A 57,671-nucleotide genomic window follows, 5' to 3' on the forward strand; every position below is an offset into this window, starting at 1 on the left:
TTGCAACTCAACTGTATGTTGACAGATGCACATTGTCCCCTATAATGTTGTCTATGCAACAGCCCCGTCTATTCACCAAGAAGGAAGGCAAGAAGTGCACCAGAACCCTACTGTAGTCTGGACTTTTTGCTAACCCGAGCGATCCACAGGAAAAGCAAATAACCCCTCACCAGATTACCGGTGAGGGGATTTTTTATCGGTCGAGGTTTTATCCATGCAATCTTTCAAAGGCCACCCACAAATTGCGATCCACTCACTCCGGCGCGCCGCTTGCGAAGCGGAACGTCCGGCGTTGGCCGAATGGAATAAGCAGGGAAAGGAGAAGAAGCCGGCAGCCGTCGGGTAAGTCCTCTTTTCCCAGGATCGATACGATCCAGGAACGGGCTTACCGCAGCAAACGGCAGGCCCGTTTTTTTATCCACCGCACCCGCCGCCGGCTTTCAGGCCGGCCGGCGGGGCCAATTTAGAGGAGCAGGTTGATGAGTCTGGAACAGTTCAATATCATCGAATCGACATTAAGGGAAGGCGAGCAGTTCGTCAACGCCTTCTTCACCCTCGATCAGAAAATCGAGATCGCGCGTCTGCTGGATGCCTTCGGCGTGGAATACCTCGAACTGACCACGCCCTGCGCCTCGCCGCAGAGCGAGATCGACTGCCGCGCGATTGCGTCCCTGGGCCTGCGCGCCAGGACGCTGACGCACACGCGCTGCGCCATGGAAGACGTGCGCCGCGCGGTGGGCACAGGCGTGAGCGGCGTCGACGTGGTGATCGGCACTTCCTCTTACCTGCGCGAGTTCAGCCACGGCAAGAGCATCGCGGAAATCATCGGGATGGCGCAGGAGGTGGTCGGCTGGCTGAAGACGCAGAGCGTGGAGGTGCGCTTCAGCACCGAAGACAGCCTGCGCAGCGAGCCGGAGGATCTCTACCGCGTCTACGCGGCCGTGGACCAGATGGGCGTCGACCGGGTGGGGATCGCCGACACGGTCGGCATCGGCAACCCGCGCCAGATCTACGAACTGGTCAGCGGCCTGCACCGGCGGGTGCGCGCCGGCATCGAGTTTCATGGGCACAACGACACGGGCTGCGCCATCGCCAACGCCTTTGCCGCGCTGGAAGCCGGCGCCAGCTACATCGACACCAGTGTGCTGGGCATCGGCGAGCGCAACGGGATCACGGCGCTGGGTGGGTTGATCGCCCGGCTGTACGCCGTCAGCCCGGCGCTGGTCGGCAAATATAACCTGCCGCTGCTGCTGGAGCTGGACCGCCTGGTGGCCGGACTGGTGCGGGTGGATATTCCCTTCAACAACTACGTGACCGGTTTTTCGGCCTTTACCCACAAGGCCGGCATCCACGCCAAGGCCGTGCTCAACAACCCGTCGACCTACGAGGTGCTGCGGCCGGAGGATTTTGGGCTGACCCGTTACATTCACATCGCTCACCGGCTGACCGGTTGGAACGCGGTTCGCTACCGCGCCGGGCAGTTGGGCCTGGAACTGAGCGACGCGCAGGTGCGCGCCGTCACCGATCAGATCAAACGGCTTTCGGACGAGCGCGAACTGGCCCTGGATGAGGTGGACGGCCTGTTGATGGCGGCCATTCAATCCGTTCAATCCCGGGAGGAGATTTCAGCATGAACCAGACCTTATCCGAACAAATCCTTTCCCACGCCGCCGGGCGGGAGGTGCGCGCCGGCGAACTGGTCGTGGTGCGGCCGGACGTGGTGATGAGCCATGACTCGCTTTCGCCCAGCATCATCCAGATCCTGCGCGAAGAGATGGGCATCCATAACGTCAAAGACCCCGGCCAACTGGTCATCGTCTTCGACCACGTGGCGCCGGCTTCCACGGTGGGCACGGCCAACGCGCAGAACCGGGTGCGCGCCTTTGCCCGTGAACAGGGCATCCGCCTGTTCGATGTGGGGCGCGGAATCTGCCACCAGGTGCTGGTCGAGGAAGGCATCGCCGCGCCGGGCAAAATCGTGTTGGGCTCCGATTCGCACTCCACCAGCTACGGTTCGGTGGGCGCGTTTGGCGCCGGCATGGGCTCGACCGACATCGCCCTCACCTGGGGCACCGGACGCAACTGGCTGCGCGTGCCCGAAACCGTGCGCGTGCAGGTGCGCGGGCGATTCGGCGCCTTCATCGACGCCAAGGACCTGGCGCTCAAGGTCTGCCGCGAGCTGCGCATCTCCGGCGCCAACTACATGGCCGTCGAATATCACGGGCTGGACTGGCTGGCGCTGCCCGGCCGGCAGACGCTGGCCAGCATGGCGGTGGAAGTGGGCGCCAAAGTGGGCATCCTGCCGCCCTTTGGCGAGGCCATGAAGCATTACGAGGTGCCGGATTGGCTGTCCGTGGACCCTGGCGCGAGCTACACCCGTAGTCTGGAAATCGACCTGGACGAACTCGAACCGCAGGTCGCCATCCCGCACGCGGTCGACAACGTTGCCGATCTCGCGCAGGTGGCCGGGACGCCGGTGAGCGTGGTCTTCCTGGGCACCTGCACCAACGGCCGCTACACCGACCTGCGCCAGACGGCGGACCTGCTGCGCGGGCGGCGCGTCGACCCGCGCGTGCGTTTCGTGGTCACCCCAGCTTCGAGCGTCGAGATGAGCCGCGCGGCCGCCGACGGCACGCTTGAGACGCTGCTGGCCGCCGGCGCGATCCTTTCGACCCCCGGCTGCGGCCCGTGCATGGGCCGTCACATGGGCACGCTGGGCGACGAGGACGTGTGCCTCTCGACCGCCAACCGCAATTTCAAAGGTCGCATGGGCGCGCCGACCTCGCAGATCTATCTGGCCTCGCCCGCCGTCGCCGCCGCAACCGCCCTGACCGGCGTGATTACCGATCCAAGGAGTTTATAGAGATGGCACGGATATGGAAATTCGGCTCGGACGTGGATACCGATCAGATCGTCCCCGGGCGCTACGCACCCTATATGCGCCCGGACGCGGACGTCGGCGAGGCGGCCTTCATCGAGGCGCGTCCTGAATTCGCCCGGAATTTTCAACCGGGCGATCTGATCGTCGCGCTGGATAACTTCGGCTGCGGATCGTCGCGCGAGTATGCCGTGGAAGCGCTGGTGCGGCGCAAGGTGGGAGCCATCGTGGCACTGTCGTTTGCGCGCATCTTCTACCGCAACGCGCTCAACCTGGGGCTGCGCCTGTACGTCGCGCCCGAGATCGTGCAGGCCGTGCAGGACGGTAACGAGGTGAGCTTCGAGCTGGCGTCCGAGGAGATCGTTCACGCTGGGCGGTCTTATGCGCTGCCGCGCCTGCCGGCTTTCTCGCAGGAGATCCTCGAAGCGGGCGGCATCGTGGCGTACGTCAAACAGCACGGCCACTTTCCGGGCGAAGCGGACCGTTAGGGAAGGGGGAAGAATGCCGAGAGTATGCGTCATTCCGGGGGATGGGATCGGGCAGGAAGTCATCCCGGCCGCCGTGCGGGTGCTGCAGGCCGCGGTGCCCGGGTTGGAGACGATCCAGGCGGAAGCCGGCTGGGGATGCTTTTTGGAACGGGGAACTGCGGTGCCGCCGGAAACGCTGGCTGCCATCCGTGAATGCGGCGCAGCCCTGTTCGGCGCGGTTTCCTCGCCGGCCAAAAAAGTCGCGGGCTACCGCAGCGCCATCCTGACGCTGCGCCAGGAGCTGGACCTGTACGCCAACCTGCGCCCGGTGCGCAGCCTGCCGCGCGTGTCGCCGCGTGGCGGAATCGATTTGCTGGTGGTGCGCGAGAACACCGAGGGGCTGTACGTCGGGCGCGAGCGCCTGGAGGACGGCGGCGAGACGGCCATCGCCGAGCGGGTCATCACCCGACGGGCCTCGCGGCGCCTGGCCGAACGGGCGCTGGCGCTGATGCACGGCGCGGGGCGGCGCCGGCTGACCATCGTCCACAAGGCCAACGTGCTGCCGCTCACCGACGGTCTCTTTCGCGACACGGTGCGCGAGGCGGTCGTGCGCGCCACGCGGGCCGGGCAGGCCGTGGAGGTGGAGGAACTGCTGGTGGACGTGGCCGCGCTCAAGCTGGCGAGCGAGCCCGAACGCTTCGACGTGATCATCACCACCAACCTGTTCGGCGATATCCTCTCCGACGAGGCGTCGAGTTGGTGCGGCGGACTGGGCCTGGCGCCGTCGATCAATCTGGGCGAAGGCGTTGCCCTGGCCGAGCCGGTGCACGGATCGGCGCCGGATATCGCCGGGCAGGGCATCGCCAACCCCATCGCCGCCATCCTGAGCGCGGCGCTGCTGGCACGCCACGCCTGGAGCATGGAGGACAGCGCGCGGCGCATCGAGCAGGCCGTCGAGCGGGCGCTCGAGGATGGTTTGCCGCACGGCACTGAGGCGATTACCCGTTCGGTGACCGGGAATTTATGCGTAGGAGAGAATTAGCGGGTAATGATTGGGCTTACCGGTATTTCCCCATCACCGCGGGGTGCGCGCAGGGCAATTGCGGAAAATGGATCGCCCCGCAATTGCCCTGATGTTTGCTGCCGGTTTGGGGACGGCCGCGCGCTCGAATGAATGTACAATCATAACCAGCGAAGGGGAACGAACGATGCTGAAAAAATACGTCCTGCCAGCCATGAGAACGATCCTGATCGGTGCGGCCGCGCTTGGGCTGGCGCTTTTTCTGCCGGCAAGGACTTTCGATTATTGGCAAGCCTGGGTTTTTATGGCCGTCTTTCTGGCAGCGGTCAACGCGATTGGGCTGTACCTTTCGGTGAAGGACCCGGCGCTGCTGGAACGGCGCAAGCAGGTGGGGCCGGCGGCCGAGCAGAGCATCACCCAAAAGATCATCATGAGCTTTGCCCTGATCGGGAACCTGGGATTGTTGGTCTTCTGCGCGCTCGATCACCGCTTGGGCTGGTCACCGGCGCCGGCACCGGTTTCGATCGCCGGGGATGGGCTGGTCGCGCTGGGCCTGCTGATCGATTTTTACACATTCAGGGAAAACAGTTTCGGCGCTTCCAACATCCGAACCGAAGCGGATCAAAATGTCATCTCCAGCGGCCCCTATGCGATCGTCCGGCACCCCATGTACATGGGTGTGCTGGTGATGATGATCGGCGTTCCCCTGGCGCTGGGTTCATTCTGGGGGCTCGCCTTCCTTGCGCTCATCCTGCCCATGTTGGTGTGGAGAATCCTGGATGAGGAGAAGCTGTTGATGCGGGATCTGCCCGGGTATATCGAATACGCACAAAAGGTTCGTTACCGTCTTGCGCCGTTTGTGTGGTGATTTCTTTGCTCTTTAAAGACCTGCACCGCAGAACTTTTTGAAAACGTAGTGCCTTCAACTAACTCTAATGGCTAGAACCATTCCTTTCGTAATGCATTTGAGTTGTTGATAAAATACTCCCTTGAAAATAATCTTGTTTTTCTATTTAGTAGATCAATAATTTTTTTATCAGGTAATTGAATATAACTACCATGGACAGCAATCATTTTAGAAAATAATACCATCATCCTTGGTGATATTGGTAATGTGATTTCAATCGTAGGCGAAACCAAACCTCCAGCAAAACGTGGCCTGGGGATGCTATAAATTTCTGGATCAAAAAAAACACAAGGTGTATCAGATGTAAGAAAAGTAAGGTCGACTGATTCTGGAATCTCGATGAAAACAAAAGGTATATGAAATAATATAGGTGATATTTTTGTTACAAACGATGATAGTAAAGATTGAAGTGGTTGATTGACTATTTCTTCCATTTCCTCCATGGTCAAATAATCCTGATCTTCTGATGAGATTATTGGTATTACAGCAGACTGTTGTTCATTAGGTGGATTCTCTTTTGCCCATTCTATCATTTTCTTCCCCAAACAAAGTGCTTGATTGAACACAGAACTTAGCTCAGACGCATACGAAGGAGTACGTCCATGCATTGCTGCGACAAACATACATAGATACAAGTGCTCCTCGAACGAAAGCATTAAATGTTTGGATATCTTTTCTTTTCGAAGTGTGAAAAACTTATTCTCAATTCTTGAAAGGTTATATTCCAAGGTCAAATCTCTATTATTGTCTTGAGCACGAATAGTATAAAGATCTTTTTCATAGAAGATTTTCTTTGGAGATTTGCGTTTACCAATAGAACCGTCTTTCGAAAACATCCACACATAAGGCTTTTGATTTCTTGGATGCGTTGGATCACACCATGATTTTAAATACGAAGTTGGAATGTAATGTTGTCTTTTATTATTCATGATCTGGAATATTTAACAAAATATGTATTCAAGATTTGTAATGTAATTAATTATAACGACTTTTAAAAAGGTTACTAGAAGGAAGAAATTCCTATTTTTGCGCATTGGTTCAATATTGCACTGGTCTGTGGCCGAGTATTATTTTCGCCTACAGACTTCCGGCGGGGGTAAGTTTTTTTGACCAGAATCCATAACAAGAAAATACCAATTATGCAAATCTAAGAATTCATTTAGTAAACGATCCAACTAGATCATACCTTGATCCACTCTCCCGGCGCCTGGAACCCTTCATTTTCCCGATAGAATTTTCGACAGGCAGCCACATCCCCGGCGGCTGAGATGCGGGCGGCCTCGTCGACCAGCGCCTGCTGTTCGGGCGTGCACTCGGCGAAGGGCGTTTGCAGCAGCCCCCAACTGTCCCAGGGCAGCACTTCGATCTTGTTCAGTGCCAGCAGATCCCGGAAGACGTCCCCGCGGATGAAGTCCCAGCCGTGCCATTCGAAGATGCCGAAGTGGTCTGGATCCGCCTGGCCGGCGCGGCACATCCGCCAGGCGTCGCCGGCCAGCACGAATTTCCCCTCCGGCATGTCCAGCGGATCGAAATCGATCCTGAGCGCCTCGCGCTGCAGCTCGTCCAATTGCGAATCCACCCGCAGCCAGCGCTGCCCGGCCGCGTCCCACACCTCGACCATCCAGTGATCTTCGTAATGGTCGGGCATGAAGTAGGTGCCGAAACCACACCGCGCGCGGGCCGGGATGCCCTGCGCGCGCAGGATGGCAGCCATGAGTATGGAGTAATCGCGGCAGTTGCTCACCAGGCGCAGCTCCAATGGGCGGGGTTCGTTCAACGGGCGCGCATCCAGCTCCAGCAGCCGCTTCAGCTTGGGGGCGGCCGGGCGAATCTCCACCTCGGAACGGCGGGTTTCGTCCAGTATCAGTCCATAACGCTCCGTCCAGAAGATGTGGACCGTCAGGTTCTGAAGCGCAGCGACCAGCGCAGGCAGTTCGGCGGGCAGGGTCCGCAGATGTTTTTGGTATTCGCCCAGGCCAGTCAAGGGACCGGGTCGAGAAAAGAAGTCCAGCATTTCCTGACTCTCTGGCATGTCGGGTCTCCTGAATTGGAAAGATCGTTCCGTTATAAACCCTCCGGTTGGGGGAGAGTCAAGGGGAAGATCAGAAGAAGGGCCACACAAGAATCTGGAAGAGAATCAGTTTCAGGCCCGGCGAATCGATCGATGGACCTGGACTATCGGGTAAAGCGATTTTTCCAGGGCACAGCGCAAATCGCGGGAGGATGGCCTTCTTCTCTTCCCCGATCATTATACAAAATGGCCGCCGGAGAATCGCTGCCGGTTTGTAGACCAGGATAAATTGTGTCACCGTAAGGGAAAGTAAGGATTCTCGTAGGGAGTGAGATTCGAAAGTGTGAGTGAATCAAAAAAGCGAATAGCTAAAGGCTAATCGCTTCTTTTCGTGGCGGGGAGGGTGGGATTCGAATGCAATACCTCGATGGTACGCAGGGATGAAAAAGACTCGCACGGTGCGAGTCTCTGAGTACGTGGCGGGGAGGGTGGGATTCGAATGCAATAGCTCGATGGTACGCAGGGATGAAAAAGACTCGCACGGTGCGAGTCTCTGAGTACGTGGCGGGGAGGGTGGGCATGGCACAAAACGTTACAACTGCGAAAGAATCGTAGTGCCCGTCTCAATTTCTGAAATTCTACTCCAGCTTGAGCATAAGTTTTCAAACGCGTTCGTTGAACCGGCCTCGGAAGCCTAAATTTCCTTAGGCTAATTATTACTTGTCCTCTGTAATTTATCACAGGGGACATTTTCGTTAAATTGCCTCGGTCATTTCGAACTCAAGCTGAAATGATAGGAGGCTATTTGTGTTTTGATATCAGATTTTTAGATGAGCTATTCCCACCTGAGTTTGCAGGTTACACAGCACCAAAAGGCTACCTGTGGAAGGTTATCTATGACCCAACACGCAATGAGGAAGATCCCGGCCTTTTCTACGGCAGCCTGTTTCGTCTCTTAGATATCCTGCCGACGAAGGATGAGGTGTCACCCTGGCCGGAACGGATTATTTTCGAACATATCCAAACCGGCCAGCGATTGAGCTTTATCGAGGGACAGCCGGTGTATCTGAACTTACCTGAAGAAATCGTCAAACGGAGACTTAGAAATCAGAAAAACAAGAGCATTCATAACATCCAAACCTCAAAAGTCTATATGCATTCTGCTATTGGTATCAGGTGTGAGTAATGCGTGACTTCATTCTGATCCGTAAAAAGGATATCACAGGCCGGTCAGGAACCGGAGTTGTAGCAGAAGGCACGATTTTTCAAGATGGACAGGTTGTGTTGAAGTGGCTGGGAGAACCTTATGCCCTTGGTATCTTCACCTCAATTGAGGAGTTGCTTTCTGTTCACGGTCACGAGGGAAATACATACGTTCAGTTCATGGACAAACAACTGGCAATAGAAACAGAACATTGATGAGAAAAAACACAAGGAGGATCCAATGGCAGCAAAAATCATCACCATCAGCAATCAGAAGGGGGGAGTCGGCAAGACCACCACGTCCGTCAACCTGGCAGCGTTTCTGGCGCAGCATGGCAGCCGGGTGTTGCTCATCGATCTAGACCCGCAAGGACAATGTGCCACCAGCCTGGGCATGGATCCGGAGCAAGGCACATTTTACCTGCTGATGATCACCCAAAGCAGCTTGCACGAAGTGGCATTTGTGAAGAAGTATGTGCGCGAAACGGGGCGGAGCAATCTCTTTCTCATCCCCGGCAACCAGGCCACTGGCCAGGCACAGTCGAGCATCCAGGATAAGCCCATTTCCTATCTCAAGGAGGTCGTTCGCACGTTCGCCCGTGACGGTATGGATTACATCATTTTCGATACATCACCATCCGTTGGCGGTCTTCAAGAGCGGGCAATCTGGGCGGCTGACCTGGTGATTATCCCCTGCGCGACAGAATTTGCCTCACTGGAAGCGGTTGGCAACACCATCATAACCTTGCACGCGTTGCAGAAAGAACGCGCCTGGTCGGGAGGACTACTTGGCATCTTACCCACTTTCTACGATGACAAGACGCGCGAATCGCGCAACTCCCTTACGGATCTCAAACGTGATTTTGGCGAAAAGGTGCTGCCGGCCATCCACGCTGCCACTGTGCTGCGCGAATGCTGGTCGGTTGGCAAGACGATCTTCGAGTACGCGCCCGATTCGCGAGCGGCTCAGGAATACGAGGCCTTCGCCAGCCTGGTTCGCAAATATTAGGAGCGCCGATGCCAAGACGAGATGCTTTTTCCATGCTGCGCAGTACGCAGGCAGAGCCAGATGCTTCCAATGCGAACATTTCACCAGAAGTGAATGAAAATCCTTCCGGCATTCGTCCACTCGATTTCATCCCCGCTGCCGAACCGCGCAAACGCCGCGAGCGAGGATGGGAACGGACGCGCCGGGCGGAAATTGCCACTTATCGGGGAATACCGCCAGAGACGCACCAGACGCTGATCCGCATTGCCAGCGCCTTAGGCGTACCGGTGGATGAAGTCGCGCGGGCCTTCCTCGAATATGGTCTTGGACAGTATCAGGCTGGTCAGCTTCCCTTATCCCCATACCCCAAAGCGCAGCGTATGACTCTTTTCCCGGAAGGTAACCAGACTCATGTTGCTACAGCAAGTAGATGGCTGCAACAAGCCTTTCTTGCGAAGCAATCTCATCACAAAGGGAAGAAAGCAAAGTCGCCGAAAAATTGGGAATCCAGGGCAACTTATCGCATCCCGGCAGAATTGAAGACGGAGGTCAAGCAGGTTGCCAGTGAGCACTTCGTTGGAGTCGGCGAGTTGGTGCTGTTCCTTTTCCTTTACGCGCTCAAGGCGTTTGAAGAGCAGCGGCTTCAGCTTCAACCACAGCCTAAGCTCACCGGTAAGACCCTCTTTAAGGATCGCGAATGAAAGAAATCACAGCGAGCGAACAAAACCACAATGATTTCAGCGGAGGACAAAAATACGTCAACAATGCCGCTGACGTGACGCTGACGTATGGTTGACGTATCCGTTGACGCTGCCGCTGACGTAGCTGCTGACGTTGATCGCACAGAAAAGGCGCTGAGGCGCGTAATCGAGTGGATAGGTGTAATGGATCACTTTGACGCAACCCCCTCTCAAAAGGCTCCTCAGCGAATTTTCACAGATCAGAACTCACGAGAGAAAAGGACTGCACCATGACGGCTGTCTCAGACAATTTTGATTCACCGCAGAAAATCTGGGACTGGATTCTCTCGAACCTGCAGCATGAAATGTCGCGCGCCTGGTTCGACACCTGGGTCAAGCCGGCTGTACCGCTCTCGTTTGCGGACGGGGTTTTCACACTTGGCTGCCATAACCAACACACCATCGACTGGCTTAACAGTCGCTTGAAGGCGACGATTGAACGGCAGTTGTCGGGCATGCTCGGCCAGTCGGTTGAACTCACGATTGTGCTGCTCACGGACGTTCAAGCGGAGGATGAGGAACAGGATGACGATCCTGAACCGGGAGAGGCGAATGTCCCTTCCGATGACACCTACGAGCCGGTGTATGCCTCCTTGCGGGATGCGCTCTTGCAGCCGGAACGGGTGGTCAAAATGCCGGTGTACTTTCTGCGCTGGCTCCCTTACGTGGGTGCCCGGACAATTTTTGAAGTCGTCGGAATTTGGCAGGAATTTTATCTATCCAGCCGTGGAAAACAGCCTGCTGGCGGGGAGAAAGTCGCCACGCGGATTGAGAATGTCTGCAGGTGGGCGGGTGTCAGCCGGGCGCAATTGTTCCGCGATTTTGGGACTGGCAGCTCGCTGAACTGGTTCGTGGGCAAGATCGAAACAGATCACGAACGAGACCGGCAAACCGGACGTTCCAAGAAATCGGCGAACAAATATGCCCTTTATGGTATTCCGCTCACGCCAGGCGATGCAGAGGACTTGGCCGTTTACCTGCGAGCAAAGGATATCCAACGCGATCCTGCGAATGCCCTTCGCGAAGCGATTGCCGTGCAGCTGAACGAAATTCTGCGCTACCCTTTTCGCGCTCTGCCTGAGAAATTCAAAGAATCACTTCCTCGTCGTATCATGGTGCAGGATGTGGTGAAGTCACTCGTCGGCAGACGTCTGGAAGGTGAGTTGTCCGATCTCGTCGATCAGCTCAGCGATCGCCTGCTAGCGCCGGGGGATTTCATTTTGCTGCGCTGGTACTTCTTACAGAACTGGCTGCCGCTCTTAGGACATGATGCCGCCATGTTGATTACCCTACTACGGAACCAGTGTTTCTTCAACGACGAGACCGGGGAAATCCGCGACACGGTGTGGATACATGGCGGGCTGTCTATACTGGCCGCGCGGTTGGGGATCGAAAATCCGCGCCAGGTTGCACTGTGGTTCCCGGCTGCGTTGGAACGTGGCAGCCACAAAGATACGATTACGCAGGCGACTGCTCAAGAAAATGCCCGCCGGCAGCGACTTCAGGAGCGGATCGCCGCCTTCGTGCAGCGCAGCGACTACCGTTCAAACGGCGGGACATACGACTGGTGTTTCCAGGTTCAGCGCATGGATCCACTCACGCCAGAGGATGAGCAGGTCAAACAGGCGGCTTTAAATTTACTGCTTTCCGCCGATGATGCGGATGTTCTCCACGAACTCTATCGCTTGCTCGATCAGCAGTCGAATGATTGTTTTGAGACTCTCAAAGAAGAGGGAATGATTGTTTTGAGACTGTCAAAAACCGCCAATGATTGTTCTGAGACTCTCAAAATGGTACTGAATGATTGGATTGAGACGGTCAAGACACTGCCGAACGATTGTTTTGAGACTCTTTTAAAGATTCTCAGAGGCTTTAAAGATTCCCAAATACAGAAAGAAACCTCTTCCAACCAAGATTCTTACGCAGTTGCAGACCGCCCTACAGGACAGGTGGGGGAAGAGGAGGCACAGGAAAACGTTTGGAAATTTGATGATCTATTGAGTAGGGTCAATTCTCGCAATCGGAGCGCATTGATTGCCCAAGAAAAAAGTCCAAATGCGTTCGTTTCCTGGATTCTGTACGGGGTGGCAAACGCGGGAGTGCAAAACCCGCTCAGCCTGGCCGTTGCCAGGTTGTGCGATCAACCAGGCGTGAGTGCCGGCGGCATCTTTGACCGGCTTGCCAGTTATTCCCCGGCGGTTTTAGCGCGGAAGTATCGCAAGTCGCTGACCTGGCAAGGCAATGCCGATCCAGACTGGAACCTCGCATTCAAAGGGGTTGACTGGGACCGGCTGTCGCTACTCCCGGATTTGCTCAACCTGACCATCCAACCAGGCGATGAAGCCTGACATTCCACAACCATCGGAGAAAAAACAATGCCGCTCGGAAACCATACTTGGAATATTGGGGACATCAACGGAGATATTTATTTCGACAAGCATACCAACCAGAAGGGAGAGGAGGTTCCGTTTATCCGCCTGCTGATGATCTGCAACGGAACGGCGCAGGTAAAACCACTCTATGGGCTGCGCATTGTTGCGTATGGCGCACTGGCGGAAATTGCATACGGTTATCTCAGGAAAGGCAGCCGGATTGGAGTCGAAGGCCATATCCAGCAGCGTGACCGTGGACGTGAACTCCCACCAGTGTTTGAGATCGTTGCGGATCACATTGAGTTCATTCGCAATATTGATTACGAGCGTGGTAGCCAGGTTCTTGAAACGCTCAAGGCGCGAGAGCGGGCGAAACCGGCCCGTGGACTAAACTGGCAGACGATCCCTGAAATTACTTGTGGGTATTCGGAAGGTGTGGATGACCATGTCACTGTACGATAATGCGGAAATTGAAATCTCAAAAGAACGCATAAAGTGCATTGGCATCATCTTGCTGGCGGCGGTGATTCTTTTTGCGGTGATCGGTTGGCTAACATCACCACAAGACGAAAATGGTAAGCCGGTCTTGCTGCTGCCGGAAGTGAAGGCGTTTGAGGATTATCGCCGCTCTGCACGATCCTGGCTGGAGCAAATGACGTTGCTCGATTCCGAGATCGCTGGCGTGTTAGGCGAACAGGTTTCTGGTGACCTGTTCACGCGCTCCAGGCAGGCGCAGCAGATGCTGCAACGGGCAGTAAACCTGGCGAATGAAATCGATCAGGCGAAAGTTCCCGCAGCCGCTGCCGGAATACATGACCAGATCTCGGCAACGGGATTATTCTACCTAGATGTGGCCCGGCTTACCATGCGGTGGGTAGGTGCGCCGGAAGAACCCACGAGAGAGTCCATTAATGAGAAGTTGGAGCAGTCGAGAAACGGGCGAAGCGCATTGCAGGAGAATCAATGGATGCGGACTCCTTAAGCCAGCAGCAGGCAAAGCAAGCGAACCTGCTCACCGGAGCGTATCTGGAACTGATCGAGAAAGAACAATCCGATCGAATGCAGAATCTTCAGCATGCTTACACGATTGCTCACAGCGGCCTAGTTTCTTTTCTTACTCTACTTGATCCGGGGTATATTGACGGATGGATCAAGGGTGGGAAAACGCTGGCGCAGCTGGATGACCGATTTGTGCAGATGCGCGTAACCGATTTGCTAAAACAACTGCGGGATAAGCCCGTGCCGCCTACGCCGGAAACGGGTGAAGAGCAGCAGAGACGCATCCTGGAATTGCAGAAGCAGACTCAAACATTGCAGGATGCCCTGACTTTGGCAAAGCAACGGACCGAAACGCTCGAGCAGGAAATCCGTGCCTTGCAGTCGCGAAACAGTATTCAGCAGCAGGTCGAGCAGTTGGTTATAAAAGAGCGGCAAACCGCTAGCACAGCGAGTAGCGAAACATCCGGTTCACCGGTGTTGAAGGGAATGTCCGAACCAAACTGGATGGCTGAGTGGCGCAAGCGGACAACCTTTGACCGTGACGCGGTTCTCCTGACCGTGATCGGCGAGACAGGGATTTCCCGCCGGCCGCGGATCATTCAGTTAGCGGCGGTTCGCATGGCGGTGAAGCCGGAAAACAGTGCGCTTGGCGATACTATTCGCCGAATTGAGAAACGCGGATTGATCGAGCGGCTGGAGTTGTTTGAAAAGCGCGGATCAGACACAGGCGGCGTACTGCCTTACCTGTATCACCTGACAGAGCAGGGCAGGCAGGCTTACTGGCTGTTATCGGGGAAAAACGCCTTGGAATGCGAATTTGATGTATTGATGAAACGGCATAAATCCCCGGAGCATACGCTCTTGAATATGAAGGTTCGGGAATTTCTTGATGACCACCAGGTATACCAGGTGCTTCTGGAAGCTGCCGCACTGGTGTTACCGGATGGACATAAGTTTGAGCCTGACATCACCGCCAGAGATGGCTCCACCGGTGAGTTGGTGTATATCGAGGTGGAACGCGAAGCCAATAAAGATGCGCAAGCTCGCATCCAGAAGTGGCAGAACTTCCACATTGCTTCGCACGGCATTATCCGGGTAATTTGCGACAAACCCAGTTTTATGCGCAAATTAGCCAGTGAGATCAATTTCGCGCTTTCAGGCCAGCGGTTCGCCACTTACATCAGTAATGTCGAAGAGATGGAAGCAGCGTTGGTGACCAAAGGCCATATCTGGGTCATGGAACGCCAGTGAGGTTTATTCGATCCGCTTGAACCCTAGCCGTTCGAACCAGGTATTTCTGGCGTTTGAACCCGGTAGAGTCTATAGGAGGTAGAGGCGGACGGGTATAAACATGATATCCGATTGAACCAGAGGATTGGACAAATGGAAACGTTGATCAAAGTTGATACGGGAAGGCACATGTATCGCTGGTATTTTGTGGACGCTGGTCGATGGAATCGCTGTCGTTTATGGTTGGGGAAGTGAGAAGTCGTCATTTCAGCGATGGTGAACAATTAAATAGGGATCCATTGAGGAAGCCGAAAGGTATGCTGAAAAGATGATGGAGATGAAGCTAGAGACTGGATACAGGCGGAAATCAGGAAAATTGGGGAATCACAAAGAGAACGTACATCCTACCTTATTAGCAGGTGGGATGATTGTTTGCGTCGCCGTTCTTAACTTATATTATTTTTAAGTTTTTTGCTAATGAAATTGTGCCCATTTAAGGATGCAATGGTTTTTTCAGATTCGCGTCCCAACTAGTCTAAAGTTAACAGGGCCATAAGAGGCTTTATCCCATGCTCTGTCACTAATCTATTAACTGTGTAACTTTCTACTTCTATTGAAGAAATCTCTCCTGTTTCCTAATAGATGATAAAAGCATTTCGGGTTTCTGGTGCGCTGTTCGCTAATATTGAGCGATGATTTTGGCTCCTTGGGGAGGATATTGAAAATCAGAAATCGATTGAGCGATTAATTGATTCTCATCCATAGCTATTTGCCCCAGTTGTTTGGGTTAATCATATTCCTTAGATGGTGGCGTAGTTCCATGCGTCATCCTCTACAGGTTAGTGTTCGAAAATTTCCTGACCATAATCTTTAGGTTGTAAATAATTGCCAGGTTCCATATTTTCAGCCTAAGAATTTACTTGTTTGGCATCTGTGTGATGCTTTTTTTGGCACTAGTCGGTCAAAAATGACTTCGCCAACAAACTCGTTACTACTCCTGAAAAAGAAGAAAAAACAGTCTACCAGATCGCCCCGGAATACTAACGCATTTGTCATTGTAAAAAAATACAACCTCATATAAAATAGTAAAACTATTATTAAAAAATTCAAATATCTAGGGGTTGTGACTGCTCATTTAGCCCAAGGGGGAAATGGTGATTGATGAGACAGGTGAATCCAAGGTACAACTGGATGAGTTGGACAAAGTTTGGGCCGTTGAAGATGTGGCGGCCTATTTTTGTATCACCGGATACAAAGTACCCAAAATAGCTGCCTCTCATTGTTTTCCGGCCACCAAAATTGGAGTTCCCAATCGTTTCTTGAAAAGCAAAAATCCGTTGTTTATGACTACTTACTCAAATAAAAAGAGATAGGCGGAGACTTCTATTTGCACTGCAGATGGATTCCAAAGTGAAATCATTGATCAAATGAGTGATGCATTTCAACATTTGTCACATCAAGAGAAGCGAGGAATAGAATAGCCGATGACAACGAACCTGATGGATATGTTGAAGCTAGTGGAATCAACCCTCCACAAGATGGAAAATCATATTGAACTTGAATCATTTGACCGACAGGTCATGAAATTATGGATTGAAATACACAGCAGTAAGGAAGAAATCGTAGATGATGATCACTTGCGCGGGAAGTATGAACTGGTAAGAGAACAAATCGCCCGGATTTTGCAGGACCAATTTAACTTCGCTCTGGGACGGATTGAGCAGGCCGATGATGAAACAGCCTTTTCCAGGGCAAAAGACGATGCCACTGAATGGCAGGGAATGTTTAGCAACGTTGATCAAAATACTGTCAACTCGTCCCCCAGGCTAGAGACATCTATTAATCGCTACCGGTTATTTGCGGAATGCTTCAAGAAATATACTGTGTTAACCCGTAGGCTCATTGAGGAATTGGATTCTCATAATATCTCGGGGTTGCGCACGGATATTAGTGGCTTTCTGGAAAACCTGAATAAAGCCATTCTGACGCTTCAATCAGATCTACGTCTTGATCAACAGGAGCATGATAGACGGATCGATTTATTTAGACAATGGATCGGGGCGATTGAAAATAACGAAACGGTCCAGCGGATATTTGATGTAAGTAAAACCATGACCATCCAGGTTAGTGGTGATTATGCTGCCGGCATGGATGATTTGAAGAACAAAGATCCAGATTTGACAGTATATCATTACATCAGTGATGACCCAATTGACCCTGTAATGGGTTGGAATAAAGTTAGAGATGTGATTGTAATCTGGGACCGTCGTTGGAAACGTTATTGTTCTAAGAAAATTCAACAATATGCGGATGAGCTGCTCAACAGCGGCCTTGATGAAAAAGGCCCATTTGCCGTAGATCCATTCGAATGGAAAATGAGATTTGACAATCTAGTTGAGCACATCAAACGACCCATTACCGACTTGGATCGTCAGACAAGGGATGAATACCAGGCCATCAATCATCGCATCAGCCAGGCCATTTTCAACTTTAGACCGCTAAGAGACCGCTTTGAAGGCGTTCGGGAATTAATCAACACCGATGACCAAAGGGATCCTTTGGATTTGCTGGTGGAATTAGACCGTGTATGGTTGGAGATCAGAAAACAGGTTCCGCTATATGCCACCGCAAATGACGATTTGCGCGGTAGTCTCATCCCCCGGGTGAAGAACCAGTTGCGGCAACGATATTCCGGTTACAGAAAATTGTTCTTATCCAACCCTTTTGCTGTAAAGAGAGCTGCGCACGATGTTGTATCCAAACTGAAACAGTTTACAGAATTTGAGGCCGATCGCTTCGATATCGAACGGTTGATCAATTTATGTGAACTATTTGAGAGTGAGATGAACGCTGCCAGCGGTGAGTTGCCTGATCGGGCATTGGCAAGACTGGAAGCATTACAGGTAACGATAGAAAATGAAAAAATGGGCGATATCCCTCTCATGCTCACGATGGAAATTCAAACCCGTCGGGCAGGGTTAAAGCCAGTAAAGGTGGGGCAGGAGCTTAAAGTTAGGGCGACAGATCTGTTGAGGAGCCTTGAAAATCAGGCTACCAGCCTGCCGATTGATCAACTGGTAACCATGTATTTGAATCAAATAGAGTCAGTGCTGAAGCAAATGGAAGTGGCACTGCCGGAACTCCGCAAGCAACCTTCTACGAATACGGCGTTGCTTCCCATCTTTGATTCTTTGGTGAATTCCCAGAGAACATTAATGGCCTGGTCTGCCTATCTGCAAGCTGCGGTGGAGATTGAACGTCCTGGCGCGGATTTGAAGCAGATTAATAACTGGCTGGATGTTGTGCGAAGCAGCGTATATCGTAAAAATCTTTTCACAAAGTTTGATGACATTGTAAACAAGTTGGCCGGGTTTGGCGCGAATGATGGCATGGTGGAAGCCATTGTCACACAAATAAACACAGCCCTTGAAAAAACCGGCGATGATTACCAGTGCTTAACCGGTGGCGCCATCTCCGGACTATTAAACTTGTGGGCGCAATTGGATGCCGTCCGGGATCTGTCCACAACTAGAATCAGCGAGAGGAGAGCTGCGCGAGCTGCTCTGGAACAGAAAATCCTCCGCATCGCTATGAACCTCCTGGCTCTCCTTCATGAAGAAGTGACTAAAGTTTCTCTGAAGGACCTGGAGTTAACTGTCCAGTGGATGCAAAAAAATCAAGCTACCCATCCCTACCTTATTGAGATGGAGGCCCACCTTTCTGCTTTACAGGCATTATCTTACTTAAAACCCGACCATGGTGAACCCAATCTGGATGCGGCCATTACCGCTTGGAAACGGGCCAGAGAAAGGAGCCACCCTCATGCTGAAGCAATGCAAAGGGCTCTTAAGAAGATGAAAGCCCTGGTAGATGCCGCAAAGGGTGTGTTTATTTCACTTGCCTCTGCCAATGCCGACCCAACCTTGAAGTACGATACAGATGTTATAGCCTGTACTTTACAGTCAAAACTTCTAAAGATAATTAAAGAGTACGAAAACATTGAGTATCTGAGTGGAAAAGTAATAACCGTGGCCATTGTGGGTGAGGCCAGGGTGGTACCTTTTCCATTGATTGAGGATTTCCGCACAGACTACGGCAATATCACCTATAGAGAAGGCGAAATGTCGAGCCCGGCTCTGGATCTGGAGTATCAGGTGATGTGGGATCAGTACCATCTGACGGATGTGATGAAGAGCATGCAAGTACTCATGCCACCCGCCCCTGCCTTAATCTATGATGAATTTCTTTTCCGCTCGCAAACCTATAAAAACCTAGCATCTCTTATTTTCCGTATGGCGCAGTCACAAACGCTTGTGGAACTCCAGCGTGTTTGTTCTCATGATGCCCTACCCCTGGTAAATAATGTGGGTTTGAAAACACGCCACGCTGAACTCCTGAAACGTATACCTAAATTGGATGATCTCGCGACCAATTTGTGGACGCAGGGAAGAAGTGCATACGAACAGGAGTTGGTTGCTCCAGCCGGTGGGTTGGCAGATCCACATAAAAACGATTACCGGCGCATGATTCTGAATCCTGATTCCATCTACCCACTCGATGGGAGTATCAACCGCATTCATGAACTGCAGATCTGGTTGGCAAACTCTATTACTCATTTTCAAAACAAGAGAACTACATTTGTAAGTGCTACGTATGTAATCGGTCTGGGCCCTGACTCGATCGGCAAGCACCACAACGATTTATCATCCATCGCGGAGCAGGCAAAGGATCTGCATGCCATTTTCCCTCACTTTCTAACCCTTTACTTTGCTCGTTTGCAGCTCGACGATACTGCCTGGAAAACCCATCCCCTGGGAACAATTTTTATAGACTTGACGAATTTTATTCAAGATAGGGACCTGGACACCTTTCTCGCTCATCTGAAGGACTTGCATAAACTTTATCAAAATGTGCGCGAGAAGCAAGCGTCTGGTTTGCTGCTTGCGCTGGACAATGAGGCGGACGATGAACTGGGCATCCTCACAAGTCAAATAACGGTAATCAAGCTTTGGGCAACCCCGGCAGGATATGCTGACCTTGCCGGTCATCCCTCTTTTATCGAAATTGAGAGGCAGGTAAGAGCTTGTGATCAAAAGAGGAAGATTGTTCTGAAATTGCTCAAACAACTTAAAGAGGCGGGGAATGTCGCCGGAGTGCCCGGTGGAACGGTCCCTACTGACATGGAGAAAGAAGATTTTATTGCATCTAGATTCAAAGACCCTCTGGCATGGGCAAGCGATCTGTTGCAGAGACTGGAAGAAGAGGCTCCCGACCCGTTAAAGACCCCCTTGTGGAGATGGAGCCTTATCTTTGGCAACATGACGGAAGAAGCGGTGATCAAAAAATATATTACCGCCGAGAGCACGCTCGTCGCAGAAGCCAAAACTTATCTTGATAAACTGAATGCCCGGGTGAACAAACAGGTGGGGGGGGGTACGGAGGACCTTCTGATTCGGACCCAAAACAAAATTTCGACTGATAGGACGGGCATATGTGCGTGGCTATTACAGGCGAAATACAAAGAGGCGTTCGACGAATGGGTGAGCCAGGTGGGTCTTGAGTTTGACCTGAAAGATGAGCAACTGCCGGTCAACGGGGGCGGAGTGGAACGGGCCAGACAGGTTGGAGTTTGTACTGCTCCCCTGGTCACTTGGTTGGTGTCTCTGAGAAATTGGTTTGACATACAGGTAGCGGTTAAAGGGATCGACTCCGCCAGTCAGAAGGTCCCCTATAAGCCGATGGACGGTGTGTGGATTAAGCGAAAGAACCCCGGGGGAAGGGGAATGTATGCCCTATTCGCGGACATGGTACAGCGTGAAGCTGAATTCCACAAGAGTTTAGGCGACATCCAAACGGCTTCTGCTTATCGCATCAGTCTGATCCAACAGGAGCAGGGTATTTTTACCACCCTACCGCTGTGGACTGAACAGGTTGCAGGTGAATTGGCGCTGATAGCCTCCCTATACTCAGACTACGAAGACGCTCTCGAAAAAGCATGGACCGCCTGGCGCGCGAAAAGCGCTATTCGTGTACCGTGGCTGGATTTTCGAAATCAAAATAAAAGAAGATTCGATGAAGCCAAGGAGGATCTCCAGTCCAAGGCTTGCTCGGTTTGCAGACTTGCGCCCGACAATTCTCCCCTTCGCGAGCAGTTAGGGCTTGAATGCAGCCGTTTTACCGACCCCAAAATAGACAATCCTTGTGGCCGATTTACACTGGATGGAAGGTTGTAATGAGGATCTGTGTCATCAGTGATATTCACTCCGAAATAATAAAACTGGACGCCGTCATGAAGAATGTTGGCAATGTGGATGGCATCATTTTCCTTGGTGATCTTTTTGACCGTGGCGTGGACAGTCATGTTACCTACAAGCTGTTCAAAAAATGGTTTGAAGAGAAAAACCACAACAGCCAATGGATCTGTGGCAACCATGATCGCGCCATCCTGTACTCTTTACTACCCGATGCGCATCCTGACCTGATAAATTATTTCACCACCATAGCGGACGACTACCGGGATACCTGCAAGCTGCGCGCCATGGGTATACCCGTGGGACATGCCGAGATGGTTGCCAATCGGCCTGTATATGGAGAGGCTACGCTGGGCGGGTTGCGGGTGTATATGACCCACGGGTTTCCACATAATGATGACATTAAAAAAGCAACCCAGTACGACTATCAGTGCCATCCAAACAACGGCACATCCCCCACCGAGGTCGCCGGATTGATCAATAACGCACACATCCTATTGGTGGGACATTCACACTGTCAGACCGCCTGGTTGTATACCGCGGGCGAACAGGCGGGCTGGACGCAATGGATTCCCGATTTTGGAACAGCTCTGGACGGTACGATAGGCGGAATTGTTGTTGGTGAGTTTGGTGCAACTTTGGACTTTTCGGATCTGCCGGAAGGATCCTTCCTGATCCTAAATCCGGGGAGTGTGGGCAGTCCGCGGGATCCACGGGCGAGTATGAACGAAGCTAATCGGGCGTTCACGCAGTATCTGGTTCTGGAAATTGACGACATGCGGATATCCGCTAAATATAAAACCATGCAATTGAAGGAAGGTTAATGGCCATGGCAACCTGTTTTCGAAAAAAAATCATACTTTTCGTACTGACCTGCTTGCTGGTTACGCTCCTTCCGGCGAGTTCTGCCCAGGCGATGCCTGTGACAGTCCTGCCAGCGCAGGTGGAGGCGGATGAGGAGAGCGTCTGTACTTCATCCCAGGTGGTGCTGATCATTGACCAATCTCAGAGCATGGATCTGCGCAACGATCCCAACGATTTGCGGTTTTACATTCCTATGTATGTGGCCGATATACTCGCGAGAAACTATATCAATGCCCGCATGACCGCAAACCGGTTGGATCGCCCGATGACGGTGCAAATGGCGGTGATCCAGTTTGCGAGTAAAGCCACCATAGGCCTCGATTGGACCACCATTTCCCCGGTAGATTATGCCGCTTGGCAGGGTCAGAGGGACCAGATTTTGGCGCAGGGTTTGTTGACCGCTGATGATTATCTTTCCATGGTTCCGCTGATTAGTAACGGCACAAATATGCAAGCCGCATTTGATAAAGTGGCTGAATTGATCGATAGAGCAGCCCCACAGGTTGAGGGCTGCCCCAGGCGCACCTACCTCATGCTGACGGACGGCAACCCTGATTCCAACGGCGATCCGATTAGAGAGCCTTTATTGGGCGAGTATATGGATAATGTGAAGTCGCTGGTGGATGGGAAGTTGCTGGGGGATGGCAGCGCGCTATATGTAACCGCTATCAACGATTCGTCGGATAACTACTGGCGCGTTACCGAGAAATACTGGATGGGCATCACGCATGAGAGCGAGCGCACAGAACTGGATGAGCCGGAGCGTGCGGCGAAGGTGAGCACGCGAGCCGAAATCGGTTTGCGCATGAGTAATATTGTCAACTTCCGGTTGGATCGCGGCGTGGTGAACGCCCAGGTGGGACCCAACGTGGTACCGCCCTATCTGGAACGGGTAATATTCACCTTCTTTAAGCCCGACCGCGATAATGTAATCGAGTTGACCGACCCGCAAGGAAGGGTGTTAACCGCCGGACCGGATGTGGTTGTGACCGGCCTGGATGAGGGCATCCAGACCATCGAATTGATCCGGCCTGAGCCGGGCATTTACCAACTAGCTACCACGGCCAGTAGTGGCGATTATTACATCACTAAGGACATGATCTTCATCAAGACCTCGATGCAGAGTGACATGAGCAGGCTGTACCAGTTTGGATGTTTCCCTATCGAAATCAGTCTGGTGGATAGCGAAAATCGCCCCATCCCGCGCTATGATGACCCGCGCTATGCGCTCAAAGTAGAAGCAACCCTCAAATCCGCCGCGAGCGGCGAAAGTATGGCCCTGCCGCTCGCTTACGATTCAGCCACGGGCAAAATCACGGGTATATTTACGCCGGTATATACAGGCGATAATCAGCTATCCATCACCGCGGTTGCCATGGACGACTATCAGGAAAAATGGACTGTTCTGAAGCCGCCCTTTGCCGACTTTGATCTGTATGTTGACCGTCTGGTGATCTCGACCGGTGAAGCCGAAAATGCCGAGAATAGCGCCTGCTCACCGGCGCAGTACTCGCCCATTAACATGCCGGTGCAGTTCATTGTGGCCGGATCCGGCGTGCCAGTCAACTTGTGCGTCAAGCCGGAGATTGAGGTAAAGGGTAAGTCCTTCGAGAGCCTGCAGGTGATTGGCCCTGATGCGGATGGGGTATACACACTCAGCGGACTGCCGCAAAACAGCGGTGAACAATCGCTGTTGATCACTGCAGTGGGGGCAAACCCGACCAGTGGGCAACTGGTGGATATCGCCACCGCTTCCACTTCGGTCGCCCTGCAACCCGGGCACCAGTATGACCTCAGCATTCACGACATGGGCATGCGCACCTCGGGATTGCTGAACTGGTTGAACCGGCAGATGACAAAAATCAACGGCGACCCTGAACCGGATGTCCGTGTGATTGGGCGACAGTTGTTTTTCACCCGCCCGCAGGTGACGTTGAAAGCCAGTCTGATGGAAGGCAATACGCCGGCGCAATCTTCGGATCTTTTGCCCGTGGCGCAACTGGTTCCGCAGCAGGGCGAAGCCGTGCAGGCGGACGGCTGGCAGTACAGTGATGGCGTCTGGAATGCAGTCTTCCAATCTGTTCCCCTGGGACAGTATGATTTGCAACTGACCTATCCGGCTGCCCCGTGCGGAGCACATATTCAGGTGAATCAGACGCTGCGTACCGTTCGCGTGGTTGCGGGCCTGGGCGAATGGATTGTGTGGCTGGTCCTGGGTTTACTGGCGTTGATTGGCCTGGTGCTGCTCATATGCTGGCTGTTGTGCCGCTTTTGGAACCCGGCCAGTGGTTGGATCGGCGTGCTGGATAACAACAATCACACAGTCTGGAAGTTTACACTGGAGGGATCATCGTGCTGGAATCTTGAAAAACCGGCCGTTGTGAATTGTTCGATCGTGCGCATCAAAATTTACGGTGTCTTCCACATACGCGGATTCTACCGCCTACGCATCTACTGTCTGGATCCCAATACCAATCGTGAGAAACTCGTGATTGACGTTATCGTCAATCTGAAAGAATTGAACACCCGGGTGGGCGGATACCGGATCAAGTGGGTACAGGATCTTAATCAACTGCCATTTTAAGCAAAAAGGAGTATGCCATGCCATCCACGTTAATCATTGGTCTGGGCGGAACAGGCGCCAAAACCGTCATTCACATCAAGAAAATGCTGATGGATTCGCGGCCGGACGGTAAATTGCCGCCGGATGTCAAATTGCTGGTGATTGATACCGAGAAATCACCTACCACCCTGACGGAGGTGGGACCCTGGATGGGGGAGTATGCATCCAGAGAGCAAATGGATCTGAAAAATATCCAGATTCATCCGATTAGTGAATACTACGCATTGATCGGGCCGCTCTATGATTTTACGCCGAGTCACATCGCCCACTGGTACGATTCGGCTTACTTTCACGCACACCCAGATGCGAGAACCATTCTTAATGTTCAGACTGGTGCGGGTATGTACCGCCAGGTGGGCAGGCTGGCACTTTTTAATCATTTGCAAAATGGGGTGAACAGCGCGCTGTATAACCAACTGGCTGAAATCGTCAACGGGTTTCCGGCTGCCACCTGCAGGGTGATCCTGACCGGCTCGCTGGCCGGGGGGACGGGGGCGGCGTTATTCATTGACATCGCCCATCTGGTGCAGGTGATCGCGGAAAACAATAGCAAAAGCGCAGATGTGGTGGCCGCGCTGGTGCTGCCTGAAGCCTTCGAACACGAGGAAGGAGTAGAGGTGGATGCGTCCATGCGCGCCCGCAGTCTGGCGGCGCTGCGCGAGCTGGACCGCTTTATGAGCGTGCATATTCCTGAGATTGGGTTCAATATGCAATACACCAATGATCCGGCGCATTACTCCATCAATAAACGCACCAAGGGCTCGCCCTTCAGCCTGGTTTACCTGATGGAGAAAACCGCGCCGAATAATCAAGGCGATATACCCCATCCGCTCACAGCGCCCATTGATAAGGGCATTGCGCCGATGATGGCGACCTGGATCGCCAAGCTGTGCGATGGCACCATCAACGCCGCCTACGCATCGGCGAAAACCAACATTAACTTTCTTCGCAATAGTGAAGCCACCAGCGGGTTGACCACGGCGTTTGTCAGCACGTTTGGCACTTACAGCGTGGTGCTGCCGCTGGCGGCCCTGGTGGAAGATTGGAGCCTGCGCCTGGCAGAGGAAGCTGTGGCGGTACTGGCGCCTGCGTTTGACCCTGAAAACCCGATCTTATTGCCCGACACCGAGCTGCCCAACGCGCCTGGAGATACTGCCCGAATGGAGGGCGTCGGGGGCTGCAACCTGCTGCGCGACGCCACGGAACTGGGCGAGCGCCATTCCGAACAGACCCACTCGATGTTGGTCGAGGAGATCAAGGTTCGTTCGGTCAAGGTCTTCAGCGGTTGTTTTGTGGATGAGCATACCACCTCTGAAGAAACCGCCGTGCTTGAAAGTATGAACGAAACAATCACCTACTACAAAAAAAATAATATGGGCTTGTTGAGCAACCCCTATGCAGGTGCCTTATGCCCGCCGGTGTTAAATAAAAACCAGCCGGTGAACATACGCGCTCAGCAGTTGCATGATAGTTGCGAAACCCAGTATGCCCGGCTGGAAGGTATCTGGAAGCAGCACCTGGATGCCATGGCCAACCGCCAGGTGCAAGGCTTCGCGGAGGAGACAATCAAGGACTGTGAGAATGTACTGAACGGCGCCGGAACCGACAAACCCATGGATGCTCTCCACCGGCGGTTTGGCCGGTTGCCGTGGCTGATCGCCTACATCCACCAACGGCGGGTGGATTTGCAATCTGCTATCTCGGTTCTGTCGGACGCGCTCAAGGGACTGCAGGCAACTGCGGAGGATTATGAACACAAGGGGTGGAAGGGCGGCCTGATGGGCCAGTCGGATCTGAAAACCCAGATGGTAAATGACGACCGCAAACAGCATGACTATTTGACCATCCGCCAGGAGTGGTTGGTATGCAAACGCAAACAGGTACTGATTGACAGTGAATTGAAGGGCTTGCGCCGCATGCTGGCGTATCTGGATAAACTGGAAGGCGATCAACTGGAAGGCCAGTTGACCCTGTACCTCAACATGCTGGTGGGTACCAACAAGCTACTTCAGACCATCAGGGCTACGCGGAAGAAGATCGAAAAAGAACGGGAAAAAGCCAGTTCCGCGCTCAACCAGGTGCGTGAGGTGGTGAACGAACCAGCTTGGGAAGAGGAAATGTACCGCCACTACTGCCAGCCGGACCCCACCATGCCACTGGCGCTGCACCGTATTCTGCAGGCGTTGCAGTGGGAAGCTGGGAATATTATGGTAAATGGCGCGCCGGTGCCGCGGCTGAAATTGCACGCGACCGGCATTGAGGTGAATGAAAGGAATCTGGTGTTAAGCACCGATCAGCTTCAAATAGATCAGAAGGACAATCCGGAGACCCTCATCCAGAAAAACCTTACCCGCCTGAGCGAGCTGACCCGACCGCATTTCAAACCGGCATGGAAAGAGTTGAGCGTGGTGGATCCGTTCATTTGGCGCAGCTTGAATCGCCCCGGGCAGGACGCCAACAGCTTTGGCGACGCACTGATTGACCGCTGCAATGTCATGTTGACTCCTGGGGCAGCTCAGCAAGCCAATGCACCTACCAATATTTATCTGCTGGCGCCCGGGACTGCCATGGCGAATCCCACCTCCAACACTTTTTTGACCACCGCTTTTGCTCACCTACTGGCCAATGTACCTGGAATACAGGCTGCCGTTTCAAGAGTTTTGTCGCACGGCGACTGCACCACGCTCACCTACTTTATCATGCGGGACGGCATAGAACTGAGACAAATTCCGGCTTTCACCAATGCCATCATCCCCTATCTGAACCTGGATGCCTTCAGCCAGGGCAGCCAGATCAGCCGGGCGACCAATCATATTTTTAGAGCCGAGAAGGGAGCTACACAGTATGAGATAAGAAATAATCCCTTGTTGATATCGCGCGTGGCCATGCTGCTGGAGGATGAAACTCTGCTAACTGACTACCTGCTGGCCTGGGCGTTCAAGTACCTGCAGCGAACGGCCATCACCAACCCGGCAGGCGTCAAGGTGAATACCCTGAACCTTGTATATACCGAACAGAAAAATGTTCTAAGCGAAGTCCGTATCGTTGCTTGCACCAGCCTATTGTCTGACCAGAAGGCGCAGATTTATGAATACTACCCGGTGGAATACATTACCGCCGCGGAAGCATACATGCTGAGGGATAAGGATTACAACAATAACCCTATGGAGCCGGTGCGGACACGCTTGCATGAATTAATTGAAAGTGCCTTAGATGACAAAGTTAAGGAACTGGAACCGCAATGGAAACAAGGGATTGGTACAGCGGCTGCGAGGGCCGCGGCGGAAGGAGCCATGGGAGATCTGCGTGACGAGGAATTAAAACAGGAAGCCCGCAAACACATGTACCGCCTGCTGGATGCCGACCTGGCTGCCTGGGATCTTGGGCACCCGATTGGGTTGGGTGGAGCGCCGGTTGAAAATAAGAGCCGGGATGCCGAAGATGAGTTTATTCGCGTTTTGCGTTCACGGATTCAGTTGTATTGCAAGTAAATGAATCACGCAGGAGACAGGGATGCCTGATTACACCAGTAAAAGAGTCTCGTGGAACGAAACCAGCGGGCGAATGGCGCACCATATCCGTGATGGAGCCACCTCCACCGTGTGGATGGTGCGGGATGAGCAGAACGGGCAATGGGTGATGAAGATCCCCTTTCAGCATTCGGGCGATCTTTCCCGGTTCCGCCCAGAAATAGAAGTGGTGAAAACCCTGCAAAGCGAGGGGTTATCCAGCCTGCCGGATTGTTATAACGCTCAAATGGAAGATGGTACGGCGGGTATTGTCATGCCCTACTACGCGGTGGAGGATCAGGCATTCCTAGCTAGACAGCGTTCTGAATTTCTGGAAAGCGAATTTTTTTCCTTCGCCAGGCAGGTGATCCAGTTGTTCAGCACCTGCGCCAAGGTCGGTATCCGCAACACCGACATAAAGGATGAGAATTTTTACTGGTTGGATGGAAAACTGATCGTACTGGACTGGAACCGCTGTGAGGATATGCGCGACCCGGTGCGGGACGAAAAGGAAATGACCGCTCTGGTCACCCAGGTATTGTATTTGATCTTCATCGGTAAGAACCCACCCGCCAGCGTGAACGGGGTGGACCCTGCGTGGGCAGCGGCCATCCCCAGGCCGCTGCGGCGTATTCTTTACCTGATTACGCGGGGCATGCTCAACTTTGAGCGATTGGGACAGGAATTGAAGTGGTGGGGAGTTCTCGCAAAACTGGAGCATCCTTTCACAGCCGATAAGTTTGAGCGGGCGCTGGCAGCATATGATTTGGAGGAAGAGAGCGAAGCCGTTCTGGATCTGAATGAAATGGCGACTTCCATTCCACCATTGCCTGATGATGTGAGAACTTGGATGGAAAGCCATGCCACGCGGGCAAACTGGCAGCAGCGCCAGCCCATCCGCGAATTGGATGAAGCCCTTAGTCTGATCCGACAGGATTGGGAGGATTTCCAACTGGATGCTGCGCGCAGCAGCTCCATTCAGCTTGCCCAACGTATGGTGGGCAAGCTGATACCCGCAGAGAAGTTGGGTGAACTCGCCCGAGTGGTGGTGGTTTCGGTGTGGTTGAAAAAACTACCGCTCACCATTCTGGGAGAGGGTAAGAAGAAGGTTCACAGCCTGGTGAAGTTCTGGCTGGATTGGCAGCCGTTAGACGCGATGGTCACTGATGATCGTGAGTTGGCTGCCGGGGTTCAGGAGGCGAGCACCGTCCTGCAGAATATAACGGATTGGGTGAACCAAACCCGTTCGTTGGTTATCCAGCCCTTTTCTGAGAATGCTTACAGTGACTGGGAGAAACTCCGCGGGCAATTGCAGCAATGGGGGGATAATTTTAAAGCGAATGAGGGGCTCTCAACCGTACTGGATTTACTGGAAACCTGCCTGCCGGTCTGGAAACCTTCATATAAGGCTGCGGCGGGGACATCGCAAATTGATCCAAAAGATATAGAGTTTGCCCTTTCCCAAAATGAATCACCCGGGACTATTCGGAAACACCTTGAGGCGGGTGAACGCCAGGGGGATCTCATCGCGGTGTACCGTCTGATCTGCCTGGTGGAGGAGGAAGCCTGGGCGGAGGTTCTTTCGTGGTGTAATCACATTCAGGGTTCCAGTGCGGTCATTCATAAAGCAAGAGAGTACGCGCGTGAACGGTGCATTCAATGGGTGGAGGAGAAAACGGGTGGCACGGTTTACCTGGCTGATTTTCGGTATCTGGACGGTTTGATCAACCAACTGGGCATCATTGACCAATTGCCTAAATGGCGTATCAACCAGAGCTTCTTTAATAAGTCTTTCGATGAAATCAATAATGAAGACTCGCTTTCTGCTTGTGTCAATTATCTTATTGAACCATGCAAGCTGAACGTTGAAGATCGGGAAAACCTGGATGCATCCATTCTGTTGACCTTGCTAAAAGCCTGCAGGTGGGTGGACACGTTGCGCATGCAGATGGGAGGTGGGAACACCATGGATGTGGAGACATTAATTAATAAAGCTAAGGAGTTGGTTGATAAGAAAGATGAGTTGACTACACTAATTTCATCGGTGGGAGGGATAAAGACCTCACTGGCAGAATTGGACGGACAGGTCAGCCAGGTGCAAGAGAGTTTGAACATTCGGAACAGTTCTGTCAGCCAATTAAACGCAGAACTTAATAATCTAAAAACGGCTTTCACTGACATTCGAGCAGGTGTAGATGGCATGGATGTGTACAATCAAGCAACGCTTCAAACCCAGATAGGCGCGTTGACCCATCAACTCAATTCCTTGAAAGCTGCGCTCGATCCTGCCGTTGTTCTTCAACTGGCATATACCCTAGCTTTTGCACGGCAGTGGGGGGCAGCCATTCAATTGCTTGAGTATTCCAGTAAAGTCCATTCGGATGGGATGAATCTCACACAAGCATCCATGGACCATTTGAAAAGTATTTATGGAGACATGGGTTGTCAATGGGATTTTGAAAGCTGGGCCTCTGGATTGGCTACCTTTGAGTTTGATAAGGTGTATTCGATCATTAAGAAACTGAAGGACCAGGGTCATGAAGAGAAACCCTACTTCGCTTGGCTGTTTGCCATCACCTACACAACTCAGATGAAGAGCAACAGTGGATGGCTTGATCTGTTGTATAAAGGCGATTTGGATACGCTCCAAACGCAATTGGCGGCAGCTCCTAACTCCATTGAATGCGATTATATGAAGACCCAGGTGGAATTGTTCAAACTGGCAAAGTGCATGAAGGAATACCAAGATGACATCCCAATTGATAATTTCTGGCTTTTACGGCAACAAATACCGGATGCGATCTGGGCAGTGGTATTTGCCAGCGCGGAAAAGACGATTCCCAGAACAATGATAACTCGGCAGTGAGGAGTGGAAGATGAGTAGAAGAAACCAACAGCAAGCCTCCGGACATTCCGGGATGGGCTCCACAATTATGGATCTTAGGAATCGCGGTGATGAAAAACAATACCGGGAAAACCTGATATTGCTAAATGATAGAGGTTCCAAAAATGCTGAGCAGGCATGGAAGCGCCAACGCCTCATATTGGTCGTCAGCACTTCGCTGCTGGGATTGATCCTGGTTGGGCTGGTGCTATTGCTCTTTTCGGTGCGGCAGGTGAGCAATGATTTTCATGTTTTCATTAATCGAATCAATACACCCCAGCCTGTGGTTACCACCCCTGCGGTGGAAGAGGAGGTGCAACCAACTTCGCTCCCCCCGACTGATATTGTAACCCCGGAACCGGAGATAAAAGTGGAATGGTCGGCTCCGACAAATGAATATTTTGTGAACTTGTCCACCAGCCTGGAAGTAACCGTCAAACAAGGTGAACAGGGCAAAACTGGTGTAAACGTTTCGGTGTCTGTGGATAATTCTACCGGTTTAGAACTGACTGCCACGAATTTCTCTACCGATACAAGTGGAAAAGCAATCATCTCCTTCATTCCCCGTCAGCCCGGAGATTACATCCTCACGGCAACCGTGGGCGATCAGTCTCAGCGTTTATTGGTTCACGTTAATATTTTGGATTCGGATGAGGATGGGGTTAGCGATGATCAGGAAGAATTGTGGGGTTCGGATCCCTTTATAAATAATATATTTTCTGTAAAAGCTCCAAATGGATTAAAAATTCGTAGTTTTTCCAGTCCCGACCTTCAACTGGCTTTATTGCCTGACAATATGGAAGTGTTTTTTATTCCTGATAAACAATCTTCAAACCCCCAATTTTCCTGGTTATTCATAAAATTATCCTATGAAGCCGGCTTGATGGATATTGAAAATCGTCTTGCCAAGGGGGCAGAGTTATCCATATTCTCGCAGGAAGATAAAAAAATTACGCTTTACAGGCAAATTGAATGCAGACCTGCGGAATCATTTGACTATTCCCAGTTAGATTTGCTGGATTGCCTTATTGTTCAGCCAGAAAATGGAAAGTATGTGATTTGGTTATTCGGAGCGGCCAGCCCTGAGTTTCTAGCATCTGTTAACCAGGTTCTCACTACTGGGGTTCCTGCGGTAACAACCATTCCTCCAGTGTCTACTCCCGGGCCCACCGCCACTACTTTCATTATGATGGAAAACACACCTGAACCTACAGCCGGGAATATTGTTCCAGTACCTTAGGCAGTAATTTTCAATCCGGCCCATAAACAACGATTTCACATAACGAATCAACCCTTAACCTGATGGAGTGACCGCATGAAACGATTGGCGCTGGTGACACTGGTCTTGGTGGCAATGCTGATTGCGCTGCCAGTAGGGGCAAGCCTTGCTCAACCGTCCCAGCCGGGTGCGCGTGTGGATGTGTCTGCGAGCCCATCTAATTTGGAACTAGGCGGTGAGGTTGAAGTGCTGCTGACGCTGGTGGGTAATAACGAGGTGTGCGCCAGTGAGGAGATCTACCGTCCGTTAAGGGTCGTGTTGGTGGTGGATCGTTCTGGCAGCATGGAAAACAGTATCAGCGCTGACGACGATCAGACCAAGATGCAAGCCGCAGTTGACGGCGTGCGATCATTTCTCGGCTTGCTGAATGAGCAGAAAGACCAGGTGGGGCTGGTCTCTTTTGCCACCAATAGTCAGCTTGACACCTCACTTTCCTCGCCCTCCCAGGCATTGAAAGCTCTGTCTGAGGATGGCAGCGGTTTGAACAATGCTGGGACAAATATCGAAGCAGGGTTGAACGAAGCTTATCGCGAGATCGAGGATGAGGTTAGTGACGATGTGAGTGCGGTGATCATACTTCTGACTGATGGCGTCGAATCTGATGGCTCAAGCGTGACGGCAGCAGAATCGATCAAAGATGCAGGGATTCGCCTTGTAACTATCGGGTTGGGGCCGGATACCAATGAAGACCTTCTGCGTGCCATGGCTTCTATACCTGGAGATTACTATTTTGCGCCGCAGTCAGCGGATCTTGCCAGTATTTATGAATCCATTGCGCATCATGTCAAAGAGTTTGATCCGGCTACTAACATAGAGGTGAAATATCAATTCGATGCCAGCAATTTCTCGCTGGTTTCCGATTCCATTCAACCAACGGATGGCAAAGTGGAGTCCAATCAAGTTGTTTGGACTTTCTCTCATCTGAGTGGAAATCAGCAGCAAATGCGGGTGAAACTGCGGGCAAATTCTCCTGGCACCTACAATATCGTGCAGTCGGTTACTTTATCATATCAACGCTGCGGAAAAGAAGCTGTGACCGAAAGCCTTCCACTAGATTTTCCGATAATAGTGGGGGGAGGGTTGAATCCTGCATTGTGCACCGAAGCTCCAACACCCAGCACGGGGAACTCCTTGTGTGATCGTATTCCATGGGGTTGGATAATCGGTGGGCTGGCTTTGTTAATCAGCTTGCTGCTCTGGTACATAAAATATAAGGAGGAAATTCGTGATTGGTTCAGGTGTGGAATCGTCCCATCTAATTGTTTTTGGGCAAGGCTGCTGCTGGCATTGTTCCTTCCGGCGGTGATTGGAGTCACCGCCAACCTGGTAGCCGGTTATTTGTGCGCGCCGCGATCCGGTTGGATGTTCTGGCGCATTAATCCTGATTTGTCGTCTGCCATTTATTTACAACCGGCTGATATCAGCCGCCCCGCTCGTCTAGTGACGCCGCTAGCTTCACAAACCGAGTGTATTGGCTGCCACGTGACATCCAATGAGAGGCAGGAACTGGCGGGTATATCCGGCGGAACAAATGGTCGTCTCACTCGCTATTCCCTTCTGGGAGAGGCCATAGAGATGGGTGATATTCAGGGATCCTACCCGGCATATTCTCCGGACGGCAAGCGTATTGCTTATGCTGCCAACAACGAAGATATTTATATCTATGATGTCCAAACTGGCATCGCTGCCCCGCTCGAAGGCGCCAGCCAGGGTGGGATCATCGAATCAATGCCGGCATGGAGCGCCGATGGGTCGCAGATTGCCTTTATTCGCGCCTCAGGAGCCAATCAAGAGTCGACCATCACCACACCATGTGATATTCTTACAGTGCCTTCATCCGGTGGCTTGCCCACCCTTGTGACAGGCGCCAGTATGAATGGGTTTAATTACCATCCTGCGTTTTCTCCAGATGGTAAATGGTTGGCGTTTGTTCATCATGAAAGCGGTACCACCACATACGGCGATCCTCAAGCAGAAATCTACTTGATTCCGGTAGGGGGCGGCTCTCCCCGCCGGCTTGCAATCAATGACTCACCTGGTGGGCAGCGTATTCCCATGGGCAATACCTGGCCCGTTTGGTCTAAAGATGGTTCCACCTTATATTTCTCCAGCCGGCGGTGCTATGATCAAAACGACATCTTCAAGACTAGCATTTCACCTGAAGGGGAAAGCAGCCCGGCGGATCGCATGTTTACCTTATCTGATCCTGCAGCGGATGAGTACGGTGCTAATGAAGTGCAGTTGGAACCGCCCAGCCTTTGGGAATTAATGAAGACCCTCCTGCCGTGGTTGATCCCATTGCTGCTTTTGCTGTTGTTGAACTGGTTGCTATGTCGGCGAAAACCCACCCTCACCATCGATCCATTAAAAATTGAATATCTCCCCCCGGATCCGCTTGAGGGGCGGCTAACCCGAAACCAGACATTTGGTGTGATCACCGAATTGGTGGGGGTGGAGCTCAAGGAGCGCCGTACAGCACCACAACGGGTGGACGCCGTGTTGGTGGTGGATTGTTCTGGTTCTATGATGGGAACCAAGATCGCCAGAGTGAGGCGGGCGGCTCAGCGTTTTGTGCGTTGTTACATGATGCCGCAGGAACGACTTGGCATTGTTTCATTTGGCAGCGAAGCGCGAGAAATTCAGCCGGTGACGAATAGCGAACGAGACCTGGTAAAAGCGGTTAATAAACTGCTGCCCAATCTGGGGGGGACGGATATCTCCAGGGGGATCAACTGCGCTCGAGATTCACTCCTGGCGAATGCGCGCAACCGGGCTGAAAAGGTGATGGTCATCTTTACAGATGGCCAGCCAACCGTGGATTACCAGTTGGTGATCGATGCTGCCGCTAGAGCAAAACAGAATAATATACGCATCATCGTGGTAGGTACCGCCGATGCCAATATCGAATTGATGCGTCAGGTGGTCAATGACGAGGATGACTTCCTATATGTACAAGAAATGCAGGGTCTTGAGAAGGCTTTTCTAAACATCAGCCAGAAGTTGTTGACCCCAGTTTCTGCCACCGGGCTAGTCATTACGCAACATTATGATGATGAAAATTTCTCGTTAATTCCTGACAGCGTGAAACCCAAGCCAGAGAGTCTGTCAACTGGAGAAATCATATGGAATTTGGCGGAAATCGGGCTTAGACCGCAGGAATTCGCCTATCAGGTGAATCCCAGAACGGCGGGAAATCGTGACATTGTGGTGGACACCATGGTGAACTATCTTCATGGAGGCTCTCACGAGAGAAAAAGCACAGGTGCAGGAAGGGGAATGAATGTGGTGGTAAAGGAGAGTATACAGCTTTCAGTGGCCCGGGGTGTGAAACCCGCTGACCTAACTGCTCCAGCGCCGGTATGGAACCCCGATCGAACCTTGATTATTGGGGCGGGAACCAGTGGACGATGGATTCTGACACATGTTATGGAAAGTTTCATGAATGCCGGATACGGGCGTTTGCCGGATGGTATTGAATTTTTGGCGATTGATACCGATACTGCCAGCCACCTAGCTGTGCAGGGAGTCACATTTGCTGGCGTGGAACTTGACCCGGGCGATTTATTCATTTTGGATGAAAACCTCGATCCTGTCCTAGATGAGTTGGCGAGAGTGCCGCACAGTGAACATGCTGGATGGTTCAGTGCAAGTGAGTATTTACCCATCCGGTCGCAGGTGAACCTGCAGGCTGGCACACGCGGACGGCGGGCTCTTTCACGGGTGACATTTATCCGCATATTGCAGGACCCGGAGCATAAATCGGTTATTAGTCAATGGCGGACGGCCCGGTTAGCGCCTGGCGCTGCCAAACAGGGAGCCGATGCCCCTGATATGCAGGTAAATCTGGAGGGGGCTATCCGGTCCCGGTGCGAACGTGTTCTGTCGCCAAATGGAGACAAGCGCATCCACATCATTCTGGTGGGATCTCTGCACGGAGGGATGAGCGGAATTCTTTCTGATGTGGCCGTGCTGGCGCGAAATATTGCCAATGACGTTGCCGGTGCTGAGGGAACGGTTCGATTGGAGAGCTACCTCATTGATGGTAATATTGCCAGCACATTTGCGGGGGTGGCTCCTTTTGAGCAAATGGAAAGACGAGCCAATTCATACGCCACCCTGCGTGAGATGGCCCGCTTGCAGATGCCGACTGGAGTACCCCAACCCATGGTATGGCATATGCCGCTTGACAGTGCAAGGTACAATCTCTTCGATGACATGCTGATATTCTCCATGTCACCCGATCCGCAATTTGCCGACGCCAGGTATCCGGATGTTACACCGTCAGATATGGGTACGGCGTATCTAAAGAATTTCCTGTATCCCAGCATCGCCGACATGATTACAGTGCGTATAGATGCAGCTATGAACGCTGCTCATGTTAATGATTATTTTGGCGCCATGCGGACTGCTACCCTAGCGCAGATAAATGCAAGACATGAAATGATGGTCAATGCCGCGGGGGTGTATACCATTCGCATTGCCGTGGCTTCCATATTGCGCAATCTTCACATTCGTTGGGTCTGGGAGATCCTGCGTGTATTCCTATCCGGAGAGGATGAAGGTGTGGTCAATGTCCATGAGCCACCTGCCAATATGGAGCTCACCTGGAAGTGGGCTGCTCCCTCTGACCCAACTAACATCATGAACCTCACCCCGCCCGAACTGGTTGCCCAATTCCTTAGTGGCAACTTGGATGGAGAAGCGACTGAGGGATCCAAGGCGCTGGCAGAATGGTTGGAGGTGGACAATTCATCGCGCTTAGGGTCGAGAGAACTGGAAGATTTCCTGCATCTACCCGAGCATGTTCAAAGAGATGGGCAGGGGAAGCGCTTGGGAGAACTACTGTTGAGCATCCTGAAGGAAGATGCAGTGGGCGGACATTCCGGACGCATTGGGTTCTGTCTGGCTTTCCTAAACACGTTGATTGAAAAGATGAATGCCAGTAAGGAGACGTTGTCTGCGGCAGGTTATCAGGAACTTGGTAGTTACGCCAGCATAACGGGGCGGTGTGCACAGGATCATAAGGATGCTCTTGTTCGGCTGCGCGATGCCATCAGTTGTAAACAACCCGGCAGAAACCCTGGCTTGTGGGAGCGTGTGACACATTTGTCCAATGAGATGCAAAATTTATCCGCTGAACTGGATCAGATTGTTAACCGCAAGTACCTTTGGGGACGCAACGTCCCTCAGGCTGATAGTAGTATAAAGTATATTGAGTACAAGGATGAATGGTGGAGCCAGTATCTAGCGGGAAAGATAAAATTGTACTTGCCGGCGTTGGATTGGGATCTAGTGATTAATGTTGATGACGCAAACCAGGTGATCAAATATCATCTAGATCTTGCGCTGCACATTAATGAAAATGGCATTCAAACCTCAGTTCATCTTCTACGAGATGGACTTGCAAAATTTGTGGAAATTTTTACGCGTGTGGCAGCCTCGATGACTGTGGGTGCTTATGAAATCACTCTGGCAAGCGAATTCAGTGAAACGATGAAAGAAATGATATTTACGAAGGAATTCGCTCACCGGATCGGAATTATATCACGACCGGTATGCGGAGCCGCGGCTGGAACCGTAGGAGGCGGGGCGATCGCGCCTGATCAGATACTAGTGATTCATCCGGATGGTGTGTCTGTCAACCTGGGTTGGGATCAACCATTCAGCACGGATGTTTTTATCCAGGCAACTGAAGGAAGACATATTACTACGGCCAGCGATGTTCGTGTTGGAATGAACCCCACCCTGATTGCCTATTTGCAAACACGCAATTCCATCCTCATGGAGAACTTGCCCGGGGTGGTAACCGGTAGACGTGATTACGACCTGCAAGATGGGTTTAACCATAGTATGGGCAAATTCGATTCGCATGTCATATCCCATAGAGCCTGTTTCCGTGCCGAAGGTGAGGCTCGGTGCCTGGAAACGCAACAGAATAGTGCATACCCCTACAGAACAGAAGGACCAATGCATCCACTAGTGGTGAGTGGCTTCACCTACCCTGGCCGGGCTGAGCTGTTTTTGATGGCGATGGCAGAAGGACGCATCTGCGAAGACCACGGGAGTATCCTGCTCCACATGCCGCCCAGTGATACCCGACTGATATTGTTGAGTACCCCTGTCACCACCATGGATCCTTTTGTGGAAGCCTATCTCAACTGGGTTTACAAAATTTCATGGGAAGAAAAGGTGGAGAATCAACTGGCTGCCTTTGCCACCCATTTTGATTTTTGCAATCCCAATTTGGATAAGCCAAATTTGGGCACATGGTTGACTGCAGCCCAGCCGCCACTCAATAATGGACCGGCAGACCGCAAATCGCTCGGAAATGCGGTGAGGGGTGTGTTGGGTAGCTACAATCACCTGCATAAATTGCATTGGAATTTTACCCAAGATCAGTTAGAACAGGATGGGAAGCATGGATTTTAATGTCATGATACGGGTCAGAGTCAATTCGGTTGGGATCGATCACCTAGAAGAATTTGACTATGAAGTTCCGGTGGCAATGCCATTTGAGCAGATGTTGGTAGAAATTGTCGAAGCTCATTCACTGGATGCCGCCCTTTTATGGAGTCTGTGGGTGGAGGGCGAGAAGGACATAAAAATGGATTATTCCTTGGAGTCGTTAAGGCGTTGGGATGATACGGTAATTGTGCTGAATTCATCGGATGCCAATAATCATCTATATCCAGTGTCTGGCTCTATCACAATCAATAGAATGCCTACTGCTGGAATGCATTAAGGCCCGAGGTGGGTTGATGATCGAAAACCCTGAAATCATTGAGCAGCAAGAGCAGGATCGCGAAGATCCTCGACCGGTATTCACCCGTTCGCCACGCAATTACAAGAAGTACCCCCAGGGCGAAATTAAACTAATGCCACCGCCGGCAAAGCCAAACGCGCCTACCACTCCACTGCTTTCTCTATTTGTTCCCATTATTGGCGTGTGGCTTTCGGCGATGATCCAGATATTTGCGGCACAAAGCGCGGGCGGCACAGGTCGTATTCCGGTATATGCCTTTGTTTCGATACCAATGGCGCTCATTACTGTTATATTTGGGATTGTGAACGGGCGAAGTAGTAGAAACAAATATAAAGCAGACCTGGCAAAACGAATCAAGGTTTATGACGATTATCTGACCAAACAGCGTGGTGAGATCAATCAATGGATCCAGGAACAGCGGGAAGCCATGCTCACCCCCAACCCTGATCTGGAGGGATGCGTGGTGCGTGCCCAGGAGGGTGTGCGTCTGGCGGGGGGCCGTATTGAGGCTGAAAAAAGCAATGATCAACCAGCTGGTCAGCCTGCCTTGTTGGCATTGGAAAAAGAACAGCGACTGTGGGAACGTGAACCTGCTCATCACGATTTTTTACATCTGCGATTGGGGTTGGGTAGTGTGGTACGCTCATTTACTGTTGAACGTCCACCCACACCACCTCTTTCTCTAGAAGAAGACGATCTGATTGAAAAGGGGTACCAGTTGGAGGAGGAATGCCGCCTGATCCCTGGTTTGCCTATTCTACTACCCCTTGGTCAGGTGGGCTCGGCCGGAATTGTCGGCGCCAATAGTCACCAGCGCAATAAACTGGTGCAATCCCTGATTATGCAATTGACTGCTCATCATGCACCCAACAATGTTAAGATCGTGCTCGTCATTAATGAGCACGATCGAAAAAAATGGCTATGGGTGCGGCGCCTTCCCCATAACTGGAATGAAAACAATACAGTAAGGTACTTCCTGATGGGGAGGCGCAAAAAGGGAGGTGTGGGGACCACAGAAGTAACAACTGAGGATCCTAATGAGGTACGTCATACCGTTCTGGCCGAATTGGAGAGCATGTTGCACATCCGGCAGCATGAGGCCGAGCAAAACCATTCGGATGAAACCCCGATACAACCAGTTTCGTACGTATTTATTTTTGCTGACCGCAGTCTGTGGAATGGTTCGGCGGCACTGCAATATGCGCCGCTCCTTGACCTGCTGTTATCCAAAGGCCCTGCCATTGGAGCTTACTCCATCTTCCTCGCTGGTCATCGTTCGCAGATTCCCAAAGATGTTCGCACCCTGATTCACCTGAAAGAAGGCGAGCAAGCCAAACTGGTGGGGGATATGGAGATCATTGGGCAGGTGCCTGAAGTGCATCGGTTTGAACCCATGCTGGCAAAAGAAGACCAGGTGAATTTACTGACCGACGCACTGGCACAATTGCACATCGAAAACCTGGCAGCCCAGGCTCCCACGCAGGTGACCCTCATCGATCTATTAATGACGAATGCAGTGAAGGAAGTCAACTTAGAATTACTGAGAAAAGTCTCCTGTCCGTGGGAGAGTCTGCAGATACCCATTGGCAAGAAAGCCAATGGGGAGACTGCCTATTTGAACCTGCAGGATGCCTCCAAGCACGGGGGGTTTGGTGTGCATGCCATGGTGGGCGGCACCACTGGCACCGGCAAGACCAAATTTTTGCAGACCCTGATTCTACTAACCTGCGCATATTACAAACCCGAGGATGTGAATTTTGTTTTGATTGATTACAAAGGCGGTGACCTGGCAAAGGGACTTGAGCACCTGCCACACCTGGTTGGTTCACTGGCAAATATGGACAGCCAGGGCAAGCAAGGTGAATTGATCCAGCGCTTGTTTTCGGCCTTTGACGCAGAAATTCAGAGGCGCAAGGATATCCTCAAGGGCGATGATATTAATTCTTACATGTCACGTTATCATACCGGGACAGAGACCCGGGCCCTGCCTCATCTGTTTATTGTGATCGATGAGTTTGCGGAAATGCTGTTGCGTAACCCAACCAACGATCCCAACAAGAGCCTGATGAAACGGTTGATGTCCATCGCTGCTATTGGTCGTTCCATCGGCATGCACTTGATCCTAGCGACTCAAAACCCGGGCACGGTCATTACTGAAGACATGCGCAATAACATTAACACCCGCATTTGTTTGCGCATGGGCACCCGCGACGCCAGCAAAGCCATCCTTAATCGTAACGATGCGTATGACAATATCACCAAGGACCAGGTGGGCAGGGGATACCTGCAGGTGGGAAATAACGACCAGTTTGACTTGGTGCAGTTTGCCTGGGGCGGCTCGCTGGACATACCCCGGAATATGGTCCAGGTGGGGGGAGTTAGCAGGGTAACCTACCAGGGAGTGCGAATCAAGCATAAAAAGTTGGACACAAGCGGCTATAAGTCCACCCAGTTGGAAGCGCTGGCGGGCATTATTGCCTCGGACAAGGGCGCCAGCCCTCAGATACCGGTCTGGCTGCCGGCTTTGCCGCCGCTGCTTGAGTTATGCGATCTGCGCGAACAGGCCGGATGGGATGGGCACGGTTGGAAACCGTTGGAAAGGCATCTGAAACCGGTGCTAGGAAGAATTGACAACCCCGCCCGGCGTGCGCAGCCCCTGCTGGAGATGAACCTGGGGAAAGAGGGACATTTATTGTTGCACGGCGGGCCTGTGACCGGGAAAACCACCCTGCTGCAGACCCTTGTGACCAGCACCATGCTGGATCACACACCTGCAGAAGTGCAGTTCTATATTGTTGAATATGGCGTGCAAACCCTCAAGAAGTTGGAAGGTTTTCCACATATTGGGGCAGCCATCATGGGATCAACGGAGGGAGAACGCGTCAGGCGAGTGTTCACCCTCTTGAAGGATCTCCTGGAAAGTCGGCGTAAGTTGCTGGATGCCCCTAATGTAGTGGAATATCGTAGGCAACACCCTGAACAGGTGATGCCCGATGTCTTCCTGATTATTGATAATTTTACATCCTTCATGGAGGGGAAACAGCCGGGCTGTCTTGAATTTGAACTACTTAAAGCCATCGCCAGCGACGGTCCGTCACTGGGTATTCATCTGATCCTCACAACAGTTTCCGCCAACTTTCCACAAGCACTGCGTGAGAAAATTTCCAATGTGGTGGCGCTGGAGATGCCCGGAAATAATTATCTGGATAATATTGGCCGCACGGGTGGGGTTCTTCCGGCGACTGACATTCCAGGACGTGGTATTGTTCGCATGGGGAACGTGGTGGAATTTCAGGTTGCCCGGATGGGGCCCAAACCGACAGAGGCGAAGACCAAAGACGGCGAAGTAGTTCGAGAGTTGCTGACGGAAGCCCAGCGGATGGAATGGCTGGAACAATTAATGCGAGCCATGCGGTGCGCTGTTGGCGATTTTCCTGTCGCATGTTTACCGATTCGGGTTCCGCCTATGCATGAGGAGATTCATCTAGAGGAATTGGTTCGCCATTTTACAGAGCGGGATGTAAATTATCTGCCAGTGCCAGTCGGGATTGATATGACCGATCCAACTTTGAACCCGCGCCTGACGGATTTCAGCGTTTCACAACATTTGTTTGTCATGGGGCCTCCTCTTTCGGGACGCACCACGTTTGTGCGCAACTTGATTGCCAGTATGATGGCAATTTACAATCCGGAAGAGGTGCAATTCATCATTTTCGATCTCGATTCTACAGGTTTATATCAGCTGGATCAGAACAATCCATTTATTGCGGGAACCTTTACTGAAATTGGAGTTGGGTTCAATCTAGAGGAGGCTATTGACCAGCGTCTGACCTCAGTGCAGATAATGCCTGCTACAGATTCCGGCAGTATCTCACCTGCGTTTCTACCGGTTGATGGTGGGGGAGAGATGATGTCTGGGCAGCAAGTGAGTGCTGAAAGGTTGATCAAACAACCAGAAATTGTCATTGTGATGGACGATTTCGGAGTTGTAAAGAGCAAACTGAAGGACGATCAACGAAACTATCTGGTGAATCTTGCCAAGTCTAACCGGCGCGTGCATATCATACTCGTAGGTACCGGTCAGGAAATTGCATCAACTAGCCCGCTGGAGAGCTTGGTACGCAAGGGAAAAACAGGTTTTGCGCTGGCTTTCAGTGAGAATGATTGGTCCGTTGCAGTATCAATGGCAATAGCCAAACCATCTGAAGTACGCAAGGTGGGTGATGTGGGATCGGGCTATCACTATATTCGTGGCGCGGTACGAGCTTTCATCAATTTCCCGGGTGATGCCATTCAATCGGTAGGAAGTGTAGAAAACTGGATAAATTTACATGTAAAAAAACGTGGATTTACCTATAATAATCAATAATGCATGAAAGGGGGCTCACTCCATATAATAAAACATCAATACATCCTGTATCAAGGCCCAAGTGGGCTGTCAGAAAAGCCAAACAATCAACCAATAAGATACAAAGGAGATGAGTAAATGCCAGTCTTACATATGGATACTGATGCTTGCACCGCAGTAAAAGGGCAGATTGTTAATTCAAAAGAAGCGATCAATGACTCGATGACTCAGATCAATTCTCAGGTTTCCAGCATGGTTGGCAGTACTTGGATTGCTCCTGGCGCCGAGCAGTTTAAGGGGGAGATTGAACAATGGGCCGGTCAGGTGAGGCAGGCTCTTGAAAATTTGCAGACGTTGGCAGATCGCTTGCAACGTGAGGTCGAAAACTGGACAGGTGAGGGGCAATCCTTCTAGTTCTCATTCTACAGCCCATAACTAGAATGCTTCAGGGGTGCAGAAACCCTGCACCCCTGAAATACTGGCATGAAAGGAAAAGGACGAAAACATGCCTCTTTTAAAAATGGATGTCGAAGCGGTATCCACTGTACAGCAGCAATTACTTGCTGCCCGCCGTACGATGGATGGCCATGCAAGCACCTTGAATAGCCTGGTGCAGGGCATGGTTGGCAGCACCTGGGTAGCGCCTGGAGCGGAGAAATTCCGGGAAGAATTCAGTGCCTGGTTGACCAGCACTCGTGCTCTGCTTGAGGCGCTGGAACAGAATGGACAGCGGCTGGGGCAGGAAATCACCAAATGGCAGGATGAAGCACAGACCTATTAAAGGCAAGGGGATCTATGGCAAATATGCTTTTAATGCAAACCGAAGAAGTGCGTTCTCTTGCCAACCAGACGATTAGCTGTCTGGATGATCTCGAATCGCGTGTGAGCAATGTGGCGGGCGGGGTTGCTAACCTTGACTGGGTTGCTCCTGGTCGGAATGGCTACGTATACGAATTTCAGCAGACTGCCCAGACCATTCGTCTATTGCTTGAAGAGGGTCGCGAATTATGCCGGCGGGCAAGCCAGGAAAGCCAGCGGTGGGAGGAGATGGCGGGGGGAGTGTCGAGTGGTGTCTCGCCCGCGACACTGCAAGCAGCTGCTATCTATGGAGACACTTTCTTAAGTTCAATGTCAGACGTTTATGACTGGGCAGGATTGGGTATTGTATCTACAGCAACCTTTTTTTCTAGAAAAGAAATTCGTGACGGGTTAAGAGCTATTCAGGGTAGTAAAGGTGAAAAGATTTTTCTTATGGGGTTAAAACCCGGAACAACGGTTATGGGGCAGGCTAAGTTTTTTAAGCATATTGATGATTTTGTGAAACCCCTGGGCGTGCTTGCATTTGGAATGGATGCTCTCAATGATGCCTACCGCTATAGGGATCAAGGAGCAGGTATGATCGCGTCTTCGGTTGCGGTAAATTCATTCGTGGTTGGATTAGGAATGGGGGCTGCTGCCATCATTGGCACAGCTTCAGCGCCTGCTGTTATTGCCGGAGCTGCGGTAGGGATCGGTTTGGGATTAGCGATGGATATGAAGGTTGGCCCTAACGGGCAGACATTGGAAGATATTTGTGTTAAAGGGCTCCATGATATTGGTGAGTCTACGGTAGATAATGCTCCGGAATTCTTTGAGAATATTTCAGATAGTGTAAGCAAATTAAGTTCTTGGGTGAGAGATCCCATCGCAAGCACAAGCGGCGCCAATTAGCCAGGAGGGTTAAACAATGCCAACAGCAACTTACCATCTTTCTTCCGAAGAATTAGCCGCGGCGGTTGCCTTAAGCGGTCAACATGAAAAAGCTACTGGTTTTTTGCGCACTATTGCAGGTGAGGTTCCAGGAGAACAATTAGCTGCTATGTTAAATACCGCTCATCACTCCCTCATGTCGCGTGGTCTATGCTCAGTGGATGGGTCTGACCAGCTGGTTGATGGGATGACGGATCTGGTGAAGGGGGTCTTAAACCCGGATGCATTGATCCGCGCCACAAAAACCGCACCTTTTGGGGAGTGGGCGCTGAACTTTTTTCGAATAACAAATGGCTGGCTCCGCCAAAGAAACATAAATTTGTGGATCAGCCGATACGACCTACCCATTGTGAATCCTGTAATCGCCGAAGAAATCATAAGTTTCTATAATTCACATTACGATCAACATATGGTTGGGCGGCAAATAACCCTGCCTGATGATTTCTTTGAATATTCGCCAGAACGGAGGCGAGATGAGTCGTTCCTAAGAGAGGAACTCTCGCGGGTGGCAAAGGATGATGATGCAAGACGGGCCTCCGGTGAAATCGCCCATGCCGAGTGGCGGGGTACTTTTTTCCGTGAGGGTGAAGCTTCCTCTCCGGTGGTATTCCTGATCCAGGGTCCTTGCACTTTGTGGAGGGTGGCAGCCGAACAGGCAGAAAATCATCCCGAAGGAGTGCGTTTGTGGTTGGTTGCACTCTCAGCAGACGAATTCAAGAAGGTAGTCAACACGATTATCACCTGAAAAGGCAGGCGCCTATGTTACTGATGCAGACCGAAGAGGTGCAGTTGGTGGTGAGGCAGTGCCGTCAGGCGCTTGACGCCATTGATGATTGTGCCTCCTCCATGAATTCTTCCCTTGGGTACCTCGACTGGGTCTCGCCAGCATCAGCCGGTTTCTGTGAGGAGGCACAGGCCTGCACTCGGCAGGTCGCGTCGCTGGTGGAGACGGGACGGGACCTATTTGCGCGATTGGATCGCGAGCAGGTAGCCTGGAAAGAGATGGGGAAAGGTTTTCAACCAGTACAAATTAATACTGCCTATTTGCTTGCCATGGCAGGTGGGGGAACAGTGGGGGCATGGAGTTTATCCAATCTCTTGCCCGGGTTCTCCCGGTTGACCGGCCTGATGAACCAATGGATTAATCGTTTGCCTGACTGGGCAAAGAAATTGATTAGTAAACAATTACCGGTTGATCAGGCTGGAGATTTTTTACCGCCTGCAAAAACGGGTGTTATCCCACGTGCCTGGTTGGATAAAAATGACAACACCGGAGACCAACAGCCCATATCTCCGGTTGACGAAAACAACCAAAACCGACAGCCTGCAGCGGAGCAGGTGAACCTTCCATCGAATACCAACGGCCAGAATGAATCTGCCAATCCGAGTCAGAGTACTGAGACAAAAGAGGCCACCGCATCAAGTGAGGCTTTCAGTGTGCCGGTTAAGAGCCAGAAAGGCTTGAAAGCGGATGGGAAAGGCACGGATTATGGTTGTGTCCCTACCAGTGCCAGCATGATTACAGACTACTGGCATGATAGGGATGAAACTAACCAAACGCTCTCAGCTCAGGATCTGGTGAATATGAATATAGAGCAGAAGGATTTTTCTGCAGATAGTGGAATGGCGATCAATAAATTGGAAAATGATCTAGAACCCCTCGGTTACGAAGTTGAGACAATCACAGGAACTGCTGATAATGCTGCTGATCAGTTGACTAAATTGAAATCAGCGGTAAATGAGGGGCCTGTCCTCGCAAATATTCATTTAGGGCTAACCACAAATGGATATTCCCACGCCGTGGTAGTGAATGCGATGACGGATGAAAAGGTAACCTACAATGATCCCTGGACAGGTACAACTGAAACCGTCGCGGTGACGGAATTTGATAAATCCTGGGGTGCCAGTTTCGGATTAAAGTATCCGGTGAGAAATTATGTAACTATTAAACCAGCGAATAGCAACTAGATGGATCAAGGGATGAAGATCACGCCAGATAAATTTTCCATAAAGTTTACAAATGCCGAGCTGGCATTCGCGACCAGTGCACTGGGTTTCCATCAAATAAGTCTTTTTACCCAAGAGGATTGGCAGAATCTTGAGCAATTGATGGCAACGGGACAACGGTCCTTGCAGGCACGCGGTCTGGTGAGTGTAGGTGTCTCTAATCAAATGGAGATGGATGTTTTTCTTGACGGTTTGATCCACTGGATACAGGACCCAGAATGGGTAATGGTGTTTAAGGTACATAGGCCCACGGCTGAAGATACCTGGACAGTTTTTTTTCGACAGGATTATCTGTTATGCCACCATATGGGTGATACAGTTGAGTTCACCTTGTTTGAATCCGCAGAGAAGGCGCGATTCAACATTTTGCATCAAATTGGCTTGGGAATGGTAACTGCTCCCCCTCCGATATTACAGCGGGAAAAGGTTCAAGCCGTGATTGATGTAAGCCTCTGGCAAAGGCGACAGGGCGAGAAAATCTGGCGGGGATCCAAGCGTTTTCAAAACACCCCTCAGGGGAGCTATTTGGAAATATCAGCGGACGAGAGCCGTTATCAAGCAGTTTCCATGACTGATTTGCTCTCTATAGGGTTTATATAAATAACCCAAGCAAACATGAGCCTCGGCTAACCCTCTAACACGATAATCCTCGTTATTTTCAGGACAGTTGCTGCCTTGAGAGCTTAGAGAAACGAAAACCATGCGAATGCTGGTAAAGTAAAAGTGCGCAAGCCAAAACTGAACCAAGAGAACGCATGATTACTCAAATTGTACTCATTTTTTGCCTGTGGGATGATCTGCTGAAAGCTCAGTACAATAGAGAGGATAAGCAAAGCCGGTTGAAAGATGCGGGAATGATGACTGAGGTCATTATGGCGAAGCTGCAATTTCAAGGAAACTTCCGCACAGCGTTCCAGTTCGTGTACAAATATAGCTCTATACCGCGAATGTTGAGTAGAAGTCGCTTCAATCGTCGGTTACATCCTATCGTTGATCTATTCCTGCTCTGTTTCTATAACTGGTTGGACCCTGAGAGGTGCTCAATGAGCGTTCCGACTGATTTTTTTGTACAAAACTCGCCTTTAGCGATGAACACTGCCATATTTGTCGGAAAATGTTCCGATTTCGCCTGTGTTTGGCGTTACTCTTACTCGAAACCTAAGTTCTGTACCATAAATTAGCTACTGGGCGAAATCGGCATCCGGGATTTGCCTTCCCAAGCATTGTCCAGCTTAATTGTTCCACTACATTCCACCAAATGCGTGGAACTTGGTCCCATGAGGCATTCTCAACCCCTTTTGGAATATCCGAATCGGGAGCTGTAACGCTTGCCAGGAAGCCATCGGGATGAATTCCAATATCTGTATAAACAACCGAGTACAGGGGACCAAGTGCAACAAGTGACAGAAACATTCCCCAACCACAGCGGGATGGCTTCACTTCTTTTGCGGCATCAATCCGATCTGCTATAAATTGCCAGTACGTCATTCCGGAAGGTGTCTGAGAAACCTGCATGGGCTGGCTTCCCTTGTAGGCTACAAAGAGCAGGGGAACACAAATCGCTAAAATCATTGCGACCGAGATCACTTTCCGGATCAAGCTAAATACGACTGCGACGATCTTCATCATTTTTCCTCGTTGTTCTTTTCGACTGCATAGGAGTCGTCTGGTTTGCCGTGGTCATGAACGAGCCGCCCAAAGCGTAGTTCTTCGCGATACATACGGTCTAGGGCGATTTCGACAACATCGCTTTCACTGCGGCCCATTTCGCTGGTCATCTCTTTCAACTGGTAGATGCTCTCCCGGCTGAGGCGAAAAGAATGCACCTGTTTGTTTGCGGAATTGGTCTTTGGCATGTTGCTCCATCTTGTAATCCATTTTCTTCTAATGTAATACTCTAGTGATACTTTGTCAAGTAAATAATTGATTTTTCGTTATTCATTCACAATGCTATAATGACACTGTAAATCGAATACCCAATAGGGCCGCATTTAACGCCAGCCATCCTTTATTCGAGAAAGCGCCCACCTGCAGTTTTGCATTTCGCAACTGCGCGTGGACGCTTTTATTTTGTCACGAGGTCAAATTGCGTGAATTCAACATCTCAAAACGGTCTCTTATACTATTTTTCCTCCTGATCGCTCTCATCCCTGCCGGAATATTGGCGATCCAATATTCAGATCGGATTATTCCGCATCCTACACCAACGCCACCGGTTGACGATACCGAGGCCTCAGAGGCCGTCATCGCCGGCGTGGAAACCTTCTTCACGGTGAATTATGAGGAAGGAAAAGATGCCTGGCTGGAGCGTTTCTGCTCGAACAGCACGCAGTCGGGCTGTCTGTTCGCCACCAGCGGGTCCACTTCTCTTTGGCGTCGCTACATCGAAATGAAAACGGTCACCACCGCAGAAGTGTCCCCGAAAACCCTTATTCGCCGGAGCGAGAACGAACAGATCTGGCTGGTGACGATCCAGCTTTCTCAACCACTGCCTGGCAGCGAGAAAACGCAAGATGAGGCTTATGCCCTGGCGGTGCGTGAGAACGGCGTCTGGAAGTTTGACCGGTTTCTCTTGCCGCAGGAGATCGATGCCCTCCAGCAATCGAGTGAAGGAGTGGAGTAATGAAACTTTCCGAACGGTCGCTCCTCACTTTTCTGGTGCTAACCCTGATATTTAGCGCTGCCGGCCCGGTCAACGTTCAGGCGCAGGATCCTGCGCCATGGGATCAAGTGTTTGACGAAAATGGCAACCTTCGCTCTGACATTATCGATCTCGGAGAGACGACTGAGACTCCCTCCTGGATGAGCGTGGATCTGCCTTTCGGCCAATCACTTGATTTGGAAGCGAATTACCACCGCTATCAAACGGCGGAAGGGAATGTGGTAATCCTGCCTTCCGCTTCGACGCTTTTCTTCATGGCCTTAAATCCACAAGAAAGCGGCTTAATGGATTCTGCGGGGATGATGAGCAACGGTGCTGGCGGGCTAATTTCCTTCCTCGGACTGGTTGCCGGCGACAGCGTAAATTGGGATCGCCTATCGACGGAACGTCCTCAATACCAGACCCCCGATCAATTTTGGGATGCCGTGCTAAGCGGCAATGAGAATGTGTGGACGTGGTTTATGGGGTTTGGGTTTATTACCACCTTGCTTTCGATGTCTTGGAATGATGCCGCGTTACGCACTGCGTACCTGTTGTACCTAAATGGCGTAAATAACTGTGCATCCATCCCTGGCGACTGCTCCGGGATCGTCACCACTCCACCGCCACCGCGACTTTGCCCGGACTCGTCGATCTCGATCCAGCAGCCAACGGCTTCGATCAAGAAGATCGCTCCCAATAACCCGCTAGTGGTTGGACAGGACACCAAGGAACGGCGTGGCGCGGATGTCCAGGTGTTAATTACCATCCCGCCGGTGATTTTCACCTGGTACGAGCCGATCTATGAAGAAGAGGACATTTGCCGAGACGCCGACACTGGTGAAACCCCCAACTGCCGTAAGGACGCCAGTTCAGTCGCCAATGATGGGGTTGAGGATACGGAACTGGTTTTCAAAGAATGTCTGAAGCACATCGAGAACCTCCCGGATGCTGTCACTACGTTGCAAGCCACCGCCACACTCAGCGCGGCGAGCAAAGCCTGGATCACCGACCGGTTGGGCCAGACCCATTATGGCGCTCACATTTACCGCGAAAACTTCACCTTGATCCCCGGTTTCACCAACTGGAGTGGCAGTTGTGATGCCGGTGGCACCTGCACGGCTACCGGTACGGCGCTGCAAGTTCCCTTCGCTGATCCTGGCACATTCAACCTGAAATTGCGAGCTACCTCGCGAGGCACCAGTTTTCGAGGGATGACCATCACTCAACCCCGCACGATCAGCGAGGATGGGGAGTTCCAGGTGTACGTCACACTGCCTGCTTTGATCCCGTAGCACGCCATCGGAGCCTACCCGCGATGAACGATCTCACGATTTTAATCGGCGAATTTCTGGCTGCGCTGCCAACCTATATTCTCAACGGCATTCTGGTAACGCTGTATTGGCTGGCCGATTCAGCGTCCGCTCTGTTGAGTATCGGGTGCGGGGCAGTGATCATGCGCTTCGTGGATCGTGATCTTCAGAATCGGGCGATGTTCCGCCCGGCGCGTGAAGGGCGGGAAGTAATGATGCCAGATCCGCATACTGCCCAAACGCTGACTGGCATTGTGTTGGCTCTGTGGCTGGTCAGCCAATGGCAGATGGGCGCGCCAGTGCCCTGGATCGGCGCGGCGATGTGGTTGTTTGGGGTTGTGGTTTTGCTGGCGACACGCCAGCAGCAGGTGACCACGTTGTGGAATATCAAATCCGGAATAGCCATCTACGCCCTGTCGGTCATTGGCAGTCGCCTTTACCTGACCTATACCTCGGCGTTATCCGCTGAGCAATGGGCCGCTCTGATCGGTTCCGCTGACAGCGCCGCCATCGTATTGAGCAACACGCGTGGAAATGTGACCACCATCATCCTTTGGGCGCTGTGGTTGGTGATCCCGCTTGGATATTTCGCCATGCTGTTGCAGCAGCTTCTTTTGAACCCGATCTCGCTTTCCGCACCGGTGGCTGCAGCGCATGAACTGATTGAACGGTACCGCATCCGGCAATAGAGTGGCGAATGGAACCGGGTGATTGAAAGATTGCCCTGCTCTATTTTCTACTCTATCCCGGATGGATGAGTAGCTTCGTTAACGAGAGTTATGCCTTTCAGAAAACCCTAACGTGAGGAGTGCATAAATGAATGAGATATTGGATGTTTTTCGCGGTCCAGTGTTGAGCTTGATCTTCGTGATCATTGCTCTAGCTGGCATCATCGTCACCGCTGCTTTTGCGGCCCTGATCGCACAAATGGGCTTACTGCTGCGGATTCGCACCCGAGAACCGCAGCCACAACCCAGCCGCACCAGGAGCATCACCTACCGCATGCCGGCAGGCGCACCGGTTGTTCGCTCGCCCAAGCATTCCGTTCGTTAAACGGGCAACCGAACAAGCGTGACGCAGTGAGGAAACTGGATCAACAACCATCGAAAGCGGATATCTCTTGCGCAAGCAAGGGATGTCTCGCAGGCTCACCAACCGGATTTTGGCGATCTGGCGAGACATTCACACCACTGCAACTGGAAACCACATGGCAACCATCCTCAACCAGATAACCGAATTCATTCCATGGCTGCATCCCAAAGACCAGCTGTCCATCCCGGATGATCTTCGAATTGAAAACGCCGGCATCAAGTTTGATACAACAAGGCACGTATTGGACGCCATCTGGTTGAAGGCAATTGAGCAGGAAGGTGGGGCTTCTTACGAAGGCTATCGGGTCATTCGCCTTTTGCACCTGGTTTATATTCCGCTAGATGTACGCCGGGATGCCGGCCTGCTGCAGAAGATGCGCACGGCTCTACGTGGCATGTACGGTTCCGGAATCAACCTGGTGTATCTGGCTGCCGGTATCTTTGATCCGCCCATCGGCATCGTCCAATGCTATGGCGTTTCAGCTTTTCACACTTCTCTGGAGGAAGCAGAGCGTAAATCACGGCTGGATTTGGCGGTACTCCATTCCACACTGGCCGGCGCTTATCGGCAAGCCAGGCTGGAACCTCTCACCATTGAAATCGCTGATTGGGTCTTTCGGTCACTGCAGGAAATGCCGCATGCCATCGTAACCGTTGGTCATCCAGATCCACGAGAAAACGCGCGCGGCGGAGACCAATCGTTGCGTGATCCCCTGGCCGGGTCTGCAAACGCGCCGCAGCAATACGCTTTACAGCAGAACGAGCTGCTTTTTCGCGGGATGAGCACGCTGCGTGAGGAATTCCTGATGATGGTGCTCGCCAATCATGTCTCGTTGAAAAGCATCACCACCATGCTGGCTGCCCAGGCGGAAAATACATCGGTCTATGCCTCGCGGCAAATGGGCGTGCGGTTAGCTTCTTTCGGCGTCAGCCTGCCGGCCATATTGACCGGGGGTCTTTCTGAAAATGCGTCCAATTCGTATGGGGTTAACCACGCCACCGGCGTTTCCGAGGGTCAAGGGTCCACGGAGGGTGTCACCAATTCCGAAGGTCAGGCGCATACGATTGGCCATGCCAGCACGCGCGGCTGGTCCCATTCCGTGGGCGAAACTGAGACCGACACGATCGGTCAGGCCACGACCACCGGCATTTCCGAGACCAATGGCACAGCGCAAACGCATGGAGTGACCGCCACGGAGGGATCCTCCCATACCGAATCCTCCGGGATGGCGACGACACACACGGATAGCTCCGGGTATGGTGTCAATGGTGGTGTAGGTGGCAGCATCGCGCCTGCCGGAGTCGGGTTATCTGCCAATCTTGGCGGGAGTGCCAATTGGGGAAACTCGGATGGGGTGACCGCCAGTAATGGCAGCGCGGACACGACTTCGCACGCTGTTTCGGTCAGCAATGCTGCCACAGAAAGCCATTCCGAAACGCATAGCCAGGCGCAAACCAACTCGCAAAGTCACTCAGTTGCGCATTCAGAGTCCTGGACAACTTCCGGCGCGGAGACTGATTCGGTTGCGGATACAGCCAGCACGGCGGTCAGTAAAAGTCATTCGGATTCGGTCAGCACAACGCGCTCGCAATCTGAGTCCACTGGTATCGGGCAGGCGATTGGGCGCGGATGGACCGGCGGGATGAGCGTTGGCGTCGCGCCGTCCTTCTCGCTGTCCAACAGCTACCAGTGGCAGGAAGACCCCTACATCCTCCTGACCCATATCATGCGCACCCAGCAAAAACTGCTCGATATTGCCAGCAAAGAAGGTGCGTATTACACCGACGTTTACGCCCTGGCGCGATCTGAAGCCGGCGCGCAGTCGCTGATCGGATTGATCCCGGAAGCATTTCACGGTATTGAGGATGTTGTCACCGGTGTTCAGGCGCGTAATCTCAACCCGGCCGAAAAGGCGTACATTGGTCTGCATGCGCGGGCGTTTACGCCTTCTACGCGCGTGGAAAGCATCCCCGAAGTCATGAGCGGGTATGTCGATTCCACCCTGCTCACCATGCTGCAGTTGGCTGCATATACCGCACCAGGAATGTACGAGCATGGAACGGCGCTGACTGTGCAGGAGGAAACGCCTTCCTTCGCTTTTTACCCCAATTTACCCGGCGACGTGACGCTTGGCCACCAGTGGTCCAGCGAGACCGGTGAGCTCACCAAAGCGCTTTTGAATATCACGCCTGACCGTCATTTCCACACGGCCTTCGTCGGGGACACCGGCTTTGGCAAATCCATCGCTGCGGAGCGCATGGCATTGGAGACCACCCGCCAGTGGCATTATCGTAGCATCGTGCTGGACTTTGGCCAGGGCTGGCGGAAAGCTTTGAACTGGCCGGGGATGGATGGTCATGTCGATATTCGCCAACTCTACCCAGGTGGCCAGCGAGCCTTGCGCTGGAATATTTTACAAGTACCAAAACGCATCGATGCTGGGCGCTACCGTAGCATGGTGGCCGAATTGTTCGCCAATGCCGGGCGCATGGGTCCGCGCCAGTTGGGTTTTATCCGGCGCGCCCTGACCGAGATGTACCGCAACGCTGGCGTGCTGACTGGCGATCCGTTCGTGCAAAGCGAGATCTGGCAGCTCACCGATCCGGTGACGAAACGGACGCAGTCAATGCCGAATCCCTGGGCGAATGTGATGGACGCCGGCGAGAAAGCGACGATCGAACAGTACTGGGCAGAATATGGAATGACCAACACAATAATGGTTGGAGAGCGGATTGCCAATCTCGATCCCATCGGGCTACAGGCGCTGGCGGTTCACCGTAGCAGGCGCTTGAGCATGGTCACCCTGGTACAAAAGCTACATCAGTACAAGGAAGCCTTGCCGAAAAATGATCAGTCCAGCCACACCAGCCTGGAAGGTGTATTGCTGCGGTTGGAACAATTCGCGGAAGGCCAGATGGCGCGCCAGTATGGTGCTGGCGATGATGCCCTGGCGGTTGAGGATATCGGGTTACTCGGCGAGCCAGATGATCCGTGGGGAATTACGGTGATTGAGGGCGGCTCGGAGATGGATGAGTACCCCAAGGCCGCGTTGCTATCTCTGCTTTCCAGCATCCTGTACTTTGACGCGGTTGCCAGGCGGCGTGAAGCTCTGGATGGTTACCGCCGGTTCCCAACCATGCAAATCTTCTTCGAGGAAGCCAATAAGGTTTTGACCGGTGTTTCCGGAGGCGCAGCTTCAGATCAAGGCTCTGGCGACAACAGCAATGCGGTCAGTCACATCTTCCAAACCATGTGGCGGGATGGCCGTAAGTATGGCGTCTTCCTGCACCTGCTGGCGCAAACGGTCAACGAACTGCCGTCAGGGATTTTGTCTTCATGTGCCAACCTGTTCGTCTTTCAGACAAAAGACCCGAAAGATCGCGACCTGATTCTTCCCCATCTAGGCCGATCTGAAAAAGGACTGGTCAATACCGAGTACAAGCGCTACCTCGCGCGCATTCCGAAGACACTGGCGATTGCCAAGTTCGGTTATTCGGATGATGTTCACCTGCTGGAGCCGATATTGATGCGTCCACTGATGGTGGTATGCGATGAACCATCCGACCGGGAGATCTTCCGCAAACTCGGCACCCAACCCAGAATTTGAATCATAGCCGGCTGGTGTTAAGCCGGACTCTATTTTGAAACAGGAGACTTTTGATGGAACCCAAGAAACGTTCACCCCTGATCGCCATCATTTTAGCTGTTGTGATTGGCTTAATGGTGATCGCTCTGCTCAATGGCGTGATCCGGCCAACGCAGATCGTCGTGGCGAAATCCGCCATTGCTCCCGGCACCATTCTCAGCGATGTTCTAGTGGAACTGCGTACCATCCCGATGGGCGCGCGTCCGGCGGATGCGTTGACGAAAATTGAAGATGCCGCGGGCAAGATGCTGGCTGTAGGACGAGCTCCCGGCGACTTTATTGTCCAGTCGGTATTGGGCGAGATCGCCGGCGCGGGTATCCCGGCAGAATTACCCGAAGGGCATGTGGCGCTGGCGATTCATGTCAACCAAGCCAGTGGGATTGCCGGGCTGCTGAGGCCTGGCCAGACCGTCACGATTATTGGCATGCTGTCCCCCGATCTGCTCTCCGATAATCCGGTGAGCGTAATGACCGGCCCGTTGACGGATTTTGGCTTACCCACCGAAGTTCCGACCAGCGCAGTCCCCGGCGCACCTGTCCCAACGCCCACAAGCACGCCTACACCACAACCACCGCAATCTCCTCTGGCACGGTTGGCCGTGACCGGCGTGCGTGTTTTGATGGTGCCGCAGTCCTTCCGCTACGAAGAAGTGCCGGCTGGCGCATCCGAAGATCAGTTGTATTCCTCGGCGCGGACCACGATGGCCGCGCAGGAAGGTTCGGTCATCGTGCTGGACGTGCCGACCACGAAGATCGAGGTGGCACCCGGCTTATGGTCCGATCCGGTTTCGCTGCTGGCTGCGCTGGATCAGTACGGCACGATCCACCTGGCGCTGGAGCCGGCCTCAGGCCTGAATATTCAATCCAATGATGTGGTCACGCTAAATTTGGGTGATCTGTACGAAGCGCTGAACGACAATCGCGGCAAGAAATAGGAGCCGGGAATGACGGACGCCTATTCCAACCAAAAGGTGGCGGTTATGCTGGCCGGTCCCGGGCACGAGGTGGTGTATTACCAGATGCAGCCGCCGATGTTGGCCGATGCCCGCTTCATTGTCGCCGGACACGCCACCCAATGGTCCATGTTTGAAACCAACTTGAACAACCTCAAGCCCGCACTGGTGGTTGTGCAAGCGGATATCGCGCCTAATCCGGACTCTTTGATCCACATCCTCTCGCGAATGGCGGCCTGGAAAGGCGTGGCGGTAGTGATACTGCCTGCTACGCACCGCGATTTCAAAGGCGCGTTCGAACGGGTAGATACGGTGCGCGGCGTCTACATCGTGCCGGTGAACTGGATCGAGATTTTCCAAGCGGCGTATGGCTCGGTGATTACAGAACGTGCCAGGCTCTCGCAGACCGCGCCGATGCAGCAAACCGTGACTAGCTTTGCCAGCACCAGTAATTCTGCCTTCATCACCGGCACAAAACGCATCGCAGTTATATCGCACGCCGGCGGTGTGGGCTGTTCGACGATTGCCGAGAACCTGGCATACGAGTTGGCTGTGCGGATGAGCGTCAAAACGCTGTTGGTATCCATGGGCCTGCCTCCAGCAGCCGCGCCGCATCTCAAACTGCGCTATCTCCCCAATCTTACGGAGTATTTCGATCATCCCGGGAAATCCTCGTTTCAAGCGGCGATCCAACGCTGCGAAGCGCTCGAAGTGCTGCTCGCGCCCGAATCCTCGCTAGAGTACATGAAAATCCTTGAGCAGTCGGGGAAAGGGACAGGCGAGGGGACGATCAACGGCATGCTGATCGACTCGGAAGACGGGCGCTACGCAGCGATTGTCATGGACGTTCCAGCCAGCGAGGATTTGTGGATGGGTCACTCTATCGTCTTTGCCAACACTGCCTTGATCGTGGCCCGGCCCACGTTGTCCGAT

Annotated in this window: 40 protein-coding genes (1 of these 40 cut by a window edge); 36 read left to right on the forward strand and 4 right to left on the reverse strand. The window is 52.3% G+C overall.

The features are described 5' to 3' along the window. Window positions 1–479 precede the first annotated feature (479 nt). From lysS to LARV_RS04575, 5 genes are all read left to right on the forward strand, one after another. Window positions 480–1,634 carry a homocitrate synthase gene (gene lysS, locus LARV_RS04555; RefSeq protein ID WP_075072513.1) on the forward strand — a complete coding sequence of 385 codons (1,155 nt, stop codon included), beginning with the start codon at window positions 480–482 and terminating at the stop codon, window positions 1,632–1,634. Next, complete coding sequence (locus LARV_RS04560; protein WP_075072514.1) at window positions 1,631–2,863, forward strand: 3-isopropylmalate dehydratase large subunit; 1,233 nt, start codon at window positions 1,631–1,633, stop codon at window positions 2,861–2,863. Before lysS ends, LARV_RS04560 begins: the two co-directional genes overlap by 4 nt. A gap of 2 nt (window positions 2,864–2,865) precedes the next feature. Further along, window positions 2,866–3,366: a LeuD/DmdB family oxidoreductase small subunit gene (locus LARV_RS04565; protein ID WP_075072515.1), complete on the forward strand. Its 501-nt coding sequence runs from the start codon at window positions 2,866–2,868 to the stop codon at window positions 3,364–3,366. Window positions 3,367–3,379: 13 nt separating this feature from the next. After that, entirely contained in the window at window positions 3,380–4,387 is a 1,008-nt protein-coding gene (locus LARV_RS04570; protein ID WP_075072516.1) for an isocitrate/isopropylmalate dehydrogenase family protein, read from the forward strand. Window positions 4,388–4,580: 193 nt separating this feature from the next. Beyond that, entirely contained in the window at window positions 4,581–5,234 is a 654-nt protein-coding gene (locus LARV_RS04575; protein ID WP_152031859.1) for a methyltransferase family protein, read from the forward strand. 71 nt (window positions 5,235–5,305) lie between these two features. Here LARV_RS04575 and LARV_RS04580 read toward each other — a convergent pair whose 3' ends face one another. Then, window positions 5,306–6,202, reverse strand: coding sequence for a DUF4238 domain-containing protein (locus tag LARV_RS04580; protein ID WP_075072517.1), 897 nt, complete (start codon window positions 6,200–6,202; stop codon window positions 5,306–5,308). Between the two features lie 251 nt (window positions 6,203–6,453). After that, window positions 6,454–7,305: a transglutaminase-like domain-containing protein gene (locus tag LARV_RS04585; protein WP_075072518.1), complete on the reverse strand. Its 852-nt coding sequence runs from the start codon at window positions 7,303–7,305 to the stop codon at window positions 6,454–6,456. A 784-nt stretch (window positions 7,306–8,089) separates the two neighbouring features. Here LARV_RS04585 and LARV_RS04590 point away from each other — a divergent pair. From LARV_RS04590 to LARV_RS04700, 24 genes are all read left to right on the forward strand, one after another. Continuing rightward, window positions 8,090–8,470, forward strand: a complete 381-nt coding sequence (locus LARV_RS04590) for a hypothetical protein (protein ID WP_075072519.1) — start codon at window positions 8,090–8,092, stop codon at window positions 8,468–8,470. Then, window positions 8,470–8,703 (forward strand): hypothetical protein, encoded by a 234-nt coding sequence (locus tag LARV_RS04595; protein ID WP_075072520.1) that lies wholly within the window; start codon window positions 8,470–8,472, stop codon window positions 8,701–8,703. The genes LARV_RS04590 and LARV_RS04595 overlap by 1 nt, the downstream gene beginning before the upstream one ends. A gap of 25 nt (window positions 8,704–8,728) precedes the next feature. Beyond that, a complete protein-coding gene (locus LARV_RS04600) occupies window positions 8,729–9,496 on the forward strand; it encodes a ParA family protein (protein ID WP_075072521.1) in 768 nt (255 codons plus the stop codon). 8 nt (window positions 9,497–9,504) lie between these two features. Continuing rightward, window positions 9,505–10,176 carry a hypothetical protein gene (locus LARV_RS04605; RefSeq protein ID WP_075072522.1) on the forward strand — a complete coding sequence of 224 codons (672 nt, stop codon included), beginning with the start codon at window positions 9,505–9,507 and terminating at the stop codon, window positions 10,174–10,176. A 269-nt stretch (window positions 10,177–10,445) separates the two neighbouring features. Next, entirely contained in the window at window positions 10,446–12,563 is a 2,118-nt protein-coding gene (locus LARV_RS04610) for a DnaA N-terminal domain-containing protein (RefSeq protein ID WP_075072523.1), read from the forward strand. 27 nt (window positions 12,564–12,590) lie between these two features. Next, window positions 12,591–13,049 (forward strand): single-stranded DNA-binding protein, encoded by a 459-nt coding sequence (locus LARV_RS04615; RefSeq protein WP_075072524.1) that lies wholly within the window; start codon window positions 12,591–12,593, stop codon window positions 13,047–13,049. Next, entirely contained in the window at window positions 13,027–13,569 is a 543-nt protein-coding gene (locus LARV_RS04620) for a hypothetical protein (protein ID WP_075072525.1), read from the forward strand. Before LARV_RS04615 ends, LARV_RS04620 begins: the two co-directional genes overlap by 23 nt. Then, window positions 13,551–14,837, forward strand: a complete 1,287-nt coding sequence (locus LARV_RS04625; RefSeq protein ID WP_075072526.1) for a hypothetical protein — start codon at window positions 13,551–13,553, stop codon at window positions 14,835–14,837. The genes LARV_RS04620 and LARV_RS04625 overlap by 19 nt, the downstream gene beginning before the upstream one ends. Before the next feature lie 1,133 nt (window positions 14,838–15,970). Next, window positions 15,971–16,189 (forward strand): hypothetical protein, encoded by a 219-nt coding sequence (locus tag LARV_RS20060; RefSeq protein ID WP_152031689.1) that lies wholly within the window; start codon window positions 15,971–15,973, stop codon window positions 16,187–16,189. A gap of 111 nt (window positions 16,190–16,300) precedes the next feature. Continuing rightward, complete coding sequence (locus tag LARV_RS04630; protein WP_075072527.1) at window positions 16,301–21,049, forward strand: hypothetical protein; 4,749 nt, start codon at window positions 16,301–16,303, stop codon at window positions 21,047–21,049. After that, the gene (locus LARV_RS04635) at window positions 21,049–21,891 is read left to right on the forward strand and encodes a metallophosphoesterase family protein (RefSeq protein WP_075072528.1); all 843 of its coding nucleotides are present in this window, start codon (window positions 21,049–21,051) and stop codon (window positions 21,889–21,891) included. The genes LARV_RS04630 and LARV_RS04635 overlap by 1 nt, the downstream gene beginning before the upstream one ends. 98 nt (window positions 21,892–21,989) lie before the next feature. Then, window positions 21,990–24,515 (forward strand): vWA domain-containing protein, encoded by a 2,526-nt coding sequence (locus LARV_RS04640; protein ID WP_152031690.1) that lies wholly within the window; start codon window positions 21,990–21,992, stop codon window positions 24,513–24,515. A 17-nt stretch (window positions 24,516–24,532) separates the two neighbouring features. Continuing rightward, entirely contained in the window at window positions 24,533–28,045 is a 3,513-nt protein-coding gene (locus tag LARV_RS04645; RefSeq protein WP_075072530.1) for a tubulin-like doman-containing protein, read from the forward strand. Window positions 28,046–28,067: 22 nt separating this feature from the next. Next, entirely contained in the window at window positions 28,068–30,929 is a 2,862-nt protein-coding gene (locus LARV_RS04650) for a serine/threonine-protein kinase (RefSeq protein ID WP_075072531.1), read from the forward strand. Between the two features lie 10 nt (window positions 30,930–30,939). Further along, window positions 30,940–32,187: an Ig-like domain-containing protein gene (locus LARV_RS04655; protein ID WP_075072532.1), complete on the forward strand. Its 1,248-nt coding sequence runs from the start codon at window positions 30,940–30,942 to the stop codon at window positions 32,185–32,187. A 75-nt stretch (window positions 32,188–32,262) separates the two neighbouring features. Beyond that, complete coding sequence (locus LARV_RS04660) at window positions 32,263–38,655, forward strand: VWA domain-containing protein (RefSeq protein ID WP_075072533.1); 6,393 nt, start codon at window positions 32,263–32,265, stop codon at window positions 38,653–38,655. After that, complete coding sequence (locus LARV_RS20065; RefSeq protein WP_075072534.1) at window positions 38,645–38,968, forward strand: hypothetical protein; 324 nt, start codon at window positions 38,645–38,647, stop codon at window positions 38,966–38,968. The genes LARV_RS04660 and LARV_RS20065 overlap by 11 nt, the downstream gene beginning before the upstream one ends. A 16-nt stretch (window positions 38,969–38,984) precedes the next feature. Then, window positions 38,985–43,358: an FtsK/SpoIIIE domain-containing protein gene (locus LARV_RS04670; RefSeq protein ID WP_075072535.1), complete on the forward strand. Its 4,374-nt coding sequence runs from the start codon at window positions 38,985–38,987 to the stop codon at window positions 43,356–43,358. A gap of 117 nt (window positions 43,359–43,475) precedes the next feature. Further along, window positions 43,476–43,751: a WXG100 family type VII secretion target gene (locus tag LARV_RS04675; RefSeq protein ID WP_075072536.1), complete on the forward strand. Its 276-nt coding sequence runs from the start codon at window positions 43,476–43,478 to the stop codon at window positions 43,749–43,751. Between the two features lie 91 nt (window positions 43,752–43,842). Next, on the forward strand, window positions 43,843–44,118 hold the full coding sequence (locus LARV_RS04680; protein WP_152031691.1) for a WXG100 family type VII secretion target: 276 nt from the start codon (window positions 43,843–43,845) through the stop codon (window positions 44,116–44,118). Between the two features lie 14 nt (window positions 44,119–44,132). Continuing rightward, window positions 44,133–45,047, forward strand: a complete 915-nt coding sequence (locus LARV_RS04685; RefSeq protein WP_075072538.1) for a hypothetical protein — start codon at window positions 44,133–44,135, stop codon at window positions 45,045–45,047. A 16-nt stretch (window positions 45,048–45,063) separates the two neighbouring features. Continuing rightward, the gene (locus tag LARV_RS04690; RefSeq protein WP_075072539.1) at window positions 45,064–45,831 is read left to right on the forward strand and encodes a hypothetical protein; all 768 of its coding nucleotides are present in this window, start codon (window positions 45,064–45,066) and stop codon (window positions 45,829–45,831) included. Between the two features lie 14 nt (window positions 45,832–45,845). Continuing rightward, a complete protein-coding gene (locus tag LARV_RS04695; protein WP_075072540.1) occupies window positions 45,846–47,054 on the forward strand; it encodes a C39 family peptidase in 1,209 nt (402 codons plus the stop codon). Between the two features lie 12 nt (window positions 47,055–47,066). Then, window positions 47,067–47,693: a hypothetical protein gene (locus LARV_RS04700; RefSeq protein WP_075072541.1), complete on the forward strand. Its 627-nt coding sequence runs from the start codon at window positions 47,067–47,069 to the stop codon at window positions 47,691–47,693. A gap of 558 nt (window positions 47,694–48,251) precedes the next feature. Here LARV_RS04700 and LARV_RS20070 read toward each other — a convergent pair. Both LARV_RS20070 and LARV_RS04710 read right to left on the reverse strand, forming a co-directional pair. Next, a complete protein-coding gene (locus LARV_RS20070) occupies window positions 48,252–48,722 on the reverse strand; it encodes a hypothetical protein (RefSeq protein ID WP_152031692.1) in 471 nt (156 codons plus the stop codon). Then, window positions 48,719–48,949: a ribbon-helix-helix domain-containing protein gene (locus tag LARV_RS04710; protein WP_075072543.1), complete on the reverse strand. Its 231-nt coding sequence runs from the start codon at window positions 48,947–48,949 to the stop codon at window positions 48,719–48,721. Before LARV_RS04710 ends, LARV_RS20070 begins: the two co-directional genes overlap by 4 nt. A 230-nt stretch (window positions 48,950–49,179) precedes the next feature. On the opposite strand from LARV_RS04710, the gene LARV_RS04715 reads away from it, so the two are divergent. From LARV_RS04715 to LARV_RS04745, 7 genes are all read left to right on the forward strand, one after another. Then, window positions 49,180–49,716 carry a hypothetical protein gene (locus LARV_RS04715; protein ID WP_075072544.1) on the forward strand — a complete coding sequence of 179 codons (537 nt, stop codon included), beginning with the start codon at window positions 49,180–49,182 and terminating at the stop codon, window positions 49,714–49,716. After that, window positions 49,716–51,029, forward strand: a complete 1,314-nt coding sequence (locus LARV_RS04720) for a hypothetical protein (protein ID WP_075072545.1) — start codon at window positions 49,716–49,718, stop codon at window positions 51,027–51,029. The genes LARV_RS04715 and LARV_RS04720 overlap by 1 nt, the downstream gene beginning before the upstream one ends. Before the next feature lie 23 nt (window positions 51,030–51,052). Next, a complete protein-coding gene (locus LARV_RS04725; RefSeq protein ID WP_075072546.1) occupies window positions 51,053–51,736 on the forward strand; it encodes a hypothetical protein in 684 nt (227 codons plus the stop codon). A 127-nt stretch (window positions 51,737–51,863) separates the two neighbouring features. Beyond that, a complete protein-coding gene (locus tag LARV_RS04730; protein ID WP_075072547.1) occupies window positions 51,864–52,100 on the forward strand; it encodes a hypothetical protein in 237 nt (78 codons plus the stop codon). Between the two features lie 154 nt (window positions 52,101–52,254). Continuing rightward, window positions 52,255–55,746, forward strand: coding sequence for a serine-rich protein (locus LARV_RS04735; RefSeq protein ID WP_075072548.1), 3,492 nt, complete (start codon window positions 52,255–52,257; stop codon window positions 55,744–55,746). A 53-nt stretch (window positions 55,747–55,799) separates the two neighbouring features. Next, window positions 55,800–56,720 (forward strand): Flp pilus assembly protein CpaB, encoded by a 921-nt coding sequence (cpaB, locus tag LARV_RS04740; protein WP_075072549.1) that lies wholly within the window; start codon window positions 55,800–55,802, stop codon window positions 56,718–56,720. Between the two features lie 9 nt (window positions 56,721–56,729). Next, on the forward strand, window positions 56,730–57,671 hold the 5' portion of the coding sequence (locus tag LARV_RS04745) for an AAA family ATPase (protein ID WP_075072550.1). It continues 372 nt past the right edge of the window; only the first 942 of its 1,314 coding nucleotides appear in the window; it begins with the start codon at window positions 56,730–56,732; its stop codon lies beyond the right edge, outside the window.

The sequence above is a fragment of the Longilinea arvoryzae genome (assembly GCF_001050235.1).
Lineage (GTDB): Bacteria > Chloroflexota > Anaerolineae > Anaerolineales > Anaerolineaceae > Longilinea > Longilinea arvoryzae.

Coding starts and splice junctions, on each gene's coding strand:
- lysS (WP_075072513.1), top strand. CDS start 480: ATGAGTCTGGAACAGTTCAATATCATCGAATCGACATTAAGGGAAGGC.
- LARV_RS04560 (WP_075072514.1), top strand. CDS start 1,631: ATGAACCAGACCTTATCCGAACAAATCCTTTCCCACGCCGCCGGGCGG.
- LARV_RS04565 (WP_075072515.1), top strand. CDS start 2,866: ATGGCACGGATATGGAAATTCGGCTCGGACGTGGATACCGATCAGATC.
- LARV_RS04570 (WP_075072516.1), top strand. CDS start 3,380: ATGCCGAGAGTATGCGTCATTCCGGGGGATGGGATCGGGCAGGAAGTC.
- LARV_RS04575 (WP_152031859.1), top strand. CDS start 4,581: ATGAGAACGATCCTGATCGGTGCGGCCGCGCTTGGGCTGGCGCTTTTT.
- LARV_RS04580 (WP_075072517.1), bottom strand. CDS start 6,202: ATGAATAATAAAAGACAACATTACATTCCAACTTCGTATTTAAAATCA.
- LARV_RS04585 (WP_075072518.1), bottom strand. CDS start 7,305: ATGCCAGAGAGTCAGGAAATGCTGGACTTCTTTTCTCGACCCGGTCCC.
- LARV_RS04595 (WP_075072520.1), top strand. CDS start 8,470: ATGCGTGACTTCATTCTGATCCGTAAAAAGGATATCACAGGCCGGTCA.
- LARV_RS04600 (WP_075072521.1), top strand. CDS start 8,729: ATGGCAGCAAAAATCATCACCATCAGCAATCAGAAGGGGGGAGTCGGC.
- LARV_RS04605 (WP_075072522.1), top strand. CDS start 9,505: ATGCCAAGACGAGATGCTTTTTCCATGCTGCGCAGTACGCAGGCAGAG.
- LARV_RS04610 (WP_075072523.1), top strand. CDS start 10,446: ATGACGGCTGTCTCAGACAATTTTGATTCACCGCAGAAAATCTGGGAC.
- LARV_RS04615 (WP_075072524.1), top strand. CDS start 12,591: ATGCCGCTCGGAAACCATACTTGGAATATTGGGGACATCAACGGAGAT.
- LARV_RS04620 (WP_075072525.1), top strand. CDS start 13,027: ATGACCATGTCACTGTACGATAATGCGGAAATTGAAATCTCAAAAGAA.
- LARV_RS04625 (WP_075072526.1), top strand. CDS start 13,551: ATGGATGCGGACTCCTTAAGCCAGCAGCAGGCAAAGCAAGCGAACCTG.
- LARV_RS04630 (WP_075072527.1), top strand. CDS start 16,301: ATGACAACGAACCTGATGGATATGTTGAAGCTAGTGGAATCAACCCTC.
- LARV_RS04635 (WP_075072528.1), top strand. CDS start 21,049: ATGAGGATCTGTGTCATCAGTGATATTCACTCCGAAATAATAAAACTG.
- LARV_RS04645 (WP_075072530.1), top strand. CDS start 24,533: ATGCCATCCACGTTAATCATTGGTCTGGGCGGAACAGGCGCCAAAACC.
- LARV_RS04650 (WP_075072531.1), top strand. CDS start 28,068: ATGCCTGATTACACCAGTAAAAGAGTCTCGTGGAACGAAACCAGCGGG.
- LARV_RS04655 (WP_075072532.1), top strand. CDS start 30,940: ATGAGTAGAAGAAACCAACAGCAAGCCTCCGGACATTCCGGGATGGGC.
- LARV_RS04660 (WP_075072533.1), top strand. CDS start 32,263: ATGAAACGATTGGCGCTGGTGACACTGGTCTTGGTGGCAATGCTGATT.
- LARV_RS20065 (WP_075072534.1), top strand. CDS start 38,645: ATGGATTTTAATGTCATGATACGGGTCAGAGTCAATTCGGTTGGGATC.
- LARV_RS04670 (WP_075072535.1), top strand. CDS start 38,985: ATGATCGAAAACCCTGAAATCATTGAGCAGCAAGAGCAGGATCGCGAA.
- LARV_RS04675 (WP_075072536.1), top strand. CDS start 43,476: ATGCCAGTCTTACATATGGATACTGATGCTTGCACCGCAGTAAAAGGG.
- LARV_RS04680 (WP_152031691.1), top strand. CDS start 43,843: ATGCCTCTTTTAAAAATGGATGTCGAAGCGGTATCCACTGTACAGCAG.
- LARV_RS04685 (WP_075072538.1), top strand. CDS start 44,133: ATGGCAAATATGCTTTTAATGCAAACCGAAGAAGTGCGTTCTCTTGCC.
- LARV_RS04690 (WP_075072539.1), top strand. CDS start 45,064: ATGCCAACAGCAACTTACCATCTTTCTTCCGAAGAATTAGCCGCGGCG.
- LARV_RS04695 (WP_075072540.1), top strand. CDS start 45,846: ATGTTACTGATGCAGACCGAAGAGGTGCAGTTGGTGGTGAGGCAGTGC.
- LARV_RS04700 (WP_075072541.1), top strand. CDS start 47,067: ATGAAGATCACGCCAGATAAATTTTCCATAAAGTTTACAAATGCCGAG.
- LARV_RS20070 (WP_152031692.1), bottom strand. CDS start 48,722: ATGATGAAGATCGTCGCAGTCGTATTTAGCTTGATCCGGAAAGTGATC.
- LARV_RS04710 (WP_075072543.1), bottom strand. CDS start 48,949: ATGCCAAAGACCAATTCCGCAAACAAACAGGTGCATTCTTTTCGCCTC.
- LARV_RS04720 (WP_075072545.1), top strand. CDS start 49,716: ATGAAACTTTCCGAACGGTCGCTCCTCACTTTTCTGGTGCTAACCCTG.
- LARV_RS04725 (WP_075072546.1), top strand. CDS start 51,053: ATGAACGATCTCACGATTTTAATCGGCGAATTTCTGGCTGCGCTGCCA.
- LARV_RS04730 (WP_075072547.1), top strand. CDS start 51,864: ATGAATGAGATATTGGATGTTTTTCGCGGTCCAGTGTTGAGCTTGATC.
- LARV_RS04735 (WP_075072548.1), top strand. CDS start 52,255: ATGGCAACCATCCTCAACCAGATAACCGAATTCATTCCATGGCTGCAT.
- cpaB (WP_075072549.1), top strand. CDS start 55,800: ATGGAACCCAAGAAACGTTCACCCCTGATCGCCATCATTTTAGCTGTT.